The following is a 57,671-nucleotide window of genomic DNA, read 5'->3' as shown; positions in this document are numbered from 1 at the left end:
CGTTCCACTTATACATAGGGCGAACAACTACCGAGTACTGGTCAATGTCAAACTTAGAAGAGGTGGCATCGTTACCGATGTCACTACCTGCTAGGTAAGCTAACTGGTGGCCCATTTCCCAGTTTTCACCAAGGTTCATTACACCCCAGTTGATCAAACGATAACCAGATGCGTCATTCTGTGAATCATTACCACGCTTGTAATATGCACCAGATCCCCAGAAGTTAGCCGCTTGAAGACCATAACCATTGGTGCCGTATTGAAGTACTGTTTGGTTAAAGCCGTTAGACATACCTTGATGGATGATCGCAGACGCTAGTAGACCGTCATCCGCCGCTTCAGTACCGTCAGCTGTTTCTGTAGAAAAGTTGTAAGCTAGTGCTAGTTCAAGAGATGCATCTTCCCAAAGGCCAATATTTGCAAGACGTGTATCTAGAATGTAACCAGCAGACTGTTTTACATCGTTTGTTGTCACTTCACCATCTTGAAGAATCGCAACAGAAAGCTTTTGGTTACCTACTGAAAGGTTCTCAATACCACCACCAGTACCAGACGTGTTTAGGAAGTAGAAGTCTGTGATGTGGATATCTTTACGTTGGTAGTACGTTTTACCCGCCCACATGGTTGCTTCTTTATCTGATGCAATAAGGCCTTTTGCTTTCACAGCGAACTGGGCGACGTTTATATCTCCAGCTTCCCAGCCTGATTTACCATCATCATCACCTTTCGCTAACATTGACTCAACGCGCCAAGTTTGCTCACCTGTTTTCAGCTCTTCTGCAAAACCGAACTCGTAGTAGTTGTCGTTTTCGTTACCTAGACGACCAATACCGTTTTTGCTTACAGAGACATCACCGCCCGTATTGTCACTGATGCCAGTACCAGCACGAAAATAACCATTGAAATCGACCGCAAAAGCAGAACCAGCTGCTAATGTTGTCGCCACTGCGGCAGCAATTAAACTTACTTTTTTCATTTTTAACTCCATTTAGGGATTATTATTCTTTTAACTCGCTCGTTGATTCGCTCTGAAAAGGCAGCAACAGAACCCATCAAAAAAGAGAGGTAAGATGGGCTAAGCTCTATTACCTAACCCTCTTTTGTTTCAACTGCTGACAAGATTACCGATAAGACTCAAGGATGACTTCCTCCGCCTAACACTTATTTTGGGGGGATGAGAAGGGAGTAGAAAAATAACCGAACAACGTACATTAGGCTTATGTCACAAATATAAGGGGGAGGAGGTATTAGATTCTTTTATCATCACCTCACAAAACACAACATAGTTCACCTTTTACACAAAAAAACGCCACCGAACTGAAAAAAAATTACATTTTTAATTTATACATAAGGTTCTTGACGTCTCTGCAACAAAGCTATTTACTTACTTGTAGTTACTAAATTACAAACTAATATCAAATATTGACGATGCCTTGTTCTCGCCCCTATCCACTGGGTGCCACGTTGAATCACGAAGGCTGTAACTTCGCGATTCACGCGCCTAAGAATAAAACACTGTTACTTGCGCTTTTTGATGAAAGCAATAATTACCAAACCTATCCGTTAACACACGAATATGCGGGTATAAAACACACTTTTGTTTCTGGTATCAAAGCAGGTCAGAAATATGGATTTATTGTTGATGACAAAGAAAATCAACGATTGATTTCCGATCCATATGCCAAGTCGTTAGATAGGCCCCTTTTTTATTCTATTCCCTTTAATTCGGCAAAAAGTTTTGAGTTAGCTAAAAGCATCGTCACAGATGACAAGTTCGATTGGCAAGACGTGGCCAAACCACACCGCCCTCGCGAAGAAATGGTACTGTTTGAAACCCATGTCAAAGGTGTCACCAAGCTCAATCCAGACGTACATCCAGAGCATCAAGGGCGATACCTAGGGTTGGTCAGTGAAGCCATGCTCAAGTTCTATAAACAACAGAACATCAATACTTTACAGTTGCTACCAATTGCAGCCTGTATGCATGAACCGCACCTCCTTGAGATGGATAAAGTAAACTATTGGGGCTACAACCCTTATGTTTTTATGGCTCCTGATCCTCGCTATGCAGACCAGGACGCGGTGTTCGAGCTAAAAACAGCAATTAGAGAACTACACCGTCACGGTATCGAAGTCATTCTTGATGTGGTTTACAACCATACGGCAGAAGGCGATGAAAGAGGCCCAGTGTTTAACTTAAAAGCCTTGGATGATCGTTACTACTTTAAGCACGGCGAACATTTTGCGAATTTTACGGGTTGCGGGAACACCCTTGACTTATCATACCAACCGACGCTCAATCTAGTAATGGATACTTTGAGGTATTGGGTAGAAGAATATCAGATTGATGGGTTCCGTTTTGATCTTGCTGCTACCTTGGGTCGTGAGGGTGAAAACTTCAATACAAACTCAGGGTTCTTCAAAGCGGTTGCACAAGATCCCGTTCTCAAAGAGGTCAAGCTTATTGCCGAACCATGGGATATAGGGCCCAACGGCTATCAGGTCGGTAACTTTCCTTTCGGTTGGAACGAGTGCAACGACAGATTACGAGATATAACCCGCAGTTTCTGGCGCGGCGACCAAGGCTATCTAAAAGAATTTGCTACCCGTCTGATGGGGTCTCGTGACTTATACAGTGCAGCTAACTGGCCTTATAAACTGACCGTTAACTACATTACCTATCATGATGGTTTCTCAATGCAGGATCTGGTCTCCTACCGTCAGAAACACAATGAAGCAAACGGCGAACAAAACCGAGATGGTCACGGAGACAATCGCTCCGATAACTATGGTGTGGAAGGTGATACTGAAAACCCAACTATCATAGACAAACGCGAAAAACAAAAGCGTAACTTTATGGCTAGCCTTCTATTCGCTTTTGGTATTCCGCATATACTGACCGCTGACGTGCTCTCTCATAGCCAGAAAGGCAACAACAATGCCTATTGTCAAGACAATGAGTTAAGTTGGTTAAATTGGCAGCCTTCTCTAAAAAAAGATGAGTTCAAATCTTGGTTGGCAAACATGGTTCTGGCACGACAAACCTACATGGCCCCTTTTATTCGGGCTTTCAGTGGTGAAAATAGAAACGACAATCGCATCCATTGGCGACGCATTGACGGTACCTTCATGGAACACGATGATTGGAATCAGCTTTGTTCAGTTGCCCTTCAGTTAGGTATTGGCCAAAAAGGGGATGAATTGTTCTATTGCATCAACCAAACCAATGCACCAGCGCGCTTCAGTTTACCGTATGAGAATGATCAGCAGTGGATCATGGTATGCAATACTGATAACCACAAGTTGCATCAAACTATTGATCAAAAGCAAGTCCTCATCGCACCATGTTCAATGGCTATCTTCCATTCGCGGGCCTAATCTTATGCTGTTGTGATAAGTCGCTATCATAACAGCAACTATCTGCTTGATTAGATAAGTTTTATCTCAAACAATATCTCTAAACTGGTGGCATTGCTAAAGAGGACATATGGCTGAAAAAATCTCCACGACTGCGATAGCAAAGTTACGCCAAACTGACGCTAGGCAGTTGTTTCAGGAGCTTAAGCTGGCAGGTTATATCAATCGTTCAGAGGATTCGTGGGTTTTAACTGAGCTCGGAGAAAAATTTGGCGGAGAGTATGTCCAGCATCAAAAGTTTGGCCAGTTTATCGTCTGGCCAGAAAACCTTCTGATAGACACTGCCGCAACAAGCGGTAAGCCTTTGAGTGCGACTCAAATCGGCGAGCGTTTCTTCCTCAATGCGAAAAAAATCAACCAACTCCTTCAGGAGCTGGGTTGGTTGCAAAAGATCGACGATGGTTGGGAAGTCACGCTCAATGGCCTCAAAGTCGGTGGCTATCAGCGACAAGATAAAGACACTGGCAATCATTTTGTTGTTTGGCATGACTCAATTGTGCGCAATAAGCGTCTTAAGCAATCGGTCATAGAATTTTCAGGTCAGGATGCCGAAGCGCACTCAACAGATAAATCGATATCTAGCTTCCGACAAAAGTTCGAAGCTAAACACCGAACTCTCGATGGACACTATGTACGCACCAAAGGCGAGTTAAAGATCGACAACTGGCTTTATATGAATGGTATTGTTCATGCTTATGACCGTCAGTTACCGATTGATGAAGATGTGCTGAGTGATTTTTACTTACCTACTGGCAAAGTTTATCTACAATTTTGGGGGCGCGACAATGGTGCTTTTCCAGAAAAAGAAAAAGCCAGCATCAAAAAAATATATGAAGACCACCAATTTGACTTAATTGAAGTAACATCTGAAGACATCGATAATCTTGATGATGTGCTACCAGCGAAACTAAGAGAGTTTGGTATTTCTGCCTATTAAAAAACGCCTCACAAATGAGTGAGGCGTTTTAATCAAGCTATCAGTTCAATTCGAACTGAATCGCGTCAACTAACCAACCCGCAGTCCAAGCATTGATCGCTTTGATTTGCTTACCCTTAGGGATATCAAATGTTTCGACTTTGATTGGCGAAGCATAGCCTTTAGAGCCCATCATGACAGAGGAGCCATTCTTGAACTTAAATTTCAACGCTACGATATGGTTACCACCCCAATGGTAGTGACCCGAGCTAACTTCAATACTCTCTACTTGGCTCAAATCAACAGGGTTACGTAACGCGCCTCCGTTACCACCAATCAGTGCATTAAGATCTGTACCAACCGCATCAATTGCTAGACCAGAACGCACGTGCAGCAACTTGCTCACTTTCACTTGCGCTTTTTGAACATCACCATTTGGGTAGCCAAAGATAGGAGAAAATTCCGTTTTTCCCGCACGTAGCGTGCTCGATCGGTAAGTGTTGTGGCTTAGCCAGCTTGGCTGATACGTTTCTGGAATTTGTCCAGCCTGAGTAATATTCGTCAGGTTGAACGAGTGCTGGTTCCAGATACGCGTCGCGTTGGTCCATGGTTTGTCAGCCTGAGCAGACTGGTACACATACACGCCCTTGTTAATACTGTACTTGCTGTCGTAGTTGTTTGCGACCACAATCATTTCAGCATTGTTGTCGCCCTCGAGATCAACAACGATTGGGTACTCCCAAAGTGTTCCAGTCGAGTTTTCGATAACAGTTAGCTCTTTACCCGTCTGTCCATCAAGGATACGTACCTTGAAATGATCCTGTACAAGCACTTCGTCGATGCCATCAGCATCAAAGTCGTACGCAGAAACACCAATCTTGCCGCTGCCAATATCGTCGTTTTGAACCGACCAAACTAACTCACCTTTAGCATTGTACATGTCGACCGCTTTGTAACCTGCGTAAACAATACCGATGTTGTCGGTGCCTGCTGTCGTTGCCGTCTCAAACTGAACCCCTTCGACCAGCCAGCCTTGCGACCAAACGTTAACGCTAGTCACTTTCTCGCCTTCAGGGAGAACAAAGCGCTTAGTTTGCATATGGTAGCCATAGTTTTTCGAGCCCACCATTACAGATGAACCATTCTTCAGAGAGAATTCCATTGCCAGAAGATGGCGACCACCCCAGAAGTACTTGCCGTATGTGACGTCAATTGCCGTAACATTTGAAAGGTCGATAGGATCACGAAGTGCTCCGCCATTTCCACCAATCGTGTTATGGGCATCCGTACCAATGGCATCGATTGCAGCACCGGAGCGCACGTACAACAGATTGTCACCACCAACCTGCGCCGATTCTGCGTTGCCTTTTTCGTAACCAAACACTTCTGTCTGCTTTGAAACTGACTCACTGTAAGCGGCTAGGAAACTGGAAACAGCTTGAACGCCGCCACCTGGGTTGTTCTCGTTAGTGATTTCCCATTTAGTTGAACCATCGTGCTCCAATACCGCCAGCGAACTGTTTTGTGCAGATGAGTAACTCGCAGGTACGGAAACAACCAATTCAGGGTTCTTATCTGAATCTAGGTTAACCAATGAAGAGAACCAGATTTTATCCGCTGCGCTGTACTGCCAATCAACAGCTCCAGAGCTTTGGAATAAAGTACCATCAGCAAAAACTTCCTGACGGTTGTCACCGTCAAAGTCACCACTGATTGATGCTGGTGACCAAGAATGGCTGAACACAAGCTGCCCAGATTGATAATCGTAGACGCCATCCGCAGACAGAATTTCAATATCACCATCGCCATCCAAATCGGCCAAGGCAATGTCTCCTACCGTACGCCATCCAGATTCAACTGTAGCGATCTGCTTTTTTACGTTACCGTTATTATCGAGTACTTTGATAACATCGCTGCCTGTACTGGTGGTGACAATCTCAACAATACCGTCGTGGTCTAAATCAGCAACAGCTGGGCTGTAGCGAGCATCAGCAGTAACACCACCATTGTCATAGCTCCATAGCTCTGAACCATCGACACCACTCAAAGCACGAACAAGACCACCGCTTGAATAATTGCTGCCTTCAAATGTTACAACAATGACATCTGCAACATCTAGGTTATCGATACGATAGTCACCGTTGTCGTCGTTAAGCTGAGCCGTAACTGGCGTGACCATCACCTGATCGGATTCAGGTTTAAAGCGACTACCTTGCCAAGACCATTTCAGCTCAGTTTCAATTTTTTTATCTGGCTCAGTGTAAGCAACCACTCGCATAGAACGAGGGTTCGAAAAATCAAGTGTCTCGCCGTTGTATGCCTTCACAGATTCAAGCTGACTATTAGTTTTATAACCTCCAAACACCGCTAAGCGGTTGTATGAAAGGTTATCCCAGTCACTGAGCATGACTCCTAGCCCTTGTGGAGCTCGTACTTCTACTTCATGACCTTTAATGTAGTCGGGTAACGAATAACCAGAACGTTGACCTTCCTTCAAACAGTATCGTTCGCCACTCTCCAAGCTAACGATACACGCTTCTGGGTATTGCTCTGACGCAAGCACACGCATAGAGCGCGGTTTAGAAAAGTCTAAATAACGGCCGTTATATGCCTTGACGTTTTTAAGTTGTTCGTTTGACGTGTAAGAATCAAAAACGGCCAGTCTGTTGTATGACAGATTGTCCCAGTCACTCAACATCACAGAAATACCACTCGGTGCGAGAACGTCGACCGGATGCGCATAGATCCAATTCGGAAGTGAGTAGCCTGAGCGTTCTCCCGCTTTAAGGCAATACTTTTCCCCTGACTGCTGACTGATAATACATCCCATAGGTTCGGATGCATGGGCAGGCAAGCTGATGTTGGCTAATGCAATAGAGCCAAATACCACTGCTAATAATTTACGTTCCATTAAGAACACCCTTCGCTGATTTGTTGCCAAATTAATGTATTGCTCAATACTGGCGTAATTCTTCCGTTACGTTGTTAAATCCAGACATAAGCGGTTAGGATTGTTTCGCGCCGATTATCTGTATGGAATTTGTTCTGTTCAACAATTAGACGAGAATTTTCCGCCTCAATAATGAGACATCTTAGAAACGAGACATTTAAACTGGGATGTTGCTTCATTTTACAAACAAAAGATAAAAACTTTTATCTCAATAGACGACGGCGTATAGAATGGCATCCATAATTCGACAACACGCACCGGTGCCCAAACTAGGTCAGTTTAATATGAAAATACTGTTGCTATTCACTCTTGCTCTATTCTCTTTACCCTCGTTGTCCCAGGACAGGGTGTTTCGTTTAGATCAATTTGGTGCCATCAGCAACGATTCTAAGGATGATAGCCAAGCGATTCAGACGGCGCTATCCTCTCTCAATTCAGGAGACATTCTGGTTTTCCCTGCAGGGGTATACGACGTATGTCAAACACTATACTTAACAAACACCGAGCAAATTTCCTTAATTGGTAGTCAGGGTTCAGTATTACGTAAGTGCTCTGATTTCGTTGGCGAATATCTGCTTTACATCAAAGAAGCTCAAGGTATGTTCATTAGCGGTATTCATTTTCTCGGTCTCAATAATGGTGATGTGAATCAGGTCTGGGGAGAACAAGGAGTTTACCTTGCCAGTACATCTGAATCTCACTTATCGAATAATACCTTTGAGAACTTCGGCGATGCTGCCTTGCGAGTAACGACAGGACCCAATCCTACAGACTCGCCCTCACAAAATGCGATCTTATTCGCTAATACGTTTCGCAACTGTGGTCAGGTCACAACGACCCAAGCAACGCAAGGCTCCAATGTCCCCGGCACACAAAACATTACGTTCGAATACAATCTATTTCAGGGATGTACTCTTAAATTATCGAGCCGAAAGCAAGTTGAAGACGCATTGGTTTTCCATAATACTTTCAGAAACATAAGCAGTACTGCATTAGAAATCAGCTATTACACTAATGTCACAGTGAAAGACAACAAATTCGACAATATCTCCGGCTTTATTATGAATGTCTTCCCAAACACACGAGCAGAACAACCTGTGGATTGGGGAAATATTGATTTCCAGCACAACGACATTTTTGATAGTACCATGGGCATCCGGTTACAAAGTTTTTCATCTAATGAATCACCGACTAGATCCGTTGAGAATATTTCTATATCACACAATCGTTTTTCTAATATCACTTGCGAAGGAACTAGTGAAAAGAAATATAAAAAGATAATTCGAACTTATAGTCAGAATAGCGGCTATTCTTTTAAAAACATTAATATTATTGGTAACCAATATGATGAAAGTTCGGAGTGTGATTTTTTATCGATTGATACTGTATCTGGAAATATTAAAGTAGAAGAAAATAAAAAAACAATAAAAGTTGATGGAAATTAAAGCCCTGATAAATCAGGGCTTTAAATATATAGCTATTTTACAACAGCGTTACCTTTATATACTTTAAGAGCGCCTTCAACACGCTGACCGCTATCTACATCATACAGTTGCGGTACTATAGTGTACTCGCCGTCTGGATAGCTCGCGTCTAAAGTAAATCCGCGAATAATACTGAGATCTTCCAAAGCGGGAACCGTTTCCAACACTCGAGCATGAACAGGAATCGCTAAACCATCAGGGCCAATTGCGGTAACCCAGAACTCAATGTTAGCCGCTTCCGTTCTGGTATTATGAGCTTGGAGATCGAGAATCAAATAGCCACCTTCACTTGGGTAAGTGGTATCGTTGACAACATAGGACTCAAGTATCAAGCCGTCGATTGTAGCTGGTTGATCAATACTCACACCTTTAGCAAAGCTCTCTGATTTTGAAAAAGTTTTGCCAGTCTTTACGTTGACGCCTTCTACTGCGACTTTATATAGGCCGTCATCCATATATTCACGCACCCAAATACCACGCTCAATATGCAACGCCGAACCTTCTTCAATATTTTCACTGTCAAATTCAGAACTATTAACGCCGACAACAGCTTTGGCAGGAAAAACTATACCTTTAGGCCCTGTGACAGATACCCAATACTTAAGATCAGCCTCTTCATCGCCAATATTTGTTAAGTTAATATTTGCAGATAAATAACCACCTTCTGTCGGTATCTCATTTTTTGAAAGCTGAATTTGTGCATCAAGGAGAAATTCTTCGTTCGCCACTTTACTCTCTACAGCTAAGACAGATAAAGGAGTGCTGAACGCTAAACTACCCGAAAGTAGAGCAATACATAGTTTTTTCATTTCCACACCAAATTGTTAATAAATAGAGTTGATTAATAGGGCAGAACGAAGAGTAACAACTGAATATTTTATATTCAAATAACACCTTGGGTAATAATTACAGTTATTAATCAAAGAAAATATTTTCAGTTGTTACATTTGTTTAGTGATAAAAATCACATTAAGGAATTTGTAGGCAGATTAGGTTATTTACCAAAACGCTCTTTCAGCAACAAAAAAGCAAACTTTGAATTTGTCACCAAATAACGCTTCCACATTCTTCTTGGCTCTTGAATCACTCGGTAAAACCACTCCAAACCAGCGTTTTGCATCCAGACTGGGGCTCGATTGACTTTGCCAGCAACCACATCAAATGTCCCACCTACGCCCATCACGAAGTCGACACCTAGTTCATCGCGCCATTTATTAATGAAGTTTTCTTTCTTTGGCGATGTGATGGCCACAAACAGCAATTTTGCCCCGGACTGTTTGATCTTTTTGACTAAGGCTTCTTCGTTATCCCAAAAATAGCCGTGGTGGTATCCCGCGATATTAAGCTCTGGGTGCTTGGCCTGCATAACTTGAGCCGTCTTCTCTACCACGTCTTGTTTTGCTCCCAGGAAAAACACAGGGAACGCTTCCGTTTCCGCCATGGCATTGAGGTTATGAAACAGATCCACACCCGCAACGCGCTCAGGAATCTTATGACCAATAAATCGTGCACCCCATACAACACCCATACCATCAATATTGATGATGTCACACTCGGTCACAGATTGTGCCAGCTCCTGATCTTTTTTCATGTTTACTAACTTGGCAACATTGACAACCACATGTTGAGTAAACGTTCCGGTTTCAATACGATGTTTAATCGATTCAACGGTTTGTGCCATGGTCATTGTGTCCATTGGACTGCCCAAGAATGTCACTCGACTCATGACTTTTCTCCTTTGTGGTTCTTTAAATAAATACTCATCGACAAGTACATCCAAGCTTGAGTCCACCGTACATAGTTAATCGTGTTGGTTGTACGCGCGGTCTTTTGATAAACAAATTGTTTTTTGTCTGAGAGGTAAAGCTCTTGGACAGACCAGTTGAGTACTTGACCTGCCATGTCCAAATCTTTTTGCGTTCCCCCTACCTTAATCAAGGTGATCGCGGCTTGAGCGACTGAGTGGGGGTCAAGTGGATACCGGTTATTATGGTAGTATTTTGCAGTCCCATCTGCTTCAAAAAGGTGCGCTTTGTAATAAGCCAGTCCATGGTCAATCGACTCGTCAAACTCGTCGGTTTGCAGTGAATGTTTTAGTTCGTACAACGCTTCGAGGTTATAACCAGTATGAAAACCATCAATAAACTGATGGTGACTGCGAGCACCGTACACCCAACTACCATCAGCAGACTGCTCGTTAACACTTTGCCAAGCAACCGTCCGCGCAAGCTCTTGATATTTAGCATTGGCGGTTTCAGAACCAACAAACCCAACCCATGCAGCGGCCCACAGACTCGCGTTATGAACAAACGCTTTTTCTCCCGGAATATAGGCAAAAAATTGGCGTTGCTGATCTTCTGTGTATAAATGCTCAACAATGAAATCAGCACTAGAACATGCTGCATCAACATAGCGTTGGTTGTTGGTCAGTTTTCCAAGGTCGAACAACGCTCTGCTTACGTAAATGGTTGATATGACGTTGGGTTTACCCTTGGGTACAAAAAAGGCCCGTGCTTTCCAGTCAAAGTGGTATCCCCAGCAGGAAGCACCCCATGTTTCTGCACTGCACTGATTTTCCATCAACCAGTCGGCCAGTTTCTGAGCTTCTTCAAGTAAGCGAGTCTCCTGATTAGCCTGATATTGCTCTAGCATCCCTGAGATAAATAAAGCAACCCCTTTCGGATTGCGCTTTTTTGGAACTCCCAGAAAATGGCGCATATTAACATTCGAGCGTTTGAACATCTGAATCCATGCAAGGCCGAATAGTGAATTGCGTAAACGCGGGAAAGTATCGAAAAGACGAGCATTTAATCCGTCAAATGGATCAAAACCTGCAAAGTCATTGTTAATCGCATCGTCTAAAAGTGAACAACGAATGTCATTAATCATGCGCGGCTCCTTTGGCGAAGCACGGCATCATAAATACGCTGCACCTGAGGAATGATTGCTTGTACAGAAAAGTGCTGATCGAATTTCTGTTTCGCATTTTGGGTATAATGTTGATTCATTTCTTGATTAGTCAGTAGTTCAATAAGCGCATCAGCCAAGGCCTCTGAGTCCCCAGCTTCTACGAGAGTGCCCTCCTTGCCATGAGATATCGCATCAGGAATACCACCAGCGTAAGTGGACACTACGGCAATACCAGCCGACATCGCCTCCAATACGCCCATTGGAAATCCTTCGTTGTAGCTAGGCAGGCAATAAATTTGAGTCTGTCTCAGTAAGTCGAGCTTGTGTTGACCAGAAACCCATCCCAAAAACTCTACATGGGATTCAAGCCCTAAATCCCGTGCCATCGCACGGTACTTTTCAACTTCGCCATCTCCTCCGATCACAAGCTTAGCGTCAGGGCATTGCTGTTTGACTCTTACCATGGCTGTGAGCAGGTCATGAACGCCCTTGCGCTCGCCCACTCTTCCTAGAAAGCTGATGGTTGATGAAGAATTAACGGAAGCATCAAGCTCAAGTGATGGCACGGCGTTATACACTAACTGGAAATGCTCCGAACGACGAAAAGTCTCTCTCGCCCAGTCAATCCACTGGGAAGATAGAACAATCACCACATCCGACATTTCAAAAGTATCACGAATGTGTTTCTTTCTATTTTCATCGCACTCATTCGCATAGAAATCACGAAACTCAGCGCCGTGTAAGTGCAAGATCACTTTGCCACCAAGTAATTTAATCAATCGCACAAGTACTGATTTACGTAAGTAGCTTCCTCTTGAGGCAACATGAATGTGGGCTAAACCAACGCGATAAAACACAAAGTAGAACAAAACTTTCAGCAATGCGCTGATATAAAGCAGCAAAGCTCCAACACCACCCAGTCGATTGTTGGTAGAATGAGTAGCGATCAGTCTTACCGCATTGTCAGCAAAAAAACCGGATTGATGATAAACACTCAAGACCGTTGCAATTCCACCCTGGCCTTTAATGTCAGTCGCAATGGTCAGATTGATGTTTTTTTTCAAAATTTATTCTCCACACTGCATACTGCCTGACGCACTTTGCCATTTTTCGTTCTCGGTAATGCATCCACTCGTATGACATCAACTTTCATGCTCTGTCCAACGCGCTCATTAGTGTTGGTGATGAGCTGCTGTTCCTGCTGCGTCGTAAACTTGGCTTCATCAACGACAGCTAATACTTTGATTGATTCTGCTTTTTCTTGCACAAACTGACAGCTTATTAGCCCCTCTATACCTTTTGGTATATGGTTGAGGATGTGGATTTTCTGCCCATCTTCACCCAACAGGAAGTCGCCCACACGCCCTTCGATTTTCTCGATCACAGGATAAGTTCGTCCACATGGACAACATTGCTCTGATGAAAGCACAACGTGATCCCCAGTGCGATAGCGGATTAGCGGATAAAGTGCATTGTTGTAGTTCGAACCAACAATCTCATGTTTACCATCACCACAGTCCAGAAATTCAACATGCGAATAATCGGAAATCAGGTGATAATTGCCATGCTCACAACTACCTATTGCCGCGACACGCTCAAACAACCCATACCAATCAAACACCTTGCACTGAAAACGTTTCTCAATTATGTCCCTATCTTCTTGTGAGAGGGATTCCGAAGAGGTCACGATAGATTTTAATTTGCCTCGGTAATACCAGTCCTTACTTTCTAGGAACTTGGCGAGCGTAGCGATTGAAGATGGATACGCTTGGATAATATCAACGCCATACTCTTCCATTGCTGTCAGATAATCTGGAATCGCATCCGCTGTCAGATGAAACGACGACATTAGAATCATGTTTTCAAAGATAGAATAGCGCCAATAAGGGCCAACTTTCTGAGATAGTGGCACGACTACATCACCACGAATCCACGCTCGCTTGTCGCCTTTTTGGTAGCCCGCCCACTCTAAATGACGAGAGACAAACGCCTGCTCCCTAAGCACCGAATTGAGATCTTGTGGGATCGATAGGGGCGTACCTGTTGTGCCACTGGTACTGCCCTTCACTGTCACTTTAGGTTTGATCTGTGTGTTGAGAAAAGCATCCGGCGAGGCTTTGACATCTTGTTTATCAATAAACGCAAACTGCTCTAGCTGTTGATGTGCTCCATAAGCAGCAGTACCTTTCGCGCGTAGCAATGTCGCTTCAAGTTGCTTATCACAAAAGGCCTTGAGTGCATCATGAGAGTATTCATTTTCTCTAAGCTGACTCTTCAAACCTGCGACACGTTTTTCACTACGAATGGCCGCACGCACTAGGTCTCTTAAAGACACCATTACGTTCTGAATAAATATTGGCGATTTCTTATATATCGACGAGGTATACACGTTACTATCCCCTAGCCACGGAGGTCCTGAAGGAATGGTGCTGTTCCTTCAACGTCAGAACGATTGTCATGAATGTCATAATCGTTGTCTTTTACCCAGCCAATAATTTTGGCTGGAACCCCACCAACAATGGCACCTTCTGGGACGCTTTTTGTCACCACACTGTTTGCGCCGATGATCGCATTGTCACCAACAATAATTGGGCCAATGAGTATGCTATTGGGGCCAAGATAAACACGATGACCTATCCGAGGTACTTCTCGATAAGGGCCTTTACCCGCTGTTTTGCAACCGACACCTATGTTACACATTTCTCCAATCACCGTTCGGTCATGAAGTAATACGCCCATCCCTTTGTAAGCAAACATGCTCCCTTTACCAATCTGACACTTGGCAGAGACTCGACTTCCATATATAACGAATATAAATAGCTGAAATATCTCGGGAATTATCGGTACTTTTTTTAGATAGAACCAACGTGCGATACGATATAGAACGATAGCATTAGGCATGTGAACAACCTGAGTTTAAATGAGAATTCTGAGGAGCTAGCAACCTTTCCCTAAGTGACTTAGCTAAGTACAGACAAGTGAAAAGTAGAAGCAATGCTGGGGTTTTTGTTGTAAGAGAGTTATTGGTAATACTGACCAGAGCAAAAGACAAGATAGTTACGCGTTCAATGTAGTTGCCTGTTACAGCAAAGTAGCCCAAAGGCATAAAAACCGTCACAAACAGAGGCACAGCGCCTACAAGCCCAAAAGTGAAAACCCAACCAACCAAATAGTTTTCTATGACATCAATGTCTAAGTAAAGCTCAATCGACTCAAGTAGACGATGGCTAGCACCAAATATCCACTCTCGAGCACTTAATTGATCGATTAAGTAGAATACGTCTAATCTAGCCGACGCACTGCCATCAATATAGAGCTTTGATGCAATTCGTTCCGTAATGCCAGACTCAACCAGCAGGTACGCACCAACCCAGAATGCGACATATCCGATCAGCATAAAAAGAGCAATTTTTTGCTTATTGTCAGGAATGCCCTGAGTGATGGCTTTCCACAGCATGGGAGCAAAGGACACCGATACCGCACAAATAAAGATCGCTAACGCGGCTCTACCGCCGAATGCGAACAACGCAAGCGCAACAATCAATATATACACAAAGCTGGGTAGCTTGGTTTTGTTAGCAACGAGCAGCGCAATGCTGACCGTTATCAGGGCGTTGTTAAGCGGGTGAGTCAGAAATGCCGTTGAACGAAAGAAAGAAAATTCCTGGAACTCAACATTGACCAAACGAAAATGGAACATATATTCCATCACCGCCACAAGCGAGTTAAGTAATATTAAGTAAGCAATCAGATTGAGTAGAAAAGACTTTTGATTATCTTTAAGGTAAGCCAGTAACGGCACGATCAACACTGGCGCTAAAAACGTATTGACTAAATAGGCCATCCCTGAAGAACCATGCATAGCAAAGCCATATAGGATCACGAACACGTTGCATGCCAACGCAATCAGCCAAAAACGGTAGTAGCTGCCTAAACGGTGAGAGATTCCTTTCATCCCATCAAACAGAAAAACCAATCCAAAACCCAGCAAAACCAGATAAGAGTACAAATGGATTTTAAATAGTGGTGATCCCCCTTGAGATACGTACGGTACCCCAAGGTCTTCTAACATGTAGCCGCCAAGAAGAATCGATGATGTAATAGCGACAAAAGGTAGCAGATAGATCTTAGACAACACGTCGTCTACCCCTCAGCTTGAGTAGAGATAAACGAATCTCAAAACTGTTCAAAAGAAAATGCACCAGAACATAAGTGGCCAAAGCTATACCAATCGAAATAATGAGAGCAAAGACATCGTTGATATAACCAAGGAATGGCTGGACAAAAAGAATCGCTAGCGCCATAACACCTGATGCGATAACTGTTTTTAGCGCTGATTCGGGTATGGGGTATCGATATCCAGCCTTCCAACCAACAAAGGCGGTTATCACCAGACCAACAAACATGGCCAATAGAATGCCGATTGCTGCTCCCAGCGCACCCAATTGAGGAATAAGAGCAAAAGCTGCCAACACTTGTACAAGTAATACAACCGCCATAATCAAAGGTACGTACTTGGTTTGTAGTGTGAACTGCAAACCATGATCAAAGAAATGCGCACGTAAATTAAACAGTAAAGCGGCAGCGGCGACCAAGTAAAACGTGGTTATGTCGATATCTGCGTACGCGTCACCAAGAAAAATACCCACTAGTGTGGGAGCGAGTAAACACAGGCCTATAGTCGCGGGCAAGCTGAGTGCAAACAGCAAGCCGCTATACATCTTATGCTTAGCAATTAGGCGCGTCCTGTCTTCGGTAAGCTTGGTGAGTTCTGGGTAAAGCGGTAGAGCAATGGCCATAAAAACCAATGCCATAATGCCGAATAAAAGATTCGCAATCGCGGCATACTGCCCTGCTTGTTCAAGACCAGTGAGATTAGCAATAAATAGACGGTCACTCCTTGCTGCCAGTATGCCCAGTAGACCAGACAACATAAGTGGTGCGCCGTAAGAAAACAGCTCTTTTTTAAGCGCAGTTTCAGGAATCACTTTTCGATGCCATGCTCCAGCACCAACACATATCGCCGCTCCTACCGAATAGCTAACGACTAAAGACAGCAACGCCACTTCAAGGCTAGGCAATAGTGATAGGAATAACACAGTCATGAGTATCGACATGACCGCTTGAGTCATTACAGACCAGCGATAGTGGCCGGACTTTTGGTTCACACGCGCATACTCAATCGAAAACAAATAAAGAGCTTTAGTGACAAAAAAGGCGTAAACCACGAAAAAGACGCGCCATTCAAACTCTGTCAACAGCGCAACCAAAACACCAATAACAAAGAAAGAGAAGAGAAGATTGCCAATCAACCAACGAACAACTGTCGCACTGATCTGCTTCTGCCTATCCCGTTCCGCACTCGGATAGAAACGAATAAGGCAATTGTTGATCCACTGAATTAGCACTGAACGTGACGCTTCAACAATCACCATCAATACAGCGAGAAAGCCGTACTCTTGCGGCAAAAGAAAGCGAGTCTGTACTGCAATAAGTGCAAACAGACTTAAAGCAGAAAAGATCTGAACAGGAGCATAGGTGAACAACTTTTTGATCACAACAACTCTCCGTAGAGCTTTTGATACTCATCGACCACAGCACGTGGTGAAAACTTCGCTTTCAAAGATTCAGTATCCACCGCAGGTAAATCGCGCAAAAACTGCAAAACGTTTTCAGTTTCCTTGTCAGAGCCATCGGCCAATGTGTAGTGAACACCAGCAGTGCGAAAATAGGTTTGTTCTTCCTGCAAGATACCCACTTTAGTCGCGATAACAGGTAGACCTGAAGCAAGCTTTTCCAATGGTGCAAGACCAAATGTTTCCTCTCGGGAAAGAAAGACTCCAACATCAGAGTCTGCATAAACCTGCTTAATCTGTTCAACATTCATCGGACCAAGCCAAGCCACTTTTTCCGAAGCACCTAATTCTTCTGCCAGCATGTTAAGGTCTCTGGCATAATTCTCGTCGACAGGACCAATAATCTTTAGCTCAACATCAACTGTATTCGCTAACTGAGCCAACAACCTGATGATCCGGTCGACTTGCTTGCGTGGTGAGATTAAAGAGCAAGTCACCAAACGTAATGTCTCTGACGTTGATCTTTTTGTTTGCTTAAAGTAAACATCATTCACCGGATTGCCCACCTTGTGCGCTTTTGCACGCAAAGCGTTTGGTAAAGAATCAAACAAAATATCACCAACATAAGTTAACCGATCCGCAGATCGTAAACTGAATGCTGGAAGCACGGTTTCAAAAATTAAGTTGTTGAGCCAACTACGACGTTTTCTAGCGACTTTGCCCAATGAGTGCAAGGTAATCACAGAGTGAGCATTACCAGTTGGTAACAAAGGTAGACTCGGCAGGTGGCTGTGGATCACGTCAGGCTGAAAGCGACGAGCAAGCTCACGTAGCTTAACGTTCTGAAAAACAAAGCCCGGTACAGGTACCCCTAGAATTTTCCCTTTGCTAGCAATGAAAGTGATATGAGTTCGCTCATTGAGCTGAATTCTTTGGTTCAACTCTTGTTGAGAAGACCCTACCTTAATTGCCAGAATTTCATACTCAAAACCCTTAGGTGCGCTGAACTCGAGTGACTGAACTATTTGCTGGCAGACAGAGTCAACGCCTCCGGCATTATCACTTCCCCATTTAAGGGTACTCAATGGCATCACTAGGAGGACTTTTTTCATCATCGAACCTTTAGCGAGAAGGCTCAGAGAGTGAATGACTGCGCCACTTCACTCTCTGACTCATATCACGCCAGAACACCTCTTGTATCAATGACCACTTTCTTGCTGAAAGCGAGTTTGTCTGCAGCTTTGAACTGCTTATGATCGACAAGGACCACAACCACATTCGCTACTTCAAGAGCACGCTCCAGATCCATAAATTCAACTCCCGCTTTAACGAGGTTTTCCGGCAGCGAAGAAATGTTAGGCTCGACAGCGATCACCTGACCAACATTTTCATTGGCAAGCTGAGTGGTAATGTCCAGCGCAGGGCTCTCACGTAAGTCATCAATGTCCGCTTTAAACGCCAAGCCTAGACAAGCGATCACTGGTTTTTTAAATTCATCCGCGGCTTGTTTAACCTGATCAATCACCCAAAGAGGCTTGCCATCGTTAACTTCACGAGCCATTGCAATCACTTTTGCTTCGTCTGGGCAGCTGTTGACGATGAACCATGGGTCAACAGCGATACAATGTCCGCCGACACCAGGACCTGGGTTAAGAATATTCACACGTGGGTGGCGATTAGAAAGCTTGATCAGTTCCCAAACATTGATCTTCAATTTTTCACATATAAGGGACAGTTCATTGGCGAAAGCAATATTCACATCACGGAATGAGTTTTCAGTCAGCTTAGCCATTTCCGCCGTACGAGAATTCGTGAGAATACATTCTCCGCGCACAAAGGTTTGATAAAGTTCAACAGCACGCTTATTACAGGCATCGCTCATGCCGCCAATCACGCGATCGTTGCTCACCAGTTCCTGTAGAACATAGCCTGGTAAAACACGCTCAGGGCAATGGGCAACTTTAATATCAGCAGCATCTCCACTTTGCTGTGGGAACGTCAGGTCAGGGCGAGCTTCTGCTAACCAGCCTGCCATTTTTTCAGTAGCACCAACGGGTGACGTACTTTCCAGTACCACTAAATTACCTTTTTCAAGTACTGGTGCAATTGCCTTTGCGGCACTTTCAATGTAGCTCAGATCAGGCTCGTGGTTATCGCCTTTAAATGGTGTTGGAACCGCAACCATAAATGCATCGGCGGCTTCAGGAACGGTTGTTGCTTTTAGTTTACCTGTCATTACCGCACTGCGAACAACGATATCCAAATCCGGTTCAACAATATGGATCTCACCCTGATTAATGGTATCCACTGCATGCTGGTTGACATCAATACCGATAACTTCAATTCCTCGAGAAGCGATCACCGCAGCGGTTGGCAAGCCGATGTAACCCAAGCCGACAACTGAAACCTTGTTAAACATTATGTGTTCCTTAATCTTTAAAGCGCTAAAATATCTGCAATTCTTTGGCAAGCCTGCCCATCACCATACGGGTTGTGGGCCTGACTCATGGATTCATAAGCTGCTTGATCAGTCAAAAGCTGAGTTAGCTCGCGACAAATCAAATCGCTGTCCGTACCTACCAGTTTGACCGTTCCGGCTTCCACAGCTTCAGGTCTTTCAGTGGTATCTCGCATAACCAAAACGGGCTTACCGAGAGATGGAGCCTCTTCCTGTATACCGCCAGAGTCCGTCAATATGATGTGAGCCTTATTCATCAGATAAACAAATGGCAGATACTGTTGAGGCTCCACTAAATAAATGTTTGGAATATTTTTGAGCAAGCGATTGACTGGTTCTTGTACGTTCGGGTTTAGATGAACCGGATACAAAATCTGGCAATCTGGATGACGCAATGCGGTATCAGACAGTGCCTGACAGATGCGTTCAAAACCACCACCAAAGCTTTCTCTTCTATGGCCAGTCACCAAAATCAGTTTCTTGTCGGACTCAAGCATTGGGAACACATTATCCAGTGTCGCTCTAAGATCTGAATCGTTTTCAATCTTGTCGCGGATCATAAATAGCGCATCGATAACCGTATTACCCGTCACATAAACATCCGTGGCAGATACATTTTCATCAACCAGATTCTGTAGAGAGGTTTTTGTTGGCGCGAAGTGAAATTTCGTTAGGCAACCTGTCAGTTTCCGATTCCCTTCCTCAGGCCATGGAGAGTAGATGTTTCCAGTTCGAAGACCAGCCTCAACATGGCCAACCTGAATTTGCTGGTAATATGAGGCGAGCGTTGTGCCCAAAGTTGTTGCTGTATCCCCGTGAACCAAAACAACATCAGGTTTAAACTCGCTAAGAATCTCTTCCATCCCCGTTAAAATCTTGGTCGTTACCGTTGTCAGTGTTTGACCCGGTTCCATGATATCAAGGTCATAGTCCGGCTCTACTTGGAAGAGCTCTAATACTTGATGCAGCATCTCTCTGTGCTGTCCAGTGACACATACTTTGGTTTCAAATCGAGCGTCACTTTTCATTTGGTGAACCAAAGGCGCCATTTTTATTGCTTCTGGTCGCGTCCCAAACGTAATCAAAACCTTTTTCACAACACTTGTTCCCTGAATTTAGCCAAGAATCATTTATCGCTGCCGATAAAACTTAAAATAAAATTTGCCCAACTGAACCTGCGCTCAGCCAGACAAAAAGAAAAATACGAGAAATAAAAATGAGCCTTATAACTATGAAAAACAGGATATCAATGAATAAACTATCGTTCTGGCGCGTCTCACTTTTAATAACTGGGCAACTAATTTTATGCCGCTGTTGACGTTATATAATTGAGTACGTCGTCGCTGCCTTGTTCAATCAGTTCAAACACTTTCTGGTGACGAATTCGACTCCCCTTGTAAGGATCAGGGATTTCATTTTCATCAATATCTGAATACGAAAGGAACAGAGCAAGCTTGTTTCTGTACTCCCTAGGACAGAGGTCATACAATGCGGCAAGATTGGCTCTATCTGCTGCTAACACCATGTCATAGTGAGAAAAATCGTCTTTCGTTACCTGAGTAGCCGTCAAGCCATTTAGGCTATAGCCATACTTATCCGCCAAAGCTTGCACTTGTTTGTCTGGTGAGTTACCAACCTGATCACGAATTGTTCCTGCACTGGCAATATTAACAACGATGCCACGCTGCTGTGCTTTTGTTTTCAGAACAACTTCAGCGAGTGGTGAGCGGCATATATTGCCCATACAGACAACAAGGATAGAAGGCAAACTTCCCATAATGACTAACCAATTTTATATATTATTGTTGCAAACTATAAATCGGCTATAGGTTATCTTATCGGTGTTATCGAAGTTGTCTCAATTTTGAGTATGCAAAGCATTTAGCAAAGATAAATTTGAGCATTAACTCTAATCATACTCCGTTGTAATTTGATCCTAATCCCTTGCGCCAAAGAGACGCTCAATCTCCCAACAACTTATTGTTACTTAGCCATAGGCTATCTATATCGTTTTATTTATGTGATAAAAATGTTGAAAACCAGTAATTTAAATTGATATCTCTGTGAGCAACATCTTAGAACGTCCTTTCCATCCTAGCTGATCCATATTGTGTGACAGTTAACTAAGAAATTTATCCTTCAGCTTCTGACAATAACCTTATCCATATTAGTTCTAAGGAAATACTCTATGTTATATGTTGAGTTTCTCTTCCTGTTATTGATGCTCTATATCGGTTCACGCTATGGAGGAATCGGTTTAGGCGTTGTGTCAGGAATTGGGTTGGTCATTGAAGTCTTCATCTTTAAGATGCCCCCCACATCCCCACCTGTGACGGTCATGTTGATCATTCTTGCGGTGGTAACTTGTGCATCTATCTTAGAAGCTGCTGGTGGTCTGAAGTATATGCTGCAAGTGGCCGAAAGGCTCCTGCGCAAGAATCCCAAACGCGTCACACTCATCGCCCCTTTTGTCACTTACTCAATGACTTTTCTCTTAGGTACTGGCCATGCTGTCTATTCCATCATGCCTATCATTGGCGATGTGGCCCTAAAGAATGGCATTCGTCCTGAGCGACCGATGGCTGCTTCTTCGGTGGCTTCTCAGATAGCGATTACCGCATCACCTATATCTGCTGCTGTGGTCTACTACCTCGCTCAGCTTGCCGATATTCAGCATGACATCACTTTGCTATCCATCCTGATGGTGACAGTTCCTGCAACACTGTTTGGTACTCTGCTGATGTCTCTCTACAGCCTGAAGCGAGGAAAAGAGCTGCACGATGACCCAGAGTATCAAGCGAGGCTAAAAGATCCCGAATGGCGCAAGCGCATCGACAGCACAACCGCTACATCTCTCGACGAAGTACTGCCAACTTCAGCACGTAACGCAGTCCTCATTTTTCTCGCCTCGATCGTCACCATTGTCATTATTGCGATGGTGCCGGAAATTCGTACTATCGTTGAAGGCGATAAGCCAATAAAAATGTCTGTCATCATCCAGATGATGATGCTGTGTTTTGGTGGTGTAATCTTGCTGGCAACCAAAACCGACCCCCGAGATGTCCCCAACGGCGTGGTTTTTAAGTCTGGTATGGTCGCCGCTATTGCCATCTTTGGTATTGCATGGATGTCCGACACTTACTTTAAATATGCCATGCCTCAATTTCGATCAGGTATCGTTGAAATGGTGACCAGCTACCCTTGGACATTCGCTCTGGCATTGTTCATCGTTTCTGTTGTGGTCAACTCACAAGCAGCGACTGCTCGTATGATGCTACCAGTCGGTCTCGGGCTCGGCCTAGATCCTGCCCTATTGATTGGTTTGATGCCTGCCGTTTATGGCTATTTTTTCATTCCGAATTACCCTTCGGATATCGCCACGGTGAACTTTGATACTTCCGGTACAACCAAAATCGGTAAGTGGTATTTCAACCATTCATTTATGTCTGTCGGCTTGATAGGTGTGGTTGGTGCATGCTGCCTGGGTTATGTGCTAGGTCAGGTTGTTATTGGTTAAAAGCGTGAGATAAAACAAAGCGCCCTCAACCTAGCCTGAACAAGGTTGAGGGCGCTTTTCTATCCAGAGTTACTGATCGTGAACGATAATATGCTGATCAAGTAGGGTCGATATAATTTGCGAGGAATCCATACTGTTAAAGTCAATTTGTTGACCCAAATCCTCCACCAGAATGGTTTGTTCACCATTTCCATTACCATCTGGGTGCACGTTAAGTTCAATATCATCTCCATCAACTAACTTGGCATCCAAATGGGACAGTAAAGTATCCATATCCACATTCGCTTGCTTCAGTTCAGGTAACACCTCACGCAGGTCAATCTGATCTCCTTCAGCAATACTGAAATCAGTAATAGTGTCCGTCGCACCATCATCAATTTCATACCAAATAAAGGTATCTTCACCAGTACCACCTGTCAGAATGTCTGAACCTAAACCACCATCAAGAATATCGTCACCAGCGCCGCCCAGTAAGGTGTCATCGCCAGCACCACCGATGAGAGTATCATTGCCAGTTCCTCCTTCGATTCGATCGTCACCAGAACCCGACTGCAACTCGATACCTACGTCACTTCCCAATAGCTGGCTATCTTGGTTAGAGGAAGAAACATCAATATCGGAGATATCATTGGTCACGTTAAGGTTGATATCAATAGGTGCTGATTCAGCCGTAGAGCTATCCGTTTCAGTAGACACCGCGGTCAATTGAATGATGTGCGAACCTTCCTGAGCACCAACGATAGAGACGCTATCAATATCATCTGCTGGCACCACAACTTTGCCACCTACTGGAACCAGTGTTCCTGACGATGTTTCCACCGTTGCTCCAGCAGGAAGTCCCGATAGCTCTAGAGATAGAGCTTCATGGACATCCGTGAGTGCCGCAACGATCCCCAGTAGAGCGATACCATTATTGCTTGCTGTTAGGCTGGCATTAATGTTCTTGACATAATTATTATCCGCCGCAATCGATAGGGTTGGCGCGTTGGCAACAGGCGTAATCGTGATCGGTTTTTGCGTTGTCTCAGACATCACCATGCCTGAAGGGTTACCTGAATCCGTCGCAGTTATGGTGAGCATCACGCTGTCAGATGGGGCGTGCGTCGCATCAAAGGTTACACCAGTGCCGGCAGATGGAGAATCCAGCAGGGCATTCAGTTCACCAATAGTGCCCGTCAATGTAATTGAACTGCCTGACGACGGGGTTGCTGTGATTGAAGAACCCGCAGGTAGGGTAACATTCAGCTGTCCAAAATCGACACTGAGCGTGACTGCCATAGCATCATCAGAAAATGCGTCAACATAGTCTGCATCACTAACGGAGATTCCACTGACCAACTGACCCGAAGACTCATTGATGATGGTCGTAATATCGTCCACATCGATCTCAGGCTTATCATTTACCCCTATCACAGACAGTGAAACCGTGCCTGTATCTTGAAGGAAGTCATTGACCCCGTTCGTTGTACCATTGTCCTCAATGATATAGTTGATGGACACATCACCATTAAACTCATCTGCTGCCGTAAACGTCCAAGAAACACCATCAGGGTTAAGAGTCAGCGTGCCTTGCTCTGCGGGGACCGAGATGGACTTCACCACCAAATTATCACCATCAATGTCATTGCTGGCGGCAATCAGTTGCGCAGCGGTAATCTGAATACTGCCTTCTTCAAGAATATCCCCTAGATCAAGAGCACCAGCTTGAGGCTCATCATTGACTTCAGAGACATGAATAACGAATGACGTTTCGTTGGTGTTTGAGGTATCTGGGTTTGCAGCATCCACCGAACCCACATTGCCTTGATCGTCGATGTGGGCGGTCACTTTAACGCCATCAGTGTCGATCAAATCATTGCTGTTTTCATTCGGCTTGAACGTGACAAGATCTTGAGCAAGAGCCGAATTGATATCAGCGACTTTACCCGTAATTGTCACAGCCTGACCGGATACATCCACCGAAACAGTGACTCCATTGTTCGAAGCTATCGTAGTATTTTGGAATAACTCACCGCTGTCTACATTTAAAGTCAACGTGTATTCTGCATCAGGATCATCAAGGCTAGAGTCAACATCGGACACAGTGAAGCCTTTAATCGCCACCACAGTATCTTCTGCGGTCTGGATATCAGAAATATTGTTGAACTCTGGGCGGTCATTCACCGCTTCAACATCAACGTCGACATTAAAGACCTGATTCGTTGTCGGGCCGAGATATTCATTGCCATCTGCGTCTTTATCCACTGACTGGACGGTAATTTTCAGGCTATCTTCATTCCAAGTTCCTTTGTTGTGCTCCCCAGAGTTAAACACAATCTTACCGACTTCCTGAGCATCGACACGTAGCTCCCATTTACCATTGCCTAGATTGGTTGCAGGTGTCACACCATCTGGATAGTAAATCGTCGCACCGTCCGGTACTTGCTCAACAGTGATCAACAATGTTTCGGGCTGATCCTGAGCAGAATCACCCGGTAATAGATCGGTTTTATCAACGATACTCGCGTTGATAGCGATGTCGATGTTCTCACCTTCATTACCAGTCACGCTGCTTGTTGGGTCAATGTCTACCACATCGCCAACAGGGATAACATTAATGGTGAATTGCCCTTGATGTGCAGTCGGCTCTTGTAACAGCTGCTCTTGAGTGAACACGGTAATGCCAATATCAGCAGTGCCACTGAAATGCTCTGCTGGGCGAATCGAAATCGCTGACAGATCGATTTCTGTTGCGCTCGGGTCTGTCAATTGAATGACCCATTCACCACCACCACTATTCTTAACTACAAAGTCAGATGAAGTACTGGTTACCGTAAAGTCATCAGGCACACCCGTTAGTTTAGCTGAAAGGAATTGCTCTGAGCCATCCGTGTCATTCAATGCGATCGACAATCCAGAGCCACCTGAAGTGAGAGAAATGTCGGTATCTTCATCACCAACCACAACGATATTGTCCGCTTGGGTTGGCATAGTGACAGGGTCTAGGACTGGCGTGATATCAATGTCGACGCTTTGCGTGAAGGTGCGCTCACTACCCGTATTAGAAACTTGCGTCGTACCTGTAGTGTCGAAAGTGGTTTGGTCGACCACAGTGCCTTTCACAGTAAAGGAGATTGAATTACCACTGCTATCCGTCGGATAGTTTTCTTTAGGAACAAAGTACAAGCCATCCAATGCCGCCTGAATGACCGCAGGATCGTTAGAATCAACGACAAACACACTGCTGTCTGGCTGAATCGGGTCACCATTCACATCAGCGAAATAACCCAAGCTAGAATCAGGTAACGTGATTTCAACTCTCGTCAGTGTTTCTTGGCCTTGGTGACTATCGTTGCGAACATCTGCCAAATCAATATCAAGATCTAACTTAATAAGATTATCTTCCAGTGCATTAGCGTCCAGCTGGTTACCCGTGCCTTTTTCAACTGAAGTCGTACTCAGGCTTATTTCAGGAGTAAAATCGCTGTCGAGAGGCTGAGCCTGCTCGCCCGCTCCCGGTGCGATATCAACGACCGGTGTCACAGCGACAGGGATATTAAGCTCGACACGATTCTCATCACCTGATGCTTTATCCGTGGTGACAAAGGTAATCGGCAAGTTGAAGTCACCTGCATAGTCTTCAGGCAATTCTAGTTTGAGGCCATCAGGAATAGAAATACTCCCATCAGGGTTGATGGTTGCCTCAAACAGATGAAGATTATTGGCAAAATCGTCCTCAGCCCCAAGGACCTTCAGACCACTTACTTCTGCCGGAATATCGTTCGGGTCGATCACAATGGTGAGCTGGTCCGCGACATTATCCGCAGTACTCACATTGCTACCATCGACACCAATTTGGACAACATTGCCTATTTGACTACTAAGGTCAACGTAGTTGTCTTCAACTCCCGTGATAATGGCGTCTGGAGTAGTCACTTGCTCAATCACTGCTGCTTCGCTGTTTTGGCCAGCGACACTGCTAGGGAATGTCAGATCTATCGTGGTCGATTTTTCACTGACAGGGCCATTTTCGTTTTCATCCCCCTTGTCGTAGACTTCAGCGACAAATTCAACCTTCAAGGTGCTGCTTGGTAGACCGTTGCTATCGGTATAATTTAAACCGTTGGGTGCAACGATACTGAAGTTTTCTTCGTTGGTCACTGTCCAAGAACCATCACCATTGTTGACAGCACCTGTGACAAACAGCTGATCTAAGTCATCACCAGAAATCCCAACAAAACGAACCACCACTGCTTTCACTACTTCATCAGAGCTTGGGTCAAGATCTTCAAAGGAGATAACGTTCGCATCACCATTTTGATCGTTGATAGTGAAATCTATACGACCATCATCATCTGCATCGTCAATCGTGGTGACCACAGCATTATTAGATTTGACTTGAAGATCACCATCACTCTCGATAATTGGCCTAACCACAACCGTTAATGATCCCGTGATTTGTTTAGGAGCAACACTATCGCCATTGTTATCAGCGTCATGTTCTTCAATGGTTAGTGTGGTCTGTAAGTTGATGTCGACGCTAGAATCTTCCGGCGGTTTAACGCGCACCACAGGTTGGTTGGCGTTTTCATCCAAACCAGTGATGGTTAAAGTATTGGTAACATCATCATAAATCGCGGTGCCGCCTGTGTAGTTAGCCACTGGAGCGCCATCAATCGTAATCTCAACATCTTCTGGGAAACCAGAAATAGTAATGGATGAGACGAACTCATAATCACGATCATTGGTATCTGGTGCTCTGTCAAGGTTCTCTGCATTTGGCAGATTCCAAGGGACGACAATAAAGCTGTCTTCGTTACCTGTTGCAGTCCTGGTGTAAGCGTCATCACTACCGCCAGCATCAATAACAGGAACAACTTTTACCAAAATGCTGCCATCAACTTCTCTGATATGCCCGTCATTCTCCGTAACGATAACTTTGGTCGTTATATTGATGTCTTCCGTCGAATATTTTGGCGGTTCAACCGTAATACCTGAACTGTATTGTTCTTGCGTAATATTTGCCTGATAAATAGGGCCATTAGCATTACTACCTACATATACCAAGTCAATTGCACCACCATTACTATCGTACAATTGAACACCATCAGGAATATCTGAGAGAAGCACCGTTATCGATTCAGAGTTATCACTGACACCATCTTTTTCTTCGCCGGATAAGACAGCAAAACTCAACTCAATGCTCGAGTTTTCATTGATGACAACCTGTGCACCTGCATTACCATTACCGTCTGTGTAGCTGTACCAAGTATCAAGCACAGCACCTGTATCAGGCACATCAGGTATATCTGGGATGTAAGGGATATCAGCAACACCTTTTACGGACACGTGAACGGTTTTACCTGCCCCCATTTCGGTCACATCAGTAACTTGGGACCCGTCGCCAAGCGATGCAGTATCTTTCACCACACCTGTCGCCTCAAAGGTAAAATTCTCGTTGGAATGCAGAGGTGGCTGAATCTCGACCTTATCTAAATCAGATTGTGCAATCTCATAGTAGCTACCGTTTCCATCAGTAATCAGTGGTAGCGGATCACCTGAGCTCACCCAACGGACTTCAAAACCAACTAACGATTGGCCATTTTCATCAGTGAAATCGGATAAACGGATATAGAGAACTTCAGAAGTATCTCCCGGTGTATCGATGTCAGCCGTTGAGTTAAGCGTGATGACTTTGTCGAGTGTAAACGGTTCATGATCTGCGTCTGGATCGATTGTGTTCTGGCTCGCTGCATTATCCTCAAAAATGGCTATCCGATTGACGGAGAAACTGCTGCCATCTGCTACTGGCGTAACATTAAACACCAGCTCTTGCACCACGGATTCTGCTGAGTCTTTACCTGAAGCTGCATTGGAGTCTTCTTCAGTCAACGCTTTCGCGTCAAACTTAATCGCTCCAGAAAAGTTATCCCTCGGATTTAGCTGAACATTGTTGATGTCGTCAGAGCTGATCAAATAAACACCCGGCGATGATTCTGCAATAACGTTTCCTGATGCATCCAGTAACTCAAACTCACCTTGACCTTGAGTCACTTCAAGACGGTAAGTAATCGTCTCTGGATTACTGGTATCCTGTGTAACCGCACTCAAGTTGAGCGTCTGATGAGCACCATCCTCTGTTAGAGTGTATTCGTAGGTGCTATTGGCATCATCCCAGGTGGCAATATCCGCAACACTTTCTACTTCAATTCTGAAGCTCGAATTCAGCTTATGATCCAACGTACCATCGTTGTCAATTTCAAGCTGGTACTTGATCTGGATACCTGATTCATCGGTCGAGTAGTTTCTGTCCGGTACAAAATACAGGTTGGTGATCGTGGTGATTTGATCGCCATCACCATTCACACTCGATGTCTGATCAATCAAAGAGCCATCAATGTAGATTTTGCCTCTGTTGTTCGGTTCAAGTTCGACGTATTGGCTGCCGTCGAAGTAGTAGAAGGTACCGTGGTGATCTCCCGCCTTGATCGTCATGCCACCAATAGATTCGTTGTTATCTGCATCATACAAATTCGCTTGAAGCAAAATCTGTGTTGGGGAGTCAAGACCCGTAATACCGCTCTGGTTATCCTGAACGTTAGCGGTATCAACGGTATTCGGATTATTTGGATCGTAGTCAATCGACGGATCACGACCAGATTCTTCGAAAGTCGTAACTTTGAGAGCGATTGCTGACGCTTTCCTATCGACGATGGTCAGATCTAATTGCGCCGTTGAGGTATCTTTGTCTCCATCCGTCGCAGTCACGTCAATACTAAAATCAAACGTATCACCATCATGTTCTAGGTTATCGTAGGCTTTAAAACGAATGTTACCATTAGAATTGACTCTCAACTCACCCAGTTCGCGGATATCTCTTGTTCCGTTACCAGTATCGTATTCTTCGTAAACTTTGATCGTTTGATTGCCAGACTGAATATCGACACTATCGACATAAGTACCATTTTCACCGCCAAATTTAATCACCGAAGTACCATCTGTAGTCCCTTCAATCATCGTAATAGCAGCGTCATCAGCCCCTTTATCAGTGGAGGCTTCGAACATATTCACTCTCTTGAAACCACTGCCTTCAACTCTAGAAATCGAGTGGTCAGTCAACAATGGAACGTCATCGACGACGATAATAGGTAGAGTAATCTCAGCGGATTCATCTCCATCAAAATCTGTCGCTTTGATTGTAAAGTCGATTTGGACGCTGTTTTCACCCGCACCGTCTGCATGATCAAGAGGTTTAAGTAATTCAAATTGATAGCTGTTGTCTGATGTATCAAAAACAATTCTAAATACTGGCTCATGACCATTTTCAGTCATTGCTGTATAAGTGAACGTCGTGCCACTGCTTTGGACAGCAGCCCACTCAAGCGCTTCGCCGTCAGCAGATAAGCCATCTAACGTATCATTTGCATTCGTTAACTCATATTCCACAACGCTGTCAGCGCCTTCAGTGATAACGAAGTTACCATTGATAGTGGTGTCTTCAGAGCGATCCGAACCGATACCCACTAGGTCATCTTCGTCGACAGATGTTTCCCCTGTCGTCCCCGCTAGTACAGGTTGATCATCAATGACTTCAATTGGCAGGCGGACAGCAGGTGAGGTGTCGTTGTCTTTATCGATCGCAACCACATCAAACGGAATGGTCAACGTGTCGCTGTTTTGTGCATGGTCCAAAGCTTTAAATTGGGTGTAAGTGTAATCACCGTTGTCAGACAGCACTAAAGTGAAGATCACTTGACCGCCAGCCACACCTTGATAAGTGGTCGCACCAGCAACGCCGTTCACCTCAGAAATCGTCACCGCTTGACCGTTAGACGTTAGACCATTTTGTGTATCAGTTATATTCATCAACTCATAGGCAACAACACCATCAGCCCCTTGTGATGTGACAAAACTGCCTGTCGCAACAGCGACTGCACCTGACGAATCAGAACCTGCTGCCGTGTCATCTTCGTCAACGACAAACGTGCTTGATGGGTCAATAGATCGAATAGTTGGGCTATCATCGCCAATCGTCACAGGCAAGGTAATGCGGTCGGTGTCGCCATCGGTGTCGGTCGCCACCACGGTGAAGTTAATCAGTTCGCTGTCGCTGTTGGCGTCATGGTCAATCGGGCCTTTCAGCTCAAAGGTGTAGCTGCCGTCAGGACGTAACGTCAGCACAAACACGTCGCCATCAGTGCTTGAAGCCGTGTACGTGGCCACACCATTGGCATCGATGGATTCAGAGAGCGTGACCGCTTTGCCCTGAGAAGTCAGGCCATCAATCGGGTTAGTGGTTAGGTCAAGCTCGTAGCTCACGACCTTATCCGCACCTTCAAGCGTGGTGAAGTCTCCGTCTTGGCTCACTCCCGTCGCGTCTGGGCTAGTGCCACTGGCCAAGTCATTCTCATTGAGGATTAACGCCTCCGCCGAGGCAATGTTCGGACTATCATCGCCAATCGTCACAGGCAAGGTAATGCGGTCAGTATCACCATCGGTGTCGGTCGCCACCACCGTGAAATCAAAGCGTTCACTGTCGCTGTTGGCGTCATGGTCAATCGGCCCTTTCAGCTCAAAGGTGTAGCTGCCGTCTGGGCGTAGCGTCAGGACAAACACCTCACCATCGGCGCTGGAAGCGGTATAGGTTGCTACGCCATTGGCACCGACAGATTCAGACAGCGTCACCGCTTTGCCTTGCGAGGTCAGGCCATCAATCGGGTTAGTGGTCAGGTCAAGCTCGTAGCTCACGACCTTATCCGCACCTTCAAGCGTGGTAAAGTCTCCGTGTTGGCTCACTCCCGTCGCGTCTGGGCTAGTGCCACTGGCTAAGTCATTCTCATTGAGGATTAACGCCTCCGCCGAGGCAATGTTCGGACTATCATCGCCAATCGTCACTGGCAAGGTAATGCGGTCAGTATCACCATCGGTGTCGGTCGCCACCACGGTGAAGTTAATCAGTTCGCTGTCGCTGTTGGCGTCATGGTCAATCGGCGCTTTGAGTTCAAAGGTGTAGCTGCCGTCTGGGCGTAGCGTCAGGACAAACACCTCACCGTCCGCGCTGGAGGCGGTGTACGTCGCTACACCGTTAGCATCCACCGATTCAGACAGCGTCACTGCTTTGCCCTGAGAGGTCATGCCATCCATTGGGTTGGTGGTCAGGTCAAGCTCGTAGCTCACGACCTTATCTGCCCCTTGGATGGTTGTGAAGTCGCCGTCTTTGCTTAGCAAGGTGCCATCTGGGCTGGAGCCGCCAGCAAGGTCATTTTCTTGCAGAATGAGCGCTTCTACTGAGGCGATGTTCGGGCTGTCATCACCAATGGTCACTGGCAAGGTGATACTGTCGGTGTCGCCATCAGTATCGGTCGCCACCACCTTGAAGTTAATTAGCTCACTGTCGCTGTTGACATCATGGTCAATCGGCGCTTTCAGCTCAAAGGTGTAGCTGCCATCCGGGCGCAGGGTTAGGACGAATACTTCGCCATCGGCACTGGAGGCGGTGTACGTCGCCACGCCATTGGCATCCACCGATTCAGACAGCGTCACCGCTTTACCTTGTGAGGTCATGCCGTCAATTGGGTTGGTGCTCAGGTCAAGCTCGTAGCTCACGACCGTATCCGCACCTTGGATGGTGGTAAAGTCGCCATCTTTGCTCAACAAAGTGCCATCTGGGCTAGAGCCACTGGCTAAGTCATTTTCGTTGAGGATCAACGCCTCTGCTGAGGCGATGTTCGGGCTGTCATCACCAATGGTCACTGGCAGTGTAATGCTGTCGGTGTCGCCATCGGTGTCGGTCGCCACCACCGTGAAATCAAAGCGTTCACTGTCGCTGTTGGCGTCATGGTCAATCGGACCTTTCAGCTCAAAGGTGTAGCTGCCGTCTGGGCGTAGCGTCAGGACAAACACCTCACCATCGGCGCTGGAAGCGGTATAGGTTGCTACGCCATTGGCACCGACAGATTCAGACAGCGTCACCGCTTTGCCTTGCGAGGTCAGGCCATCAATCGGGTTAGTGGTCAGGTCAAGCTCGTAGCTCACGACCTTATCCGCACCTTCAAGCGTGGTAAAGTCTCCGTGTTGGCTCACTCCCGTCGCGTCTGGGCTAGTGCCACTGGCTAAGTCATTCTCATTGAGGATTAACGCTTCCGCCGAGGCGATGTTCGGGCTGTCATCACCAATCGTCACTGGCAGCGTGATACTGTCGGTGTCACCATCGGTGTCGGTCGCCACCACGGTGAAGTTAATCAGTTCGCTGTCGCTGTTGGCGTCATGGTCAATCGGCGCTTTGAGTTCAAAGGTGTAGCTGCCGTCTGGGCGTAGCGTCAGCACAAACACCTCACCATCAGTGCTTGAAGCCGTGTACGTGGCCACACCATTGGCATCGATGGATTCAGAGAGCGTGACCGCTTTGCCCTGAGAGGTCAGGCCATCAATCGGGTTAGTGGTCAGGTCAAGCTGGTAGCTCACGACCTTATCCGCACCTTCAAGCGTGGTAAAGTCTCCATGTTGGCTCACTCCCGTCGCGTCTGGGCTAGTGCCACTGGCTAAGTCATTCTCATTGAGGATTAACGCCTCCGCCGAGGCGATGTTCGGGCTGTCATCACCAATCGTCACTGGCAGGGTAATGCGGTCGGTGTCACCATCGGTGTCGGTCGCCACCACAGTAAAGTTAATCAGTTCGCTGTCACTGTTGGCATCATGGTCAATCGGCGCTTTGAGTTCAAAGGTATAGCTGCCGTCTGGGCGTAGCGTCAGGACAAACACCTCACCATCGGCGCTGGAAGCGGTATAGGTTGCTACGCCATTGGCATCGATGGACTCAGAAAGCGTCACCGCTTTGCCTTGCGAGGTCATGCCGTCAATTGGATTGGTCGAGAGGTCCAACTCGTAGCTCACGACCTTATCGGCACCTTGAATAGTGGTGAAGTCGCCGTCTTTGCTCAGCAAGGTACCGTCTGGGCTAGTGCCGCTGGCTAAGTCATTCTCATTGATGGTTAACGCCTCAGCATGGGTTATCGAAGGCGCATCATCAACAATATTAATAGAAATATTTTGGGCAACCGTATCACCATCATTATCTTTGGCAATAACTGCGAAATTCAATGTTTGATCATCAGCACTCGCAGCATGATCAATTGGTCCTTTTAACTCAAATGAGTAGGTGCCATCTCCTTTTATCGTCAGGACAAATACATCCTGAGCAGAGGTTGAACCGGTATAGGTATAGGTATTAGTTGCGCTGTCATAGGTTTCATTCAGCGATACCGCCAAGCCATCGGACTTCAAACCCGCTACTGGATTAGAGTTCGTATCGAGTCGGTATTCAACTACCGTATCTGCACCTTCAGTTACAGTAAACTGACCGTTTGCCGTCAAAGAAGCCGCGTCTGGTGAGGAACCTGAAGCGAGGTCATCTTCGTCAAGAGACAAAGCGTCAGCGCCGCTAATCGTCGGTGCATCGTCTTTCACTTGGATGAGAATTTTGCCCGCTTCCTCGGAACCCGTGCCGCCCGCTAACTCTGAACGGTCACCATCCGCATCAACCGCATAAACTGGGAGTTCAATCGTCAATGACTCATCGTTCACACCTAAATGATCAAGCTGTTCAAACAAGGTAAATTCGTAATCACCCTGCGCAGGTGTATCCACCTTAATTTCGAATACTGTGACACGGCTTCCGTTGAGCTCAATCACACCTTCATACGTTCGAACACCGTTCTCATTAGCCTTTAGCTCAAGGGTGACCTGCTGTCCCTGTGAAGTCAGTGAGCCATCGATATTGAACTCGCTTGGCTCCAGTTCAAAGTGATCGATAACATCGCTGCCTGCGGTGGCTGTAATAGAACCACTACCCGAGACTGCTACTGTGCCGACTTGCGAACCACCAACGACACCTGATTCATCAAGGCTCAACCCATCAACATTGGTAATAACAGGGTTGTCGCCGTCAGTAATCTCAATATTAATGTCATTAGTTACCGTATCCTGATCGTAATCTACAATAGTGGTCGGCAGCGAAAGAGAAATAGTATCAGAGCCATTGTGTTCCAGGGGTTTAAACTGCTGGTACTCATACTGCCCCTGCGTATCAACACTAACCGTCAGTACGGTATCTCCTGAACCATCAGCCGTTAACGTAATTGTTGTCCCATCATCTGACAGAGTTGCCGTCGTGGTTTGATTATCACTGAGTAAGCCATCAAATTGCTGAAGTGCAGAACTGTCAAACCTTACTGAGGCCAGTGCATCACTGCCAATTTCAACGAATTCACCTTGAATCAAGGTTGAGTCAGACTCGACGTTCTGAACATTGGTCGTTTGAGGTGTTGGATTAACGCCATCGCCGATTGAAACCTGTGCATCAATCGGTGCTTGGATGGCATTGCCACCAGAATCAGCACCAGTAATTCCAAAGCTGACTACGATCTGATCATCGCTGATCGCTACTTGTCCACCGCCAACAGAATCTAGATGATCAATAGGTTGGCTTACTGTTGTGGTCAGTTCTAGGCTGACATCTTTGCCAACCAAGGTGGTATCAATATCAATGCGCAGTACTTCGCCTTGGTCGTTGACACCAATAATCGCATTTTCAGCGGCATCATAAGTAAACGTAACGGCTTCACCTGACGAGCTAATATCAGAGTTGAGTTCAGCCAGCAGACTGGTGAGGGATGCCGATTCAGGGGTAAAGCTAGCAGCATCGAGGGGAAGATCGCCCGCGAAAATAGTGACTGTTGTTGTTGCTGTTTGTGGGTATGTGCCGCCTGATAGAGAACCTTCTGTCAAGGTTTCTGAAATGCTTTGACCGCCACCAGCAAATACTAACGTTCTTAGCTCATCCTCTGTCTCTTCTGCATCGTCTTGTACTTGCGCAGATGTTTCGAAGAAAGTGCTTGCCAGCACCTCGGTACCATTATAGTCAATAGTAACAAAGCCTCCATTAGCCGAGCTAGCGCCACCAGCTCCTGCTGCTGTCGCTTCTAGAATTTGAGTCGGGTCAGCCCCTTCCAAAATTGCGTCTTGAATCGCTGCAATATCACCCTCACTCAACGCATCGTCGCCGATTTGAGTAAAGTCAAATCCAATATCGCCGTTCACTTGTTCAGTATGCCAAGCGTTACCGGCAACATTGTCCAACTCTAAAGAGATAGTATTCTCGTCTACAATTGAAGCGACACCGCCAGCATTCAGTACCACAGAAGCATGACGAGCGGTGATCATTATTTCATTCGACTGGATAGTCTCGCCTTGAACGACTTTTCTCGCAGTTCCATCTGGCTTAACGGCAATGACGTCACCATTTACTTCTTCTACGATACGAGCCTGGCGTACAATTTCGACTTCCATACTTATCCCCTCAATCTGACTAAGCCAGTCAACAGCAATTAAGAAATTTAATAATATTTAACGAGCGTATTGGCGACAAAAATATCAAAATTTGTACGTGATTCCAGTGCTTATTACCGCATTAGGGCCAATGTTCGTTATTAGAGTAAGTATAGTCCGAATCACACACCACTTAGCCTTGGCTAACTGCATGATATTCAACAATTAACTCAAAACCACACTCAAATTTCTCACAAGTGAGAAATTTGAGTGAAAATTACCTTAAACCTCAAAATAGGGCTTTGAAAAACACAGCCTTTGATAGATAACTCTTCAAGTAAATAAAATACTATACGGACATTGATGTCTCTATGAATTACAAAATTCAGCGATACTTGGCCAATGGAAGAGAAGTTTTCGCACACTTACCCAATTTGTTTCCCATCGCAGGCCTATTCGGTGCGGTCTTTATCGTATCCTTGATTTGGAACTATCACCAAACGCGAGAACAAGCAATCCTCGACGGAAAACACTCCGTGACCACGCTGGAGAACTATATCGACCGAGTCGCTAGCGATTTAATTGTCCTAAAGCAAAATGTAACCACTTTATGTAGCGAAGCAGATAAGCTCGCCCTTCGCGCTCATATGTTTCATTCTGATATGATTAAAGAAATTGGTTTGTATAACGGGTCCAATGTCTACTGCACCAGTAACGAAGGACGAACTCGTATTCGTCTATTTTCTTCGGTGTTGCAACGAATTTCAGAATCATCAAATAACATCACCATTTCTCTGACCAAATCTAAGAGCAAACTCAATTCATTTTTCATTTATGTCTCTTCCAATGACGGAACAGGCATAAACGCCCTATTGCCACCTGTCCAGTTTCTTCAGCAAACGTCCTTTCTGTTAGATAAGCAACATTACGGGTATCAGATTCAAGTCCTCAATCGAAGTATTCAAGGGCAACATCAGATTTCTGAATATATGACGACTCCGTTTAACTTTTCATCACAACTCTATCCGTTGTCTGTCAAAATCCAACTTGATAGCGCCGCCTATCTTTATCACTACCAACAAAATATTTGGCTGATCGTGTTATTCGCTTTCGGCCTGTCACTGATTTATATCCTGCTTCGGCATCACACTCTTGTTAAACATTCGATTGAGTTCTGCCTGAGTAAGGCCATTAGCGAACGTCAAATCGAACTGTACTTACAACCTATTGTGGATATCGAAACACGTAACGTCGTCGGTAGTGAAGCCTTACTGCGTTGGGAACATCCATTGAAGGGCAGCATTTCTCCGGAAATATTTATTCCCTTAGCAGAGAAATTGGATCTTATTGATGACTTAACTCGTCACACCTTTCAATCAGTAACAGAGTTTTTATCACAAAATGGCCCTAGCCTAGGCAATCATTATATTAGTATTAACCTAAGCCGCACATCGTTACTCAAACCCGACTTTATGGCCTTTCTCAAGTCTTATGCGAAAGAAAAACCGGCTTTTGTGTCGCACATTCTGCTAGAAGTCACGGAAAACCTCGATTTCCCTGCAGAGCAACTAAAGGGCGCACTCAGTTCCCTGCAACAAATAAGCCAGCTCGGATTCGAAGTTGCAGTCGATGATTTTGGTACCGGATACTCTGGGTTGAATTTGATAAGACAGCACAAGTTTAATGTGATGAAAATAGATAGAGTTTTCATTAATAGCTTAGGCGAAGACACCCAAATCAAACCCGTAATCCAATCGATGGTGAACTTAGCAAAAGAGCTCAACATGAAAATTATTGCTGAGGGAGTAGAAAACGAACTTCAAATCAGCCAATTAAACGAACTTGGTGTCCGTTACATCCAAGGCTTTTACTATTCAAGACCAATAAAGCCTGAGGCACTTGTTGAATACACTGTCACTCCGTTTAGCGTACGCTTTGCCCATTCTTATGTCTGTTACTAAAAAGGAGCCAGCAGCACTCGCTCCTTTTGTCTTTCCAAAGGTCATGGTTATGCCACACCATGACCTTTGGAGGCGACCCAAACCCGATACCACTGTTCACGAGTAAGCTCAATGTCCATCGCTTCAAAAGCGCTTTTCACGCGTTCAATTTTTCCTGAACCAATAATAGGCAGAGGTCGCGCTGGTAGTCGATTTACCCATGCGTAGATGATTTGATCGATACTCTGCGCACCGACTTCACATCGGATTGCTTCTAGCTCATCACGAACACGTTGCGCCTGCTCGGTTGCACCAGTAAAAATGCTCCCTCCACCGAGACAAGACCATGCCATTGGTCGCACGCGCTTCATTTGAAGCTGATCTAATGTACCATCATGGGCAACCTCAAAATTCAGTGGATTGATTTCAATCTGGTTAGTAACGAGCGGTTTCGCCACGCGTGACTGTAGAAGATCAAACTGACTTGGAGTGAAGTTAGACACGCCAAAGTGCTTCACTTTGCCAACTTTATGTAATTCACTAAACGCATCAGCCACTTCATCCGCATCCATCAGTACATCTGGTCTGTGGATAAGCAGCACATCGATCTGATCTATGTTCAGGCGTTCAAGCGAATTGTTCACAGATTCATAAATATGCCCCGCACTGGTGTCATAATGATTGACCTTGCGTTGAGGAAATTTGTCGGTACAGAGCTTAATATCACACTTAGTGACAATCTGGAGCTCATCGCGAACGGAAGGATCTAGCTTCAACGCTTCACCGAATAGCGATTCACATTCGTAATTGCCGTAGATATCGGCGTGGTCGACCGTGGTAATACCTAACTCAATGTGTTGCTTGAGAAAAGACAATCGTTGCTGAGGCGTCATACCCCATTCTGCAAGACGCCAGTAACCCTGAACCAGTTGAGAAAACTCTGGGCCTTGCGGCGCAATTGTGACTTTAGACACCATCACTTACCTCCTAATAAAAACTGCCTTTACAGTATTCTTGTTTAATTCAATGCTCAACGTATACTGACAACAAATTCGAACCAGAGTACGAAAAATTGAGTTTCTCCGAACGGCTAAAACAATTGATTGGTGAAGAGTCAGTTTCTGGCTTTGCCCGCCGAGTCGAACTTTCAGAGGCCCTTATTCGCAAATATCTCAACGGCAGTGAACCTAGTTTGTCGAAAGCAAACCAAATAGCCATGAAAGCCAACTGTTCACTTGAATGGCTGGCCACTGGCTGCGGGTACCTATATAGACAAGCGGAAGTGGTCGACATGGATGCCTATGTAGTAGCCTATCGATACGTTCATGGTTTTGAGCCCAAAGACCATGAACAACACCGCCATGTCATTGCAGGCTATCAATATCTGCGAGGCCATAAAAAAGCCGATGGCTACTTAGATGAATCTGCCATGGTGCAATTTTTAAATCTGCAGATAAAGGCACAATGCTGAAACTGTCATTTGCATAATACAAAGGATGACTACTGTGATGTTGAGCAAACTTTAGGGCGTAGATTAAGGGAATGATGTCAGCTTGAAGAAATCGGCTTAGCCTTGTTGAAAAAACAATCAAGGAATGAACGTGAAGCCAACACATCTCTCTCTTACTGTGCTGACTGCCCTAATCAGCTTATCAAGCTTAGCCACGCCGACTCTTACCATTTCAACCACAACCACAAGTCGGGACTTCCCTTTAAGCACATCGGATCCATTGGTTCTACCACTTAAAAAAGAAACCTATCAAGTTAATATATCGGGGATCGATGGGACATGCCCGTCGGTGACAGAACCGACAGTGAAGTTCCGTAAACCACTCAGCCTCAATTGCAATAGCGCTACCGAATTATCGGTTAAGATCCGCTTCAGAGGTGATTACTCCTTTGCCTACGATGATACTCAACACACAATAACAATCGCTCGGGAAGCCAAGAAAATTGCAGCCAAAAAGTTTACCCGCCCTATCCCCGATGTAGTCTGCGAGCAATACAAAGGTGGAGAAGTGACACTTTCTTTAGGTGATACCTTCAGTGAAGGTACTCAACTCAGGGAGGTATTTTCAAATCAACTCGTTACCGTACAAAACAACCAAGTCAGACTAACCCCCTCTCCAAGTAGTGGTGGACTTGTTCTACTTGAACAGGCCGACACCAGCGCTTCCTCTGCGCAATTTAATTATCGAAACGCCAATATCTATTTCGCGATGGTAGATCGATTCAACAACGGAGATACATCCAATGACCACAGCTATGGTCGAAAGAAAGATGGCAAACAAGAGGTAGGCACTTTTCATGGAGGGGATCTCAAAGGACTAACTGAAAAGCTCGATTATATTCAGAGCCTTGGCACTGACGTGATCTGGCTTTCTCCTATCGTAGAGCAAGTTCATGGCTTTGTCGGTGGTGGAGAGAAAGGCAGTTTTCCATTCTACAGCTACCATGGCTACTGGACTCGTGATTTCACTAAAATTGACCAAAACTTTGGTAATGAAGAAGATCTAAAACAGTTGGTCACACAGGCTCATAAGCGCGGTATGCGTATCTTTCTGGATGCCGTTGTAAACCATTCTGGTTACTCGACACTAGCAGACTTACAATTCGACAATATAAACGTTGTTAACACCCAAAACATGCCTGATAAATGGCAAGACTGGGCGCCGAAATCAGGACAGAACTGGCATAGTTTTAATGATTTTGTTGATTACACAAGTTCAAACTGGCACCAGTGGTGGGGTAAAGACTGGGTCCGAGCAGGGTTGCCAGGCTACAGCAAACCCGGCTCAAACGACATCACCAAAACACTGGCTGGCTTACCTGATTTTTTAACCGAGTCTAAGCAGCCTGTAACACCACCAAAATGGTTACTCGACAACCCGGGAACCCGCGTTCAAGCACGCGAAAGCTACACCGTATCTGACTACCTCATCGAGTGGCAAACCGACTGGGTCAAGCGATTTGGTATTGATGGGTTTCGAGTTGATACCGTTAAACACGTTGAAGGAGATGTGTGGAAACGGTTGAAAAGCGAGGCAACAAACAGTCTTGAGCAATGGCGTACCAACAATAATCAGACCGGACAGCCTTTCTGGATGCTAGGAGAAGTATGGGGACATTCTGCCTATCGCTCTCCTTATGCTAACCAAGGTTTCGACGCACTAATCAACTTTGATATGCAGAAGAAACTCGACAAAGGTGCCGCTTGCCTGAGCCAAATGCAGGAGACCTATCAAAACTACGCTGATTCAATGCAAGAAACACCAGACTTTACCCCTGTCAGCTACATGTCTTCACACGACACAGAACTGTTTTTCAGTCGCTTCAACTCATTTGAGATGCAGCGTAACGCCGCTAACGCTTTATTACTTAGCCCCGGAGCCGTGCAGGTTTACTACGGTGATGAAGTGGGGCGTGGTTTGGGCCCCTATGCTGATGACTTCCATCAAGGCACTCGCTCTGACATGTTGTGGAAGCTAAGCAAAGAGCGCCAACAGCTTCTCAAGCACTGGAAAACGTTAGGTAAGTTCCGTCAATCCCATCCTGCAATAGGAGCTGGTGTACACAAAGAAATTGGCAACAATTCAACCTATGTTTTCTCTCGAAGTTTGGAAGACGACACGGTTGTCGTAGGTTTCGTTGGTAAATGAATATACAAGGGCTCTCTACCGAGAGCTTTTGTTCAAATTAGTCAGATTAAGGTTCGTAGTTTGGGTTCATTAATGAATACCGGTATTGCTGATCTTTCTGTCCTTCCGCCGCAATATAAAGTAAGAATAGTCCTGTATGACCGATGCCACACTTGAGATCGCAAGGGACCTCATAATCTAGCTTCAAAGCAGGTGGAGGTGATGTACGATCGACCTTTACATCAATCGGGTCTTGGTTCATCTCATTGCGCGAGTCATCGTACTTGGGCAGGGTGTAAATAAACAAATCACTTTCGCTTTGGGCCGCATGAGCGCATGGGAATAAAACCAAGCATAGTATGACAGTCCAGATAATCTTTGTCGTTCGCTTCATGAGTCATTGGGGTCGATAAGTTTGATTGCCATAATATATTAAACAGTGTTCAATTAAACCCCTAAAACGAAAAAAGCTCCCGACTTGGGAGCTTTTCTTACCAATAAGAAATAGTTTATTTGTTACGACGCGCTTCTACCGCATCGGCTAACTGACGAAGAACCTTTTCAGTGTCTTCCCAACCAATACACGCATCAGTGATAGACTGACCATAAGTTGGCGCTTGACCATCAACAAGATCTTGACGGCCTTCAACAAGATGCGACTCAATCATTACACCAAAAATAGCCTCTTCACCTGCAGAAATTTGACCAGCTACATCTTCCGAAACCAACATCTGGCGCTGGTACTGCTTCGAGCTGTTCGCATGGCTAAAGTCGATCATCACCTTCTGAGGCAGACCTGATGCTTCAAGTTCAGATTTAATCGCACCCACATGTTCAGCGCTGTAGTTAGGCTCTTTACCACCACGTAGGATGATGTGACAGTCTGGGTTACCAGCAGTTTCAACGATTGCTGAGTGACCGTACTTAGTGACTGATAAGAAGTGGTGAGAAGCACTCGCACTGCGAATTGCATCCGATGCAATTTTGATGTTGCCATCCGTACCATTTTTAAAACCAACTGGGCAAGAAATACCTGAAGCCAGCTCACGGTGTACCTGAGATTCAGTCGTACGTGCGCCAATAGCACCCCAACTGATTAAGTCTGCAACGTACTGGGGAGTGATCATATCAAGGAATTCACTCGCCGTTGGTAAGCCAAGATCAGTGAGATCCAGCAGCAACTTACGACCCATGCGCAGGCCATCATTGATCTTAAACGTGTCGTTCAAGTACGGGTCATTTATCAAACCTTTCCAGCCCACTGTTGTACGTGGCTTCTCAAAGTAAACTCGCATCACGACTTCTAGACGGTCGCCCAGCTCATCACGCAGTACTTTCAATCGCTTACCGTATTCAATTGCCGCTTCCGGATCGTGAATAGAACAAGGACCAACGATAACCAGAAGTCGGTCATCATCGCCATTTAAAATTTTAGAGATTGCTTCACGAGAGCGAAAAGTCGTTGAAGACGCAGTTTCAGTCGCCGGAAACTTCTCTAAAACAGCTACTGGCGGTAATAATTCTTTTACTTTGCTAATTCGTACATCATCAGTCTGGAACATTGCTACGTCTTCCTATTTATCTTGGCTTGAACACCGCACCAAAAATCAGTGGTGCATAAATGCTCTGTTTTGTTTTTCGTCTTCCCTGTAACTTATCTATCAAAAACGATGCTTGCAACCACTTTTTTTAACAAAAGGCAATATTTCTTCTATTTTTACATTTTACACTTGATGTAAACTTTAAATTACATACGATTTAAAGTGAGCAATATCAGGCTTTCAAGCTCTATTTGAAGCACGTGAGATGCAATATCCCTTTGATATTGTTAAGGTGTTAATATAAATAAACGCAAATAAAGAATCGGCATGAACGCCATCGATTTTACACACATCAACAAGTGGTACGGCCATTTTCAAGCACTAAAGAATATTAGTCTCTCAGTGAAAAAAGGAGAAAAGTTGGTCGTTTGTGGTCCTTCAGGGTCAGGTAAGTCAACCTTAATTAGAACTATCAATGGATTGGAAACTATCTCAACAGGCCATATTCAGATATTCGGCCAGCCTATATCCGCTGTATCGCCGGGGAAAGTCGGTATGGTTTTTCAGCATTTTAATCTTTTTCCCCATTTAACCGTATTAGATAACCTGACATTGGCGCCAATGCGCACATTAAAGCAATCGAAACAGCAAGCCATCGATACTGCCATGCATTTTCTTAAGCGTGTCAATATCTCGGAACAAGCACACAAGTACCCAGTACAACTGTCTGGAGGACAGAAGCAACGTGTCGCCATTGCGCGCTCTTTGTGCATGAAGCCCGAAATTTTGTTGTTTGACGAGCCGACCTCTGCTTTGGATCCAGAGACCATTCAAGAGGTTTTGCAAGTCATGACTGACCTAGCCTCTGATGGCATAACAATGGTGTGTGTGACGCATGAAATGGGCTTTGCTCGGAAAGTTGCCGATCGAGTGATATTTATGGATCAAGGAGAAATACTAGAAATGGCCCCCCCAAAGCAGTTGTTCAGTGCGCCTCAACATCCAAGAACACAACAATTTCTGGATCAGATTCTGAGTCACCAATGATCAGCCGAATTTTTAAGCCCGTACTATCCGCCTTCACTCAAATAATACTACTAGGCTTGGGGCTATGGTGGCTACTGGATTCTGGCGCGAAAGCAATAGATTACCAATGGCAATGGCACCGAGTGCCGGACTATCTAGCCTTCTACGAAGACGGGGAATGGTGGCCAGCGGAACTGCTCGAAGGCTTGTGGATCACCATCAAAATATCAACGTGGAGCCTTTTGCTTACTCTGCTGATTGGTATGTTGACGGCCTTACTCAAGCTTTCACAATCGATTGTCGGTCGAGCCATTGCAAATACTTATATTGAACTGATTCGCAATACGCCGCTTTTGGTTCAAATTTATCTGTTGTACTTCATCTTTGGGCCAGTGATAGGCCTAGATAGATTTGCGACTGCAATTTTGGCGCTATCGCTTTTCCAAGGTGCCTACACCGCTGAGATTTTGCGTGGAGGCCTGAACAGCATCTCTAAAGGTCAGTTTGAGGCGGCTAAATCCCTAGGGCTCAGTCCTTTCTCTACCTATTATGACGTTATCTTCCCACAGTTACTACAAAGAACGTTGCCGCCTTTGACCAATGAGGTGGTTTCTCTGGTTAAGAACTCGTCAATTGTCAGTGTAATGGCCATATTCGACCTAACAACAGAAGGAAGGAATATTGTTTCGGAGACCGCGATGCCATTTGAGATTTGGTTTAGCGTCGCAGCGATATATCTTTTGCTCACACTCTCTCTATCGACAATCTCCGCTTGGCTAGAACACAAACTTGGCGCCCAATGGCGTACCCACCAATAAGGAAATCAAATGAAACACTTAGGACAAAAGGTTCGCTCGTTAAGGGCATTCAAACAAACCATCACAGCACTAATTGGGTTAGCTATTACACTCCCTACACTCGCCAGTGACACTCCAAATTTAGATAAGATTAACGAACGCGGTACGTTACGCGTCGGAATGTCGACCTTTGTTCCATGGGCAATGCGCGACAAGCAAGGGGATTTAATCGGCTTCGAGATCGATGTAGCTGAGCGACTTGCCGCAGATTCTGGCTGGAAAGTAGAATTTGTACCTACTGCTTGGGATGGCATCATTCCAGCGCTGCTGGCGAAAAAATTTGACGTCATTATCGGCGGAATGAGCGTGACTCCCGAGCGCTCCAAGAGCGTTTTATTTACCGCCCCTTATTCACACTCCGGCGTTCAGGTAGCAGCCAATAAAGAACTGGCTTCAGGCTTTTCTGAAATGAGCGATTTCAACTCTCGACGCGTTAAAATCGCTGCACGTCGCGGGGCATTCACAGTTCAAGTCGCTCGCGAAGCTTTTCCAAAAGCTAAGATTCTTCAGTTCGATGATGATGCGCAAGCATTTCAGGAAGTCCTCAATGGTAACGCTCATGCTGTAATTGCTTCTAGCCCTAAACCTGAGCATGAAGCCGTGAAAAATGCCGACAAGTTGTTTATCCCGTTTAATGAGCGCCTGTCTAAAGGCAACGAGGCGTTCGCTGTTCGTCTTGGTGAAAGCGACAAACAGGCCTTCTTCGACCAGTGGATACAAGCTAGAACCGACGACGGCTGGCTTGAGCAGCGTTATGAATACTGGTTTGCGACACTGGACTGGCAACAACAAGTAGCAACGGGTCAATAACTACATTGTGAGATCCCGAATGATTGATGAAAAATAAAGATTAGCAGGACGTTAGGTGAATAAATCGAATTTGATGACAGCCAGTGAGCCCAATAAACACCGCTGGAACTTTAATAAACTTGATATAGTTTTATTGTTTGTTTTAGCTGTGTTTGGTTTGTGGCTTTACCAACGCGCTTCTATCGGAGTGAATTACACTTGGCGATGGAGCGAAGCATTCACGTTAATCTTTACTTCACGCTCTGATGGGTCGTTGCCCTATTTCATTCAGGGTGTGATCTCGACATTACGGCTCAGTCTTTGGGGAATGCTCTTGGCACTAACCTTGGGGACACTCATTGGTGTGGCTAGGCATTGTTCCATTTCCGTATTTCGCTCACTGGCCAATGTGTATATCCAGTTAATCCGAAATATTCCTCCGCTGGTCTTTGTGTTTATATTCTACTTTTTTATCTCAAATCAACTCATTCCAGCTATTGGGTTGGAAGGGATTCTACGAGAGTATTCAGGAGAGTCGAACGCGTTGCAATCGATGTTGTTCGGACCGAAGCCACTATGGGAGAACCTACTGTCTGGCGTACTTTGTGTCGGGATCCTTTCCTCTGCCTATGTTGCTGAAATAGTGCGTTCAGGTTTGGCTGGCATAGCAAAAGGACAATGGGAAGCCGCGGATGCGTTGGGGCTTTCGACTTGGGCTAAGTATCGCTTGGTGATCGCCCCTCAAGTACTAGCTGCAATTACTCCTGCACTTGCCGGGCAAGCCATTTCACTGGTCAAAGATACCTCGATTGTTTCTCTGATTTCTATTCAGGAAATGACTTTCGTTGGCACAGAGATGGCAAACTCCTCCGGCCTTATTTTTGAGATTTGGTTGATAGTAGGCGCTACTTACCTAATGTTTTGTCTGACGCTCTCCGCTTTGTTTAAAAAGCTTGAGCGTCATTCATTAAAACATAAAGCAAATAGCTAAACAGACTCTTCCCTCAGATCAAATAGTGTTCAGCCAATAACGCTGAAAACAGTAACATCAAATGCCAGATAGAGAACTTAAATGTTTTGATGGCTTGCTTCTCGTCAGTACCAAATTTCAGCTGCCAAGCATGATAGACAAACAATGTAGACAGTATCGTCACACACACTAGATAGAAAACTCCCGCCATCCCGACCAATACAGGGAAAAGGCACACAATAAGTAACAATACGGTGTAAAGCAGTATGGATGTTTTTGTGTATTCCTCACCGTGTGTAACAGGTAGCATTGGTATATCGGCTTTGGCATAATCCTCTTTGCGATGAATCGCTAACGCCCAAAAATGCGGGGGCGTCCATATAAAGATAATCATCACAAGCAGCCAAGCATTGGCATGCATTTCTCCTGTCACAGCCGTCCAACCAAGTAAAGGCGGCATCGCACCAGCAATCCCTGCGATGACGATGTTTTGTGGGGTAGCACGCTTTAAGTACATGGTGTAGATCACCGCATAGCCCAGCAAACTGGCAAAAGTCAGCCAAGCCGTCAACGCATTCACCCAACCATACAAGATCACAAATCCGGCGAGTCCAATTCCAGTTGCGAACGCAAACACGTTGCGCACATTGAGTTCACCTGACGGCAGAGGTCGCTTGTACGTTCGGGCCATAATCGCATCAATTCGTCTGTCAATCAGGTGGTTAAACGCTGCGGCAGAGCCTGCCATCAAGGCGATCCCCAGCATACCAAGAATCGACTGTTGCACAGGCAGTGATCCTGGCACCGCCAAGCACATACCGACCAAAGCCGTAAGCAGCATTAAAGCAACGACCTTCGGCTTAGTCAGAGTGAGGTAGGTTCGCCATAATGATCGGTCTTGTTCAGAGATGTGACTGATAGAATTACTCATCGCGAACTCTCCTTACGTAATAATCCAGTGGAATGGGCATTAGCAGTGACTTTCTGTCGCAGCAGGTAATTGACATGGAGGACTGAAAGCAGCAACAAAGCAGCGACTAGATTATGCGCAACCGCCACCACAAGCGGTAAGCTAAGTAAGACATTAGCAATACCTAAACTGATTTGTACAATCAGCAGCACACCCACTTTGAAAGCAGCACTTGTTAGCTTAGGATGTCTGGCACATAGCAAAGCGCAAAGTAAACTAATCGACAATAGAGCCACCAGCACAGCACCGAACCTGTGCGTCACATGAATGGTCATCCTAGCGCCATAATCTAACGTGCCAAACTCGTAGGTTTCTTGTTTGGGTTGTATCAATTGAAAAGCGCGGTCAAAATCCAGATGCCCAATCCAGTTCCCTTCACAAACCGGTAGACTTGTACACATTAGGGCAGCGTAATTGGACGATGTCCAGCCGCCTAAAGCTATTTGAATCACAACAAAACACAAAGTGACAGGCGCAAGAATCTTTAACCAACCCGATACATGAGGCACTGCTTCAAGGGGAGACTTGTGGTCAAGTAGACGCCAATAAAGGAGCGCGAGTAAACAAAACAGCGTAAACCCACCAAGAAGGTGCCCCATCACCACCAGAGGCATCAGCTTCATGGTTACCGTCCACATGCCCAAGAGCGCCTGAAAAACCACCACTAAAGAGATCACAAGCGGTAAGCCATAGGGCAACGATTTCTCTTTAATCACTCGAAATGAAATAGCAAACACCAATAAACCCAGTGTGCCCGCAAAATAACGGTGGATCATTTCCAGCCAAGCTTTATTCGCTTCAATAGTGAGCTCTGGATACAAGGACTTTGCCAGTGCGATTTCTTGTTGATTGTTAGGTACAGTCAACTGACCATAACATCCCGGCCAGTCCGGACATCCCAGTCCAGCGTCAGCCAGTCGGGTATAGGCACCAAGCATGATGACGATAAACGTCAATACGAGACTTAGGCGAACTAAATTGGTCAATCCCATAACCAAACTCCTTCCCTGCAGTTACCCTACTCTTGATAACTTAAGTAGCTTCCTTAAGTCCGCCAGTACATCTTTGCTTTGGCGGACCAGATCGTCTTGTGATTCCACTTTGGGATACCGCATCACTAATTGGCCCAATGGGTCGACAATAACGTACTCAAAGTCAGACACAACCTGATGGAAGGCTTGATTCACTTTGATAGCTTCAAACCCACCCTTTTCCAGTACCGATATATCGCTGAGCTCAGAGACAAGCAGCACAGGCGCGACACGGCTCTGATATTTACCCAACGCCAAATGGCTTTGACCCAGCAAGTACACCTGCTTTTGGCAGAATTCATCACATTGCTGCGGAATCAAGTACCCCAATTGCCATTGCTCGCTTGCATAAGGGTTGCGGATTCCAAGCCCATCATAACTTTGCTTTGGTTCAATCAATTGACCTTTGTTTGTTACGCCAGACTCATACCAATGATTGGCGAGAAATGTCTTGGCAATAACTGCGGGCAAAGCAAACATTAGTACCAAGGCAATCAGAATGATTCTGCCTCTTGTAACTGGATCAGCCATCCTGACCTCCTTGTTTTAACGCTCTGATAAAAACCCAACCACTCAGCAGTACTAGGGCCACAGCCATGCTAAACCACTGAAAGGCATATCCTGTGTGTTTAGCAGAACCCAGTGGGACAGGTTTCCAAGGTTGCTCATAGGGCCAATCTGACGTGCGGGGCTGTAAAATGTATGGCTCTATCGGGTGCTGCCAATATTGTTCAAGGTCAGCAAGATTGAGATTTTGAATTCGGTGTGGCACACCCGGCTCAATATACAATTCATCACTCAGCGGATTCGCAGAACGCTGGTAGACTCGCGCTTCTGATTTTAGTGGGCTGTTAAGCCAATCAACGCTAGGCAAGCTGTCTCTTTGGCCATGTGAAGCAATAAACCCGCGTTCAACCAAAACAGCGCTATCAGCCCCAAACTCCATAAGCTGATAAGCCAAGTATCCAACTTCACCTTGATAGGTCTGATTATCGAGCAACAGGTATTTTCCTTCGATGGGTCTTAGTTCAACGGTAACCCGCATACCGGTAAGATAGCGAGTATCGGTAACGTTTAGCTGAGTAATATCGATGGCAGAGGCCTGCTCTCTTGCATCGAGAAACCGCTCCATCTGCTGCTTTTCTTCTGCTCTCGATAGTTGCCACAAGCCTAAGTTGACCAAAATAGAAAAGGCAACCACAGTTAATAACAGACCACCCCAAAACGAGTACGACTTCATCTGAGCTGATAAGGAAGACTTTATGGTATTCATCTTCAAGTCGCTATTGGTAGTGTTACTACTGTTTATCATCGTAAACCTCGCAAGAGCGATGCTCGAAATGGTGAAAGGACCTCAGCCCGAAAGTGATGAGGAACCTCGCCAAGATAAGCCCATGAGTTACTACCTTGGCCGACGCGTGTTCCTCTCTGCACTCGCCGTTGTGTTATTGATCGCCGCCCTTCTTACAGGTCTTATTGAACCTAATGCGCGCCCTTACTAAGGGCGAACACACCTACAGTACATAAACAAAGACAAACAGACATAGCCAAACCACATCGACAAAATGCCAGTACCAGCTGCCTGCCTGAAACGCGAAGTGATCCTTAGGTGTAAAATGATCTTTTGCCACACGGGCGAGCAGTATGATTAGGAACGTTGTCCCTAAGAAAACGTGCATGCCATGAAAACCCGTCAACAAGAAGAACGTGTTGCCATATATTCCTGATTGCAGAGTAAGATTCAGGTCCTGGTAAGCATGAGCATACTCAACACCCTGGTAATAAAGGAAAAAGCCCGCCAGAACAATCGTAATTTCTAGCCATACAATCAGCGCCATGCGTTTGTTCTGCTCAAGACTCGTATGGGCCATATGCAAAGTGATAGAGGAAGTCAGAAGAATCAGGGTGTTTATCAGCGGAATTCCCTGCCATCCCATCGCTGTCGTTGTGACACCATCGGGGGTGGTCGTCAGTGGCCAAAGTGCTTCAAACGCAGGCCACAGAACCTCATGAGTCATCGCATTATTGCTCGCTCCGCCCAACCAAGGTACTGAGATCATGCGCGCATAAAACAGTGCCCCAAAAAAGGCACCAAAGAACATCACTTCAGAGAAGATGAACCAACTCATTCCTTGCCTGAAGGAGCGAGAAATTTGCTCAGAATACTTACCTGTCATCGACTCGGTGATCACGTTGCTAAACCAACCTGCAAACATGTAGAGTAGGAACAGGAATCCAACTAGAAGAATCAGCTTACCGAAGACACTGCCTTCGCCGCCTTCGGCCATGTTTTGCACAGTGACCCCTGCACCAACCGCGATAAGAAACAGCGCAACCGCTCCGACAATTGGCCAGCTACTTTGAGCCGGAACATAATATGATTGATGTTTTGAACTCATGGCTTAGCTCCTTGCTGTGTGAGATCGCCACTCGGCTCCATTCGTGCTACTTCAACGGGTTGAGGAACCTTATCCGTAATGTCGTAGAGGGTATACGACAGCGTTAACGTATGAATCGACTCTGGGATGTCTGGCTCAATGTAGAAGATCAAAGGCATCTCGGCTTTCGCCAGACTTTTCAGTGGTTGGTGATTAAAGCAGAAACATTCAATTTTATTGAAATATGATGCCCCCATACCCGGTGATACCGAAGGGACGGCTTGACCTATCGTTGCCTTGGATGACTGGTTTTTTGCTATGTAGGCCGTCTGAATCACTTCTCCAGGATGCACATCCATTGACTGTTGCTTAGGTTCGAACAACCAAGGCATACCCTGATTTCTGTGGGCCATAAACTCAACTCGAATAAGACGTGATGTGTCAGGAACCATACCCTGTGGCTGTAGCGCAGACTCAGTATTTGTTTTTCCGTTGATTCCTAAAGCTTCGCACATCACGTCATATAACGGGACAAGAGCAAAACCAAAGCCAAACATCGCCACCACTGCTGCCAGCAGCTTTAAGGTTAACTTGTTATTGGATTGCTGTTGTCCATCCATAGCGCTTCCCTCAATCCACTTTCGGTGGGGTAGAGAATGTATGATGCGGTGCTGGGCTTGGTACTGTCCACTCCAATCCTTCAGCCCGATCCCACGGTTTCGCCTCAGCTTTTTCTCCTCCACGGATACACTTAATCACTAACCAGAGGAAAATTAGCTGAGACAAACCAAAGGCAAAGCCACCAATCGACACTATCTGATTGATGTCGGCAAACTGAATTGCATAGTCAGGAATGCGTCGTGGCATCCCAGCTAAGCCAAGGAAATGCATCGGGAAGAATAAGACGTTGACCGAAATTACTGAGCACCAGAAATGCCACAAGCTCAACTTGTGGTCATACATATTCCCCGTCCATTTCGGTAACCAATAATAAGCAGCTGCCATAATCGAGAATACCGCCCCTGAGACCAACACATAATGGAAGTGCGCGACCACAAAATACGTATCGTGATACTGGAAGTCTGCAGGAACAATCGCCAGCATAAGCCCGGAGAACCCACCGATGGTAAACAGAATAATGAAAGCAATGGCAAACAACATTGGTGTCTCGAATGTCATCGCGCCCCGCCACATCGTAGCCACCCAGTTGAACACTTTGACCCCAGTGGGCACCGCAATGAGCATGGTGCAATACATAAAGAAGAGTTCAGCGAAAACGGGCATCCCTGTTGTAAACATGTGGTGTGCCCAAACCAAGAATGACAACAGCGCGATACTACAAGTTGCGTACACCATCGAGTGGTAACCAAACAATTTTTTACCACTGAACGCAGGAATGATGGCCGACACGATACCGAAAGATGGCAAGATCATGATGTACACTTCGGGATGACCGAAGAACCAGAAGATATGCTGGAACATCACAGGATCGCCACCACCCGCGGCATCAAAGAATGATGTGCCGAAGTACTTATCGGTGAGGACCATCGTCACCGCCCCTGCTAGCACCGGCATGACGGCAATCAACAAGAAAGCAGTAATCAACCAAGTCCAGACAAACATCGGCATTTTGAACCAAGTCATCCCTGGCGCTCTCATGTTGACGATGGTGACGATCACGTTGATTGCCCCCATGATCGAGCTGATCCCCATGATATGAACAGAGAACACAAATAGAGCCGTACTGTCAGGTCCATAAGTTGTAGAAAGAGGCGCGTAGAAAGTCCAGCCAAAATCAGGGCCCCCACCTTCCGTAAACAACGAAGCAATCAGGATTAGAAATGCAAAAGGCAATATCCAAAAACTGAGGTTGTTCATTCGTGGTAACGCCATATCTGGCGCGCCAATCATCATCGGAATCATCCAGTTTGCTAAACCAGTAAAGGCTGGCATAACCGCGCCAAACACCATGATCAAACCATGTACGGTCGTCATCTGATTAAAGAATTGGGGCTCGATAAGTTGTAAACCGGGTTGGAACAACTCGGCACGAATAATCATCGCCATCGCTCCACCGGTCAGAAACATAATGAAACTGAACCAAAGGTAAAGCGTCCCGATATCTTTGTGGTTGGTGGAATAAATCCAGCGGGCTATGCCAGAAGGTGCTTCGTGATGATCATGATCATCATGATCGTCAATAGCAATCGCACTGTTTGCTCTTCCTAACTCGGCGTCAGCCGCTGGTGCTGATTTGATTGATTCAGAATTCATTGACTCAGGTTTGGACGTTTTCATTGTCCCTCCTTGGATGCCTTAAATGCATTCACATCGGATGCCTGCACCAACTCACCCGTACTGTTTCCTAAACCATTACGTTGATAAGTCACCACAGCCGCAATCTCTTTGTCCGAGAGCTGGTTGGCAAAAGCCTGCATAGCGGTGCCGGATCGACCGTTAACCACGATATCGATATGCTTGTCAACATCGCCCGTCGCGATCTTACTGCCTGTAATCGCAGGGAATGCCCCCGGAATACCCGCGCCACTAACCTGATGGCAGACGGCACATCGGTCGACATACACTTTTTCACCTATCGTCATCAATTCTTCTTGTGATAAGGATGCAGTGAGAGAAGCTGCGGCCTCTTGCTTTGCTTGCTCAATTTCAGCTTTTTTCGCTAGTAACCAAGCGTCGTATTTCTCTTCTTCCATGGCATGAACGACGACTGGCATGAAGCCATGAGCTCGACCACATAGCTCTGCACACTGACCGCGATATACACCCGGTTCATCAATGCGGGTCCAAGCTTCGTTGATAAACCCTGGGATAGTGTCTTTCTTAACTGCAAAGTCAGGTACCCACCAAGAGTGAATTACATCATCGGAAGTCAGGAGGAATCGTACTTTTCGATTGATTGGCAACACCAGAGGGTTATCAACTTCAAGAAGATAATGTGCGCCTTTGTCTTCTATACCGTCAATCGCTTTTTGACTAGTTGCTAACAAGCTGAAATACTCGACATCTTCTCCGAAATAACTGTAGTGCCACTTCCACTGGGAACCGGTGATCTTTATCGTCAGGTCAGATTGAGAAGTATCCTCCATTGCAACCAGCGTGCGGGTTGCCGGGATGGCCATGAGAATAAGAATGATGATGGGGATGACGGTCCAGATCACTTCCACTTTGGTGCTCTCATGAAAGTTGGCGGCCACTACTCCTTTTGACTTTCTGTGGTAGTACATGGAATAGAACATTGCTCCGAACACCACAACAGCAATCGCGCAACAGATATAGAATATGAGCATGTGTAAGTCATAAACTTCATTACTGATACCTGTCACGCCTTTGGTCATGTTCAAGGCGTTTTCTTCAGCATTAACTGAAGCAACAAAGCCAACAAACAACAAATTGCTCAGTTGCCACAGTGAAACCTTTATTCTTTTCAAAAGACCTCTCCTCTGCCTGAGGCATCATCTCTGATGATTTAACCAAGGCGCCCTTTAGCAAGAACGACGCAAAAAAGTCCTAATAGCCCAAAGGGTGCGGAAAATTCCTTGTAAACAGCAAATTCGATGTAATTTGTTATAGTTATGTTAATAAAAACTAGTTGGCGTTTACTAATAGTGCAAGAAAGTGCTAATGGAAATGTAGGTAATTTAACCAATATAAATTGAAGATTGATCACAATATTTGGTTTAGCGATTGCGCTCTCTCAAATGATAATCAATATCACTTAATATCCATCCATTAATCCCCAGATGTCATACACTTGGAATAACGTTAGTCAAAGGTAGAAATAAGTTATGATGGAACAAGTTACTCGTTGGTTGGAAAAAGATCCGGACCCACGTACTCGTGAAGAGCTTCAACACTTAATTGATGAAGAACAATATCAAGAACTAACAGATCGATTTAGTCAAAGGCTAGAGTTTGGAACAGCTGGTTTGCGCGGCAAAGTCGGCTGTGGTCCAAACCGAATGAATCGACTTGTTATACAAGAAACTGCTACAGGCCTAGGTCAATATCTGATTGAGCAGGTACAAAACGCAAAACATCGTGGTGTGGTGATTGGTTATGATGGCCGCCCAGATTCCAAGCAGTTCGCTCATGATACCACCTCTGTATTGACCGCTTTAGGTATCAAGGTGTACCTGACACACGATGTCGCAGCGACACCTATTGCTGCATTTGGTGTTCGTCATTTTAATGCCGCCGCTGCTGTTGTCGTCACGGCCAGCCACAACCCACCAGAGTACAACGGCTTTAAAGTGTATTGGGAAAATGGCGCTCAAATCATCCCTCCTCATGACTCTGGTATTGCGGGAGAAATCGACGAAGCCGCTACAAAACCCATCCCTCTGATGAATCTTGATGATGCAGAAAAGCATGATCTTCTCGTGTGGCTAAAAGAAGACTACTACGAGACTTATCGCCAAACGATGAATGGCAACCCACTGCTGGCTAATCATCAACAACCAGAAGCGGTTGGCGTAGCCTATACCGCAATGCATGGTGTGGGGGCTAACATGGCAGAAACACTGCTGAAAGATGCAGGCTTCACCAAAATCCACAGCGTTGCCGAGCAACGTGAGCCCGACGGTTCTTTTCCGACAGTGAACTTCCCTAACCCTGAGGAAGCAGGAGCCATGGACATGGTGATCGCGTTGGCAAAAGCGAATAACGCCGACATCGCTTGTGCCAATGACCCAGACGCAGACCGTTTTGCGGTCGCTGCTCGTCGACCTGATGGCGAATACCAGATGCTAACGGGTGATCAGGTGGGTTGTCTATTTGGCCACTACCTGCTTAGCCATACTGATGCAACTAAACAGTTGATTGGTAATACTATCGTGTCTTCGACATTGCTTGAGAAAATTGCACTTTCTCATGGCGCTGAGTACTACCAAACCCTGACAGGTTTCAAATGGCTGACTAATATCGCTATGCAAAAACAAACCGCAGAGAAACAGTTCCTGTTCGCTTATGAAGAAGCACTGGGCTACACAGTGGGCAATAAAGTGTGGGATAAGGATGGCTTGTCTGCTCTGGTCGCTTTCTCTCAGCTAACCGCCGAACTTAAGCGTCAGGGTAAAACGGTGTGGGATCAATTGGAAAACATTTATCGCCAGCACGGTATGTACATCAATGCTCAACATAGCACTGCGCTCGATCCAAAAGCCCCACCTGTTGGAGACAAACTACGAGCCGCGCAGCCAAGTCAAATCGCAGGCCGTAAAGTCGAAGTGATTGAAGATTTGAAACTTTCAACACGAACCTTTGCTGATGGCAACGCTGAATCTATTGACTTACCAGCTAGTGACGTTCTGATCTATCACCTTTCTGGCGGGGCACGTGTCATCGTACGTCCATCAGGTACAGAACCTAAGCTGAAGTGCTACTACGAAGTCGTCGAAGCATTTGCTGCAGCAGATAGCTTTTCCATAGCGGAAGAAAAAGCGGAGCTTGCGCTGGATATGCTCATCAGTGAACACCAAACAAGTTTGGATCACTAAAGAGAAACCATCGAAAACACTGGTTTACAAAGCGGCTCGAATAGCCGCTTTTTCAGTATCTTAATTCTTATTTCAACTCCAAGCACCCACAAACTGACTTATATGTTAAAGTGCCACATCTACTCTCCTCTAGTGATTGAATCATCATGAAGACCATTTTATCTGTCACCCCTGTAGGGGTGCGTTATATGTTGCTTTCTGCGCTCGGTTTTGCCTTGATGTCAGCCTGCGTCAAATACGTGAGCAACTATGGTATTCCTTTGTTTGAAATTGTTGCAGCTAGGGCATGTGTTTCATTGGTGATCAGTTACTTGGATGTTAAACGCAAACGTATTTCAGTGTGGGGACACAATAAGCCACTTCTTATGCTTCGCGGTGCAGTCGGCACAATCGCCCTAATGTGTGTTTACTATTCAGTCACAACCCTTCCTCTAGCAGAAGCCACCATCCTTCAATATGTGCACCCGGTGTTTACTGCTTTG

Annotated in this window: 40 protein-coding genes (2 of these 40 running past the window's edge); 14 read left to right on the top strand and 26 right to left on the bottom strand. The window is 45.6% G+C overall.

The window, feature by feature from the left end; all coding sequences use genetic code 11:
* Window positions 1–976, bottom strand: the 5' portion of a protein-coding gene (lamB, locus tag OH455_RS06565; RefSeq protein WP_269980798.1) for a maltoporin LamB. The gene continues 254 nt to the left of window position 1, outside the view; 976 of the gene's 1,230 nt are visible here — the first part of the coding sequence; it begins with the start codon at window positions 974–976; its stop codon lies beyond the left edge, outside the window.
* A gap of 452 nt (window positions 977–1,428) precedes the next feature.
* Between lamB and glgX the strand changes: the two genes are divergently transcribed.
* Window positions 1,429–3,378: a glycogen debranching protein GlgX gene (gene glgX, locus OH455_RS06560; protein WP_269980797.1), complete on the top strand. Its 1,950-nt coding sequence runs from the start codon at window positions 1,429–1,431 to the stop codon at window positions 3,376–3,378.
* Between the two features lie 109 nt (window positions 3,379–3,487).
* Window positions 3,488–4,354, top strand: a complete 867-nt coding sequence (locus OH455_RS06555) for a glycerol kinase (protein ID WP_269980796.1) — start codon at window positions 3,488–3,490, stop codon at window positions 4,352–4,354.
* A 40-nt stretch (window positions 4,355–4,394) separates the two neighbouring features.
* Here OH455_RS06555 and OH455_RS06550 read toward each other — a convergent pair whose 3' ends face one another.
* Entirely contained in the window at window positions 4,395–7,244 is a 2,850-nt protein-coding gene (locus OH455_RS06550; protein ID WP_269980795.1) for a beta-prism lectin domain-containing protein, read from the bottom strand.
* Window positions 7,245–7,567: 323 nt separating this feature from the next.
* Here OH455_RS06550 and OH455_RS06545 point away from each other — a divergent pair, with 323 nt between their 5' ends.
* A complete protein-coding gene (locus tag OH455_RS06545; protein WP_269980794.1) occupies window positions 7,568–8,728 on the top strand; it encodes a glycosyl hydrolase family 28-related protein in 1,161 nt (386 codons plus the stop codon).
* 32 nt (window positions 8,729–8,760) lie between these two features.
* Here the strand turns inward: OH455_RS06545 and OH455_RS06540 are convergent, their stop codons facing one another.
* From OH455_RS06540 to OH455_RS06485, 12 genes are all read right to left on the bottom strand, one after another.
* Window positions 8,761–9,576, bottom strand: coding sequence for an RbmA family biofilm matrix protein (locus tag OH455_RS06540; RefSeq protein WP_045977192.1), 816 nt, complete (start codon window positions 9,574–9,576; stop codon window positions 8,761–8,763).
* 185 nt (window positions 9,577–9,761) lie between these two features.
* Window positions 9,762–10,493 carry a WecB/TagA/CpsF family glycosyltransferase gene (locus OH455_RS06535; protein ID WP_045977191.1) on the bottom strand — a complete coding sequence of 244 codons (732 nt, stop codon included), beginning with the start codon at window positions 10,491–10,493 and terminating at the stop codon, window positions 9,762–9,764.
* The gene (locus OH455_RS06530) at window positions 10,490–11,656 is read right to left on the bottom strand and encodes an aspartate-semialdehyde dehydrogenase (RefSeq protein ID WP_269980793.1); all 1,167 of its coding nucleotides are present in this window, start codon (window positions 11,654–11,656) and stop codon (window positions 10,490–10,492) included. The genes OH455_RS06535 and OH455_RS06530 overlap by 4 nt, the downstream gene beginning before the upstream one ends.
* The gene (locus OH455_RS06525) at window positions 11,653–12,741 is read right to left on the bottom strand and encodes a glycosyltransferase family 4 protein (protein WP_269980792.1); all 1,089 of its coding nucleotides are present in this window, start codon (window positions 12,739–12,741) and stop codon (window positions 11,653–11,655) included. Before OH455_RS06525 ends, OH455_RS06530 begins: the two co-directional genes overlap by 4 nt.
* The gene (locus tag OH455_RS06520) at window positions 12,738–14,066 is read right to left on the bottom strand and encodes a phenylacetate--CoA ligase family protein (RefSeq protein WP_269980791.1); all 1,329 of its coding nucleotides are present in this window, start codon (window positions 14,064–14,066) and stop codon (window positions 12,738–12,740) included. Before OH455_RS06520 ends, OH455_RS06525 begins: the two co-directional genes overlap by 4 nt.
* A gap of 11 nt (window positions 14,067–14,077) precedes the next feature.
* The gene (locus OH455_RS06515; RefSeq protein ID WP_045977187.1) at window positions 14,078–14,578 is read right to left on the bottom strand and encodes a serine O-acetyltransferase; all 501 of its coding nucleotides are present in this window, start codon (window positions 14,576–14,578) and stop codon (window positions 14,078–14,080) included.
* Window positions 14,571–15,815 carry a VpsF family polysaccharide biosynthesis protein gene (locus OH455_RS06510; RefSeq protein ID WP_269980790.1) on the bottom strand — a complete coding sequence of 415 codons (1,245 nt, stop codon included), beginning with the start codon at window positions 15,813–15,815 and terminating at the stop codon, window positions 14,571–14,573. Before OH455_RS06510 ends, OH455_RS06515 begins: the two co-directional genes overlap by 8 nt.
* The gene (locus OH455_RS06505) at window positions 15,805–17,235 is read right to left on the bottom strand and encodes an oligosaccharide flippase family protein (RefSeq protein ID WP_269980789.1); all 1,431 of its coding nucleotides are present in this window, start codon (window positions 17,233–17,235) and stop codon (window positions 15,805–15,807) included. The genes OH455_RS06510 and OH455_RS06505 overlap by 11 nt, the downstream gene beginning before the upstream one ends.
* Complete coding sequence (locus tag OH455_RS06500) at window positions 17,232–18,365, bottom strand: VpsD family glycosyltransferase (protein ID WP_269980788.1); 1,134 nt, start codon at window positions 18,363–18,365, stop codon at window positions 17,232–17,234. The genes OH455_RS06505 and OH455_RS06500 overlap by 4 nt, the downstream gene beginning before the upstream one ends.
* 65 nt (window positions 18,366–18,430) lie before the next feature.
* Window positions 18,431–19,672 carry a UDP-N-acetyl-D-mannosamine dehydrogenase VpsB gene (gene vpsB / locus OH455_RS06495; RefSeq protein ID WP_040121290.1) on the bottom strand — a complete coding sequence of 414 codons (1,242 nt, stop codon included), beginning with the start codon at window positions 19,670–19,672 and terminating at the stop codon, window positions 18,431–18,433.
* Window positions 19,673–19,689: 17 nt separating this feature from the next.
* A complete protein-coding gene (gene wecB / locus OH455_RS06490) occupies window positions 19,690–20,808 on the bottom strand; it encodes a non-hydrolyzing UDP-N-acetylglucosamine 2-epimerase (protein WP_269980787.1) in 1,119 nt (372 codons plus the stop codon).
* Window positions 20,809–21,014: 206 nt separating this feature from the next.
* Window positions 21,015–21,479: a low molecular weight protein-tyrosine-phosphatase gene (locus OH455_RS06485; protein WP_206370529.1), complete on the bottom strand. Its 465-nt coding sequence runs from the start codon at window positions 21,477–21,479 to the stop codon at window positions 21,015–21,017.
* Between the two features lie 420 nt (window positions 21,480–21,899).
* On the opposite strand from OH455_RS06485, the gene OH455_RS06480 reads away from it, so the two are divergent.
* Entirely contained in the window at window positions 21,900–23,228 is a 1,329-nt protein-coding gene (locus OH455_RS06480; RefSeq protein ID WP_269980786.1) for an anaerobic C4-dicarboxylate transporter, read from the top strand.
* Window positions 23,229–23,297: 69 nt separating this feature from the next.
* On the opposite strand, the gene OH455_RS06475 is transcribed toward OH455_RS06480, so the two are convergent.
* On the bottom strand, window positions 23,298–36,554 hold the full coding sequence (locus OH455_RS06475; RefSeq protein ID WP_269980785.1) for a retention module-containing protein: 13,257 nt from the start codon (window positions 36,552–36,554) through the stop codon (window positions 23,298–23,300).
* A 350-nt stretch (window positions 36,555–36,904) separates the two neighbouring features.
* Here OH455_RS06475 and OH455_RS06470 point away from each other — a divergent pair, with 350 nt between their 5' ends.
* Window positions 36,905–38,494 carry an EAL domain-containing protein gene (locus OH455_RS06470; RefSeq protein ID WP_269980784.1) on the top strand — a complete coding sequence of 530 codons (1,590 nt, stop codon included), beginning with the start codon at window positions 36,905–36,907 and terminating at the stop codon, window positions 38,492–38,494.
* Between the two features lie 47 nt (window positions 38,495–38,541).
* On the opposite strand, the gene OH455_RS06465 is transcribed toward OH455_RS06470, so the two are convergent.
* Window positions 38,542–39,450 carry an aldo/keto reductase gene (locus tag OH455_RS06465; protein WP_269980783.1) on the bottom strand — a complete coding sequence of 303 codons (909 nt, stop codon included), beginning with the start codon at window positions 39,448–39,450 and terminating at the stop codon, window positions 38,542–38,544.
* Between the two features lie 95 nt (window positions 39,451–39,545).
* On the opposite strand from OH455_RS06465, the gene OH455_RS06460 reads away from it, so the two are divergent.
* Together OH455_RS06460 and OH455_RS06455 are read left to right on the top strand one after the other, a co-directional pair.
* Window positions 39,546–39,944, top strand: a complete 399-nt coding sequence (locus OH455_RS06460; RefSeq protein WP_269980782.1) for a helix-turn-helix domain-containing protein — start codon at window positions 39,546–39,548, stop codon at window positions 39,942–39,944.
* Window positions 39,945–40,068: 124 nt separating this feature from the next.
* Window positions 40,069–42,132: an alpha-amylase gene (locus tag OH455_RS06455; RefSeq protein WP_269980781.1), complete on the top strand. Its 2,064-nt coding sequence runs from the start codon at window positions 40,069–40,071 to the stop codon at window positions 42,130–42,132.
* A 46-nt stretch (window positions 42,133–42,178) separates the two neighbouring features.
* Here OH455_RS06455 and OH455_RS06450 read toward each other — a convergent pair whose 3' ends face one another.
* Window positions 42,179–42,418, bottom strand: coding sequence for a hypothetical protein (locus OH455_RS06450; RefSeq protein ID WP_269980780.1), 240 nt, complete (start codon window positions 42,416–42,418; stop codon window positions 42,179–42,181).
* A 202-nt stretch (window positions 42,419–42,620) separates the two neighbouring features.
* The gene (aroG, locus tag OH455_RS06445) at window positions 42,621–43,673 is read right to left on the bottom strand and encodes a 3-deoxy-7-phosphoheptulonate synthase AroG (protein WP_045975947.1); all 1,053 of its coding nucleotides are present in this window, start codon (window positions 43,671–43,673) and stop codon (window positions 42,621–42,623) included.
* A 306-nt stretch (window positions 43,674–43,979) separates the two neighbouring features.
* On the opposite strand from aroG, the gene OH455_RS06440 reads away from it, so the two are divergent.
* The 4 genes from OH455_RS06440 to OH455_RS06425 all read left to right on the top strand — a co-directional run bounded on the left by OH455_RS06440 (window position 43,980) and on the right by OH455_RS06425 (window position 47,315).
* On the top strand, window positions 43,980–44,699 hold the full coding sequence (locus OH455_RS06440; protein WP_269980779.1) for an amino acid ABC transporter ATP-binding protein: 720 nt from the start codon (window positions 43,980–43,982) through the stop codon (window positions 44,697–44,699).
* Window positions 44,696–45,496, top strand: a complete 801-nt coding sequence (locus OH455_RS06435) for an amino acid ABC transporter permease (protein ID WP_269980778.1) — start codon at window positions 44,696–44,698, stop codon at window positions 45,494–45,496. Before OH455_RS06440 ends, OH455_RS06435 begins: the two co-directional genes overlap by 4 nt.
* Window positions 45,497–45,505: 9 nt before the next feature.
* Window positions 45,506–46,345: a transporter substrate-binding domain-containing protein gene (locus tag OH455_RS06430; protein ID WP_269980777.1), complete on the top strand. Its 840-nt coding sequence runs from the start codon at window positions 45,506–45,508 to the stop codon at window positions 46,343–46,345.
* A gap of 73 nt (window positions 46,346–46,418) precedes the next feature.
* Window positions 46,419–47,315 carry an amino acid ABC transporter permease gene (locus tag OH455_RS06425; protein WP_269980880.1) on the top strand — a complete coding sequence of 299 codons (897 nt, stop codon included), beginning with the start codon at window positions 46,419–46,421 and terminating at the stop codon, window positions 47,313–47,315.
* A 13-nt stretch (window positions 47,316–47,328) separates the two neighbouring features.
* On the opposite strand, the gene cyoE is transcribed toward OH455_RS06425, so the two are convergent.
* The 4 genes from cyoE to OH455_RS06405 are packed head-to-tail and all read right to left on the bottom strand — an operon-like array spanning window position 47,329 to window position 50,568.
* Complete coding sequence (cyoE, locus tag OH455_RS06420) at window positions 47,329–48,225, bottom strand: heme o synthase (protein WP_045975942.1); 897 nt, start codon at window positions 48,223–48,225, stop codon at window positions 47,329–47,331.
* A complete protein-coding gene (locus OH455_RS06415) occupies window positions 48,222–49,256 on the bottom strand; it encodes a COX15/CtaA family protein (protein WP_269980776.1) in 1,035 nt (344 codons plus the stop codon). Before OH455_RS06415 ends, cyoE begins: the two co-directional genes overlap by 4 nt.
* A 21-nt stretch (window positions 49,257–49,277) precedes the next feature.
* Window positions 49,278–49,826: a hypothetical protein gene (locus OH455_RS06410; protein ID WP_206371843.1), complete on the bottom strand. Its 549-nt coding sequence runs from the start codon at window positions 49,824–49,826 to the stop codon at window positions 49,278–49,280.
* Complete coding sequence (locus tag OH455_RS06405; RefSeq protein WP_269980775.1) at window positions 49,819–50,568, bottom strand: SURF1 family protein; 750 nt, start codon at window positions 50,566–50,568, stop codon at window positions 49,819–49,821. Before OH455_RS06405 ends, OH455_RS06410 begins: the two co-directional genes overlap by 8 nt.
* Between OH455_RS06405 and OH455_RS06400 the strand changes: the two genes are divergently transcribed.
* The gene (locus OH455_RS06400) at window positions 50,558–50,797 is read left to right on the top strand and encodes a DUF2909 domain-containing protein (protein ID WP_045975938.1); all 240 of its coding nucleotides are present in this window, start codon (window positions 50,558–50,560) and stop codon (window positions 50,795–50,797) included. The genes OH455_RS06405 and OH455_RS06400 overlap by 11 nt on opposite strands.
* A 12-nt stretch (window positions 50,798–50,809) precedes the next feature.
* On the opposite strand, the gene OH455_RS06395 is transcribed toward OH455_RS06400, so the two are convergent.
* Genes OH455_RS06395 through coxB form a run of 4 tightly spaced genes read right to left on the bottom strand, consistent with a single transcriptional unit; the run spans window position 50,810 to window position 55,101 of the window.
* Window positions 50,810–51,694 (bottom strand): cytochrome c oxidase subunit 3, encoded by an 885-nt coding sequence (locus tag OH455_RS06395; protein WP_269980774.1) that lies wholly within the window; start codon window positions 51,692–51,694, stop codon window positions 50,810–50,812.
* Window positions 51,691–52,293 (bottom strand): cytochrome c oxidase assembly protein, encoded by a 603-nt coding sequence (locus tag OH455_RS06390; RefSeq protein ID WP_269980773.1) that lies wholly within the window; start codon window positions 52,291–52,293, stop codon window positions 51,691–51,693. Before OH455_RS06390 ends, OH455_RS06395 begins: the two co-directional genes overlap by 4 nt.
* A 10-nt stretch (window positions 52,294–52,303) precedes the next feature.
* Complete coding sequence (gene ctaD, locus OH455_RS06385) at window positions 52,304–53,971, bottom strand: cytochrome c oxidase subunit I (protein WP_269980772.1); 1,668 nt, start codon at window positions 53,969–53,971, stop codon at window positions 52,304–52,306.
* Entirely contained in the window at window positions 53,968–55,101 is a 1,134-nt protein-coding gene (gene coxB / locus OH455_RS06380; RefSeq protein WP_443088588.1) for a cytochrome c oxidase subunit II, read from the bottom strand. The genes ctaD and coxB overlap by 4 nt, the downstream gene beginning before the upstream one ends.
* 378 nt (window positions 55,102–55,479) lie before the next feature.
* Between coxB and OH455_RS06375 the strand changes: the two genes are divergently transcribed.
* Window positions 55,480–57,189 carry a phospho-sugar mutase gene (locus OH455_RS06375; RefSeq protein ID WP_269980770.1) on the top strand — a complete coding sequence of 570 codons (1,710 nt, stop codon included), beginning with the start codon at window positions 55,480–55,482 and terminating at the stop codon, window positions 57,187–57,189.
* A 188-nt stretch (window positions 57,190–57,377) separates the two neighbouring features.
* A protein-coding gene (locus tag OH455_RS06370) for a DMT family transporter (protein WP_269980879.1) crosses the window boundary here: on the top strand, window positions 57,378–57,671 show its 5' end (the start). The gene runs 564 nt beyond the window's last position; only the first 294 of its 858 coding nucleotides appear in the window; the start codon lies at window positions 57,378–57,380; its stop codon lies off the right edge, out of view.

It is taken from the genome of Vibrio sp. T11.5, assembly GCF_027587155.1.
Classification (GTDB): domain Bacteria; phylum Pseudomonadota; class Gammaproteobacteria; order Enterobacterales; family Vibrionaceae; genus Vibrio; species Vibrio neptunius.
The sequence above is the reverse complement of the archived record's forward strand: the minus strand, read 5'-3'. Positions and strand labels throughout refer to the sequence as shown.

Coding starts and splice junctions, on each gene's coding strand:
- glgX (WP_269980797.1), top strand. CDS start 1,429: ATGCCTTGTTCTCGCCCCTATCCACTGGGTGCCACGTTGAATCACGAA.
- OH455_RS06555 (WP_269980796.1), top strand. CDS start 3,488: ATGGCTGAAAAAATCTCCACGACTGCGATAGCAAAGTTACGCCAAACT.
- OH455_RS06550 (WP_269980795.1), bottom strand. CDS start 7,244: ATGGAACGTAAATTATTAGCAGTGGTATTTGGCTCTATTGCATTAGCC.
- OH455_RS06545 (WP_269980794.1), top strand. CDS start 7,568: ATGAAAATACTGTTGCTATTCACTCTTGCTCTATTCTCTTTACCCTCG.
- OH455_RS06540 (WP_045977192.1), bottom strand. CDS start 9,576: ATGAAAAAACTATGTATTGCTCTACTTTCGGGTAGTTTAGCGTTCAGC.
- OH455_RS06535 (WP_045977191.1), bottom strand. CDS start 10,493: ATGAGTCGAGTGACATTCTTGGGCAGTCCAATGGACACAATGACCATG.
- OH455_RS06530 (WP_269980793.1), bottom strand. CDS start 11,656: ATGATTAATGACATTCGTTGTTCACTTTTAGACGATGCGATTAACAAT.
- OH455_RS06515 (WP_045977187.1), bottom strand. CDS start 14,578: ATGCCTAATGCTATCGTTCTATATCGTATCGCACGTTGGTTCTATCTA.
- OH455_RS06500 (WP_269980788.1), bottom strand. CDS start 18,365: ATGAAAAAAGTCCTCCTAGTGATGCCATTGAGTACCCTTAAATGGGGA.
- vpsB (WP_040121290.1), bottom strand. CDS start 19,672: ATGTTTAACAAGGTTTCAGTTGTCGGCTTGGGTTACATCGGCTTGCCA.
- OH455_RS06480 (WP_269980786.1), top strand. CDS start 21,900: ATGTTATATGTTGAGTTTCTCTTCCTGTTATTGATGCTCTATATCGGT.
- OH455_RS06475 (WP_269980785.1), bottom strand. CDS start 36,554: ATGGAAGTCGAAATTGTACGCCAGGCTCGTATCGTAGAAGAAGTAAAT.
- OH455_RS06470 (WP_269980784.1), top strand. CDS start 36,905: ATGAATTACAAAATTCAGCGATACTTGGCCAATGGAAGAGAAGTTTTC.
- OH455_RS06465 (WP_269980783.1), bottom strand. CDS start 39,450: ATGGTGTCTAAAGTCACAATTGCGCCGCAAGGCCCAGAGTTTTCTCAA.
- OH455_RS06455 (WP_269980781.1), top strand. CDS start 40,069: ATGAACGTGAAGCCAACACATCTCTCTCTTACTGTGCTGACTGCCCTA.
- aroG (WP_045975947.1), bottom strand. CDS start 43,673: ATGTTCCAGACTGATGATGTACGAATTAGCAAAGTAAAAGAATTATTA.
- OH455_RS06440 (WP_269980779.1), top strand. CDS start 43,980: ATGAACGCCATCGATTTTACACACATCAACAAGTGGTACGGCCATTTT.
- OH455_RS06435 (WP_269980778.1), top strand. CDS start 44,696: ATGATCAGCCGAATTTTTAAGCCCGTACTATCCGCCTTCACTCAAATA.
- OH455_RS06430 (WP_269980777.1), top strand. CDS start 45,506: ATGAAACACTTAGGACAAAAGGTTCGCTCGTTAAGGGCATTCAAACAA.
- OH455_RS06425 (WP_269980880.1), top strand. CDS start 46,419: ATGACAGCCAGTGAGCCCAATAAACACCGCTGGAACTTTAATAAACTT.
- cyoE (WP_045975942.1), bottom strand. CDS start 48,225: ATGAGTAATTCTATCAGTCACATCTCTGAACAAGACCGATCATTATGG.
- OH455_RS06415 (WP_269980776.1), bottom strand. CDS start 49,256: ATGGGATTGACCAATTTAGTTCGCCTAAGTCTCGTATTGACGTTTATC.
- OH455_RS06410 (WP_206371843.1), bottom strand. CDS start 49,826: ATGGCTGATCCAGTTACAAGAGGCAGAATCATTCTGATTGCCTTGGTA.
- OH455_RS06400 (WP_045975938.1), top strand. CDS start 50,558: ATGGTATTCATCTTCAAGTCGCTATTGGTAGTGTTACTACTGTTTATC.
- OH455_RS06405 (WP_269980775.1), bottom strand. CDS start 50,568: ATGAATACCATAAAGTCTTCCTTATCAGCTCAGATGAAGTCGTACTCG.
- OH455_RS06395 (WP_269980774.1), bottom strand. CDS start 51,694: ATGAGTTCAAAACATCAATCATATTATGTTCCGGCTCAAAGTAGCTGG.
- OH455_RS06390 (WP_269980773.1), bottom strand. CDS start 52,293: ATGGATGGACAACAGCAATCCAATAACAAGTTAACCTTAAAGCTGCTG.
- ctaD (WP_269980772.1), bottom strand. CDS start 53,971: ATGAAAACGTCCAAACCTGAGTCAATGAATTCTGAATCAATCAAATCA.
- OH455_RS06375 (WP_269980770.1), top strand. CDS start 55,480: ATGATGGAACAAGTTACTCGTTGGTTGGAAAAAGATCCGGACCCACGT.